At 44.1% G+C, this 57,671-nt stretch carries 53 protein-coding genes and 1 pseudogene (1 of these 54 running past the window's edge); 41 read left to right on the top strand and 13 right to left on the bottom strand.

Annotated elements, in window-relative coordinates; genetic code table 11:
- Positions 1-219: 219 nt before the first annotated feature.
- Entirely contained in the window at positions 220-738 is a 519-nt protein-coding gene (locus MHB37_RS18435) for a molybdenum cofactor biosynthesis protein B (protein WP_076128304.1), read from the bottom strand.
- Between the two features lie 165 nt (positions 739-903).
- On the opposite strand from MHB37_RS18435, the gene MHB37_RS18430 reads away from it, so the two are divergent.
- From MHB37_RS18430 to MHB37_RS18410, 5 genes are all read left to right on the top strand, one after another.
- Entirely contained in the window at positions 904-1,923 is a 1,020-nt protein-coding gene (locus MHB37_RS18430; protein ID WP_405168342.1) for a CobW family GTP-binding protein, read from the top strand.
- Positions 1,924-2,014: 91 nt separating this feature from the next.
- Positions 2,015-2,362: a four-helix bundle copper-binding protein gene (locus MHB37_RS18425; RefSeq protein WP_036688030.1), complete on the top strand. Its 348-nt coding sequence runs from the start codon at positions 2,015-2,017 to the stop codon at positions 2,360-2,362.
- A 251-nt stretch (positions 2,363-2,613) separates the two neighbouring features.
- On the top strand, positions 2,614-3,558 hold the full coding sequence (locus tag MHB37_RS18420) for an ATP-binding cassette domain-containing protein (RefSeq protein ID WP_405168341.1): 945 nt from the start codon (positions 2,614-2,616) through the stop codon (positions 3,556-3,558).
- 14 nt (positions 3,559-3,572) lie between these two features.
- Positions 3,573-4,286, top strand: a complete 714-nt coding sequence (locus MHB37_RS18415) for a hypothetical protein (RefSeq protein WP_405168340.1) — start codon at positions 3,573-3,575, stop codon at positions 4,284-4,286.
- 44 nt (positions 4,287-4,330) lie between these two features.
- Positions 4,331-4,795, top strand: coding sequence for a hypothetical protein (locus MHB37_RS18410; protein WP_038571625.1), 465 nt, complete (start codon positions 4,331-4,333; stop codon positions 4,793-4,795).
- Here the strand turns inward: MHB37_RS18410 and MHB37_RS18405 are convergent.
- From MHB37_RS18405 to MHB37_RS18395, 3 genes are all read right to left on the bottom strand, one after another.
- Entirely contained in the window at positions 4,787-6,025 is a 1,239-nt protein-coding gene (locus tag MHB37_RS18405) for a winged helix-turn-helix domain-containing protein (RefSeq protein ID WP_405168339.1), read from the bottom strand. The genes MHB37_RS18410 and MHB37_RS18405 overlap by 9 nt on opposite strands.
- A gap of 108 nt (positions 6,026-6,133) precedes the next feature.
- Positions 6,134-8,221 carry an ABC transporter ATP-binding protein gene (locus MHB37_RS18400; RefSeq protein WP_076302625.1) on the bottom strand — a complete coding sequence of 696 codons (2,088 nt, stop codon included), beginning with the start codon at positions 8,219-8,221 and terminating at the stop codon, positions 6,134-6,136.
- Between the two features lie 58 nt (positions 8,222-8,279).
- A complete protein-coding gene (locus MHB37_RS18395) occupies positions 8,280-10,028 on the bottom strand; it encodes an ABC transporter ATP-binding protein (RefSeq protein ID WP_076184456.1) in 1,749 nt (582 codons plus the stop codon).
- 493 nt (positions 10,029-10,521) lie between these two features.
- Here MHB37_RS18395 and MHB37_RS18390 point away from each other — a divergent pair, with 493 nt between their 5' ends.
- Positions 10,522-10,839, top strand: a complete 318-nt coding sequence (locus MHB37_RS18390; protein ID WP_405168338.1) for a HesB/YadR/YfhF family protein — start codon at positions 10,522-10,524, stop codon at positions 10,837-10,839.
- 114 nt (positions 10,840-10,953) lie between these two features.
- Here MHB37_RS18390 and MHB37_RS18385 read toward each other — a convergent pair whose 3' ends face one another.
- The gene (locus tag MHB37_RS18385) at positions 10,954-11,469 is read right to left on the bottom strand and encodes a hypothetical protein (protein ID WP_036688017.1); all 516 of its coding nucleotides are present in this window, start codon (positions 11,467-11,469) and stop codon (positions 10,954-10,956) included.
- 122 nt (positions 11,470-11,591) lie between these two features.
- Here MHB37_RS18385 and MHB37_RS18380 point away from each other — a divergent pair, with 122 nt between their 5' ends.
- The 3 genes from MHB37_RS18380 (at position 11,592) to MHB37_RS18370 (ending at position 14,977) form a co-directional block, all read left to right on the top strand.
- A complete protein-coding gene (locus MHB37_RS18380) occupies positions 11,592-13,340 on the top strand; it encodes an ABC transporter ATP-binding protein (RefSeq protein ID WP_076128337.1) in 1,749 nt (582 codons plus the stop codon).
- A 190-nt stretch (positions 13,341-13,530) separates the two neighbouring features.
- Positions 13,531-14,049, top strand: coding sequence for a sigma-70 family RNA polymerase sigma factor (locus MHB37_RS18375; RefSeq protein ID WP_076128340.1), 519 nt, complete (start codon positions 13,531-13,533; stop codon positions 14,047-14,049).
- Positions 14,042-14,977 carry a DUF4179 domain-containing protein gene (locus MHB37_RS18370; protein WP_076281696.1) on the top strand — a complete coding sequence of 312 codons (936 nt, stop codon included), beginning with the start codon at positions 14,042-14,044 and terminating at the stop codon, positions 14,975-14,977. Before MHB37_RS18375 ends, MHB37_RS18370 begins: the two co-directional genes overlap by 8 nt.
- A gap of 70 nt (positions 14,978-15,047) precedes the next feature.
- Here MHB37_RS18370 and MHB37_RS18365 read toward each other — a convergent pair whose 3' ends face one another.
- A complete protein-coding gene (locus MHB37_RS18365) occupies positions 15,048-15,491 on the bottom strand; it encodes a DUF441 domain-containing protein (RefSeq protein WP_036688009.1) in 444 nt (147 codons plus the stop codon).
- Position 15,492: 1 nt separating this feature from the next.
- Positions 15,493-16,497, bottom strand: coding sequence for a YpdA family putative bacillithiol disulfide reductase (locus MHB37_RS18360; RefSeq protein ID WP_076281697.1), 1,005 nt, complete (start codon positions 16,495-16,497; stop codon positions 15,493-15,495).
- A gap of 179 nt (positions 16,498-16,676) precedes the next feature.
- On the opposite strand from MHB37_RS18360, the gene MHB37_RS18355 reads away from it, so the two are divergent.
- From MHB37_RS18355 to rsgA, 4 genes are all read left to right on the top strand, one after another.
- Positions 16,677-17,273 carry a metalloregulator ArsR/SmtB family transcription factor gene (locus tag MHB37_RS18355; RefSeq protein ID WP_036688006.1) on the top strand — a complete coding sequence of 199 codons (597 nt, stop codon included), beginning with the start codon at positions 16,677-16,679 and terminating at the stop codon, positions 17,271-17,273.
- Positions 17,274-17,393: 120 nt separating this feature from the next.
- On the top strand, positions 17,394-17,849 hold the full coding sequence (locus MHB37_RS18350; protein ID WP_036688004.1) for a DUF3939 domain-containing protein: 456 nt from the start codon (positions 17,394-17,396) through the stop codon (positions 17,847-17,849).
- Positions 17,850-18,009: 160 nt separating this feature from the next.
- A complete protein-coding gene (locus tag MHB37_RS18345; RefSeq protein ID WP_076280028.1) occupies positions 18,010-18,681 on the top strand; it encodes an HAD family hydrolase in 672 nt (223 codons plus the stop codon).
- A gap of 381 nt (positions 18,682-19,062) precedes the next feature.
- Positions 19,063-20,154 (top strand): ribosome small subunit-dependent GTPase A, encoded by a 1,092-nt coding sequence (rsgA, locus tag MHB37_RS18340; RefSeq protein WP_076219216.1) that lies wholly within the window; start codon positions 19,063-19,065, stop codon positions 20,152-20,154.
- Positions 20,155-20,257: 103 nt separating this feature from the next.
- Here rsgA and MHB37_RS18335 read toward each other — a convergent pair whose 3' ends face one another.
- Positions 20,258-20,884, bottom strand: coding sequence for an FMN-dependent NADH-azoreductase (locus MHB37_RS18335; protein ID WP_076128352.1), 627 nt, complete (start codon positions 20,882-20,884; stop codon positions 20,258-20,260).
- A gap of 122 nt (positions 20,885-21,006) precedes the next feature.
- On the opposite strand from MHB37_RS18335, the gene MHB37_RS18330 reads away from it, so the two are divergent.
- Positions 21,007-21,234 carry a hypothetical protein gene (locus MHB37_RS18330; protein WP_038571602.1) on the top strand — a complete coding sequence of 76 codons (228 nt, stop codon included), beginning with the start codon at positions 21,007-21,009 and terminating at the stop codon, positions 21,232-21,234.
- Between the two features lie 2,471 nt (positions 21,235-23,705).
- Here the strand turns inward: MHB37_RS18330 and MHB37_RS18325 are convergent.
- Complete coding sequence (locus MHB37_RS18325) at positions 23,706-23,945, bottom strand: hypothetical protein (protein WP_036687997.1); 240 nt, start codon at positions 23,943-23,945, stop codon at positions 23,706-23,708.
- A 468-nt stretch (positions 23,946-24,413) separates the two neighbouring features.
- Here MHB37_RS18325 and MHB37_RS18320 point away from each other — a divergent pair, with 468 nt between their 5' ends.
- Positions 24,414-24,767, top strand: coding sequence for a hypothetical protein (locus MHB37_RS18320; RefSeq protein ID WP_139331022.1), 354 nt, complete (start codon positions 24,414-24,416; stop codon positions 24,765-24,767).
- On the opposite strand, the gene MHB37_RS18315 is transcribed toward MHB37_RS18320, so the two are convergent.
- On the bottom strand, positions 24,754-26,457 hold the full coding sequence (locus MHB37_RS18315; RefSeq protein ID WP_405168337.1) for an alpha-amylase family glycosyl hydrolase: 1,704 nt from the start codon (positions 26,455-26,457) through the stop codon (positions 24,754-24,756). The two genes, MHB37_RS18320 and MHB37_RS18315, sit on opposite strands and share 14 nt — an antisense overlap.
- Before the next feature lie 271 nt (positions 26,458-26,728).
- Here MHB37_RS18315 and MHB37_RS18310 point away from each other — a divergent pair, with 271 nt between their 5' ends.
- The 7 genes from MHB37_RS18310 (at position 26,729) to MHB37_RS18280 (ending at position 33,925) form a co-directional block, all read left to right on the top strand.
- Positions 26,729-27,751 (top strand): ABC transporter substrate-binding protein, encoded by a 1,023-nt coding sequence (locus MHB37_RS18310; protein WP_076128360.1) that lies wholly within the window; start codon positions 26,729-26,731, stop codon positions 27,749-27,751.
- Between the two features lie 50 nt (positions 27,752-27,801).
- Positions 27,802-28,578 carry an ABC transporter ATP-binding protein gene (locus MHB37_RS18305; RefSeq protein ID WP_076128362.1) on the top strand — a complete coding sequence of 259 codons (777 nt, stop codon included), beginning with the start codon at positions 27,802-27,804 and terminating at the stop codon, positions 28,576-28,578.
- The gene (locus tag MHB37_RS18300; RefSeq protein ID WP_076128364.1) at positions 28,578-29,414 is read left to right on the top strand and encodes an ABC transporter permease; all 837 of its coding nucleotides are present in this window, start codon (positions 28,578-28,580) and stop codon (positions 29,412-29,414) included. The genes MHB37_RS18305 and MHB37_RS18300 overlap by 1 nt, the downstream gene beginning before the upstream one ends.
- A gap of 93 nt (positions 29,415-29,507) precedes the next feature.
- Positions 29,508-30,494, top strand: a complete 987-nt coding sequence (locus tag MHB37_RS18295; protein WP_076128366.1) for an aromatic acid exporter family protein — start codon at positions 29,508-29,510, stop codon at positions 30,492-30,494.
- 164 nt (positions 30,495-30,658) lie between these two features.
- Entirely contained in the window at positions 30,659-31,681 is a 1,023-nt protein-coding gene (locus MHB37_RS18290; RefSeq protein ID WP_051491532.1) for an HD-GYP domain-containing protein, read from the top strand.
- A gap of 226 nt (positions 31,682-31,907) precedes the next feature.
- Positions 31,908-32,465, top strand: coding sequence for an outer spore coat protein CotE (locus MHB37_RS18285; protein WP_036687755.1), 558 nt, complete (start codon positions 31,908-31,910; stop codon positions 32,463-32,465).
- Between the two features lie 608 nt (positions 32,466-33,073).
- Positions 33,074-33,925: a putative amidoligase domain-containing protein gene (locus MHB37_RS18280; protein WP_405169614.1), complete on the top strand. Its 852-nt coding sequence runs from the start codon at positions 33,074-33,076 to the stop codon at positions 33,923-33,925.
- 14 nt (positions 33,926-33,939) lie between these two features.
- On the opposite strand, the gene MHB37_RS18275 is transcribed toward MHB37_RS18280, so the two are convergent.
- On the bottom strand, positions 33,940-34,737 hold the full coding sequence (locus MHB37_RS18275; protein ID WP_076304078.1) for a GNAT family N-acetyltransferase: 798 nt from the start codon (positions 34,735-34,737) through the stop codon (positions 33,940-33,942).
- 207 nt (positions 34,738-34,944) lie between these two features.
- Between MHB37_RS18275 and mutS the strand changes: the two genes are divergently transcribed.
- The 13 genes from mutS (at position 34,945) to glnA (ending at position 51,932) form a co-directional block, all read left to right on the top strand.
- A complete protein-coding gene (mutS, locus tag MHB37_RS18270) occupies positions 34,945-37,674 on the top strand; it encodes a DNA mismatch repair protein MutS (protein WP_076184448.1) in 2,730 nt (909 codons plus the stop codon).
- A gap of 42 nt (positions 37,675-37,716) precedes the next feature.
- Positions 37,717-39,702 carry a DNA mismatch repair endonuclease MutL gene (mutL, locus tag MHB37_RS18265; RefSeq protein ID WP_076306035.1) on the top strand — a complete coding sequence of 662 codons (1,986 nt, stop codon included), beginning with the start codon at positions 37,717-37,719 and terminating at the stop codon, positions 39,700-39,702.
- Positions 39,703-39,746: 44 nt separating this feature from the next.
- A complete protein-coding gene (locus tag MHB37_RS18260) occupies positions 39,747-40,526 on the top strand; it encodes a class I SAM-dependent methyltransferase (protein ID WP_076306034.1) in 780 nt (259 codons plus the stop codon).
- Positions 40,516-41,496 (top strand): tRNA (adenosine(37)-N6)-dimethylallyltransferase MiaA, encoded by a 981-nt coding sequence (gene miaA, locus MHB37_RS18255; protein WP_405168336.1) that lies wholly within the window; start codon positions 40,516-40,518, stop codon positions 41,494-41,496. Before MHB37_RS18260 ends, miaA begins: the two co-directional genes overlap by 11 nt.
- 19 nt (positions 41,497-41,515) lie before the next feature.
- Positions 41,516-41,755 carry an RNA chaperone Hfq gene (gene hfq, locus MHB37_RS18250; RefSeq protein WP_036687741.1) on the top strand — a complete coding sequence of 80 codons (240 nt, stop codon included), beginning with the start codon at positions 41,516-41,518 and terminating at the stop codon, positions 41,753-41,755.
- Positions 41,756-41,894: 139 nt separating this feature from the next.
- Positions 41,895-44,453 (top strand): PBP1A family penicillin-binding protein, encoded by a 2,559-nt coding sequence (locus MHB37_RS18245; protein WP_340919201.1) that lies wholly within the window; start codon positions 41,895-41,897, stop codon positions 44,451-44,453.
- Positions 44,454-44,639: 186 nt separating this feature from the next.
- Positions 44,640-45,194: a DUF402 domain-containing protein gene (locus MHB37_RS18240; RefSeq protein ID WP_036687739.1), complete on the top strand. Its 555-nt coding sequence runs from the start codon at positions 44,640-44,642 to the stop codon at positions 45,192-45,194.
- 2 nt (positions 45,195-45,196) lie between these two features.
- Positions 45,197-45,853 (top strand): YdcF family protein, encoded by a 657-nt coding sequence (locus MHB37_RS18235; protein WP_076128385.1) that lies wholly within the window; start codon positions 45,197-45,199, stop codon positions 45,851-45,853.
- Between the two features lie 317 nt (positions 45,854-46,170).
- Positions 46,171-47,145, top strand: a complete 975-nt coding sequence (locus MHB37_RS18230; RefSeq protein WP_076098759.1) for an AAA family ATPase — start codon at positions 46,171-46,173, stop codon at positions 47,143-47,145.
- A gap of 254 nt (positions 47,146-47,399) precedes the next feature.
- Positions 47,400-48,689, top strand: a complete 1,290-nt coding sequence (gene hflX, locus MHB37_RS18225) for a GTPase HflX (RefSeq protein ID WP_076128387.1) — start codon at positions 47,400-47,402, stop codon at positions 48,687-48,689.
- 133 nt (positions 48,690-48,822) lie between these two features.
- Positions 48,823-50,097, top strand: a complete 1,275-nt coding sequence (locus tag MHB37_RS18220; RefSeq protein ID WP_076184443.1) for a methionine gamma-lyase family protein — start codon at positions 48,823-48,825, stop codon at positions 50,095-50,097.
- 62 nt (positions 50,098-50,159) lie between these two features.
- The gene (locus tag MHB37_RS18215) at positions 50,160-50,570 is read left to right on the top strand and encodes a MerR family transcriptional regulator (protein WP_019910684.1); all 411 of its coding nucleotides are present in this window, start codon (positions 50,160-50,162) and stop codon (positions 50,568-50,570) included.
- Between the two features lie 33 nt (positions 50,571-50,603).
- Positions 50,604-51,932 carry a type I glutamate--ammonia ligase gene (gene glnA / locus MHB37_RS18210; RefSeq protein WP_036687730.1) on the top strand — a complete coding sequence of 443 codons (1,329 nt, stop codon included), beginning with the start codon at positions 50,604-50,606 and terminating at the stop codon, positions 51,930-51,932.
- 117 nt (positions 51,933-52,049) lie between these two features.
- Here glnA and MHB37_RS18205 read toward each other — a convergent pair whose 3' ends face one another.
- Together MHB37_RS18205 and MHB37_RS18200 are read right to left on the bottom strand one after the other, a co-directional pair.
- A complete protein-coding gene (locus MHB37_RS18205; protein WP_405169613.1) occupies positions 52,050-52,493 on the bottom strand; it encodes a site-specific integrase in 444 nt (147 codons plus the stop codon).
- A gap of 14 nt (positions 52,494-52,507) precedes the next feature.
- Positions 52,508-52,660 (bottom strand): annotated as a pseudogene (locus MHB37_RS18200) (YHYH domain-containing protein); the annotation flags it as partial.
- 213 nt (positions 52,661-52,873) lie between these two features.
- Between MHB37_RS18200 and MHB37_RS18195 the strand changes: the two are divergent.
- From MHB37_RS18195 to MHB37_RS18170, 6 genes are all read left to right on the top strand, one after another.
- Positions 52,874-53,641, top strand: coding sequence for a nucleotidyltransferase domain-containing protein (locus MHB37_RS18195; RefSeq protein WP_405168335.1), 768 nt, complete (start codon positions 52,874-52,876; stop codon positions 53,639-53,641).
- A gap of 284 nt (positions 53,642-53,925) precedes the next feature.
- Positions 53,926-54,708, top strand: coding sequence for an SDR family oxidoreductase (locus MHB37_RS18190; RefSeq protein WP_405168334.1), 783 nt, complete (start codon positions 53,926-53,928; stop codon positions 54,706-54,708).
- A 728-nt stretch (positions 54,709-55,436) separates the two neighbouring features.
- Positions 55,437-56,126, top strand: coding sequence for a hypothetical protein (locus MHB37_RS18185; protein ID WP_340391880.1), 690 nt, complete (start codon positions 55,437-55,439; stop codon positions 56,124-56,126).
- A 426-nt stretch (positions 56,127-56,552) separates the two neighbouring features.
- Complete coding sequence (locus tag MHB37_RS18180; protein WP_076184440.1) at positions 56,553-56,756, top strand: DUF5316 domain-containing protein; 204 nt, start codon at positions 56,553-56,555, stop codon at positions 56,754-56,756.
- Between the two features lie 32 nt (positions 56,757-56,788).
- The gene (locus MHB37_RS18175; RefSeq protein WP_312148871.1) at positions 56,789-57,280 is read left to right on the top strand and encodes a cupin domain-containing protein; all 492 of its coding nucleotides are present in this window, start codon (positions 56,789-56,791) and stop codon (positions 57,278-57,280) included.
- Positions 57,281-57,671 carry the 5' end (the start) of an MBL fold metallo-hydrolase gene (locus tag MHB37_RS18170; protein WP_340391878.1) on the top strand. The gene runs 392 nt beyond the window's last position, so only the first 391 of its 783 coding nucleotides appear in the window; its start codon is at positions 57,281-57,283; its stop codon lies beyond the right edge, outside the window.

The following is a 57,671-nucleotide window of genomic DNA, read 5'->3' as shown; positions in this document are numbered from 1 at the left end:
CGTCTAACGATTTCTACCGGGTGAATAACATTCACAACTTGAGGGTGGTAATAATCTTGATAAACCACCTTAGGTGGGTCGGTGACAGTTTGGGCCGGACATTTTGGACATTCTTCTGACATTTCCTTCAGCTCCTTTGTGTGTGAACTTACCGTATTATACGCACAGAACAAAGGTATGCTTGGTTATTTGTCTAGTTAATAAAAAAAATGGGTGGGATTATTGTTTGTATATCTCTCGCATTACATGACGAAGCTCCGGGATAATAAGCCGTTCCATAGCCAATTTAACGGCTCCAGTGGAGCCGGGCATAGAAAAAATAGCTGTGTTGCCAATCGTACCTGCAATTGCTCGACTAAGGATTGCCGCCGAACCTATATCTTCTGTGTAGCTTAACATTCGAAAAATCTCACCGAAGCCCGGCAGCGTTTTATCCAGCAAGGATGAAACTGCTTCGTAGGTGGTATCACGGGGAGAAATTCCTGTTCCACCCGTGAGCAGTACGGCTTCAACTCCAGTGTGATCAGCGTTTTTATAGAGTAGTTCACGAATGTCTTGATAGTTGTCTTTGATAATGGTACGGCCTATAACTTCATAACCGGCAGCCTCAAGCATGGATTGGATTAAAGCTCCACCGGTATCTGTTTCAGTAGTTCTGGTGTCTGAGACGGTAATGATATAGCAGGACACGGACTGTGGTGCTTCCTTCCGATGTTCTTCAACGGATGACAATGAGATCAGCTCCTAAATTAGAGATGTTCTCATGATAGGGTATGGGGGAAGCAAAGACAAGTTTCGTTATCCAGCGCTAATCTTTTGAGGATATAGGGGTGCCGCTTGCGTGCTTTGGCATCATGTAGTAAACTCGCTACCATACCCGTAATTTGCAAGGAGCGATGAATCATGGAACAGGTTGTACCTGTGTATATATTGTCAGGATTTCTGGGAAGCGGCAAAACTACCCTGCTGCAGCGCCTGCTGGAACATTGGAAAGATCAGGGCTTACGCCCGGCAGTAGTGATGAATGAGCTGGGTGAAGTGAATCTGGATGGGCTGCTGGTTGAGCAAACCGTTCCTATGGCAGAGCTGCTCGGCGGCTGTATCTGCTGTTCTATTCGAGGGGATCTCAGCACAGAGCTAACAACTCTTATCAAGAAGGAATCACCGGATGTTGTTGTTATTGAGGCCACAGGTGCGGCGAACCCGCTGGAAATTGTAGATGGCGTAACCGAAACTTCACTGTATCAAAAAGTAGAGCTGAAAAGCTTGATCACCGTCGTTGACGCCGCGCATCTGCTCGAATTGTACCGTGCGCAGCAGGGCGCAACCTATCGACTGATGCAGGAGCAAATTCGCTGCGCCTCTGTTTTGATTCTGAATAAAACTGACCGTGTCTCAGCAGATGAAGCGGAAGAGATCACAACCGTTCTGCGAAAATGGAATTCTTATGCACCGATTATGCCAGCGGAGCGTTGTGAGATCGACACAGAGGAGCTCCTGCGTAGCGCAGGTGGAGTTCTTACGGATACAGAGCTTGAAGAGAGCGACAGCGAAAGCCATGTGCATGAGGAAGCTCTGCAATCTTCAGGAGCCACCCACGCTTCCCACGATCACGTGATGGCATACACACATTACTTCAAACGACCTGTCAACAGCGAAACCTTTGAACAGTTCGTCAAGGAGCTTCCGCGTGATGTTTATAGGGCTAAAGGCATTGTGACCTTTAATGACACCTCCAGTCGTTTTCTTTTTCAATATGCTTACCGTGAAGCTGATTTTATGAAAATCACACCTCAAGGCAAAGTGCCAGACGTAGCTGTATTTATCGGGGAACATTTCTCATCCAGTGAGTTACGCACGAAGCTGCTGGAGATGGAAGGACGTATTTTAGTTCGGCCTGGAACGATCAAAAGAAGCCTGTAATCCGTTCTGCTTCAGAAGAAGCTGTGGTTCATTCCTAATCTTGTAGGTTAATAGTAAGGCATACCATTAAAAATGCAGGAGGTTGAAGGCTATGACCCGAATTCAATATCAGGAGTGCATTGACGCTTGTCTCGAAAGTATGAATGCCTGTAACTACAGCTATGTCTCAAGCCTAAAAGAATATGATCTTGCATCTCTTCGTGAGAGCATGCGGCTCGATCGTGAATGTGCGGATATTTGTTCTTATGCCATTCAAGCAATGACCCGTCAAAGTCCGTTTGTATCTGGAATTCTAAAACTATGTGCAGAAATATGTGAAGCATGCGCGGATGAAAGCAGCAAGCATATACATAATCACTGCCAAGAATGTATTAATGCCTGCCGTAAAGCTGCAGAGGCATGCCGTTTGATTAGCGATGCTGTTGAGGTATATGCGTAAATCGTATAACTTAACTCTCATATATGAACTAATAGCCAGACTGTTGCTGTAGAAATATAGCAATAGTCTGGTTTTTTATATCCAGGTCTGTTTGATTCATGCTATTGGTAGAAAAATAGGGGAGAAATACTGGATTGAAAGTAAATTTTAGAAAGGGCTGCTATGGCAGTTCTTTCTTTTTTTTGATTCCTAGAAGAGGAAATTCGTAGGGAACCGGAGAATTAACAGTAGATATGAAGGGAGAATGTTAAGTGGCGAACTTAGTAGATCGTAACTTTGCCGGCGGTAGTATAGGTGTTGCTACTTCCCTAATTGAATTAGAGCAGATCAGTAAACAGTATGGACGCCGACCCGTATTGGAGGATGTATCGTTCACTATTGAAAAGGGAACTGTAACAGCTCTGATCGGACGAAACGGATCCGGCAAAAGTACCCTGTTGTCAATCTTAGCTGGACTTGTCCACATTTCCTCAGGAAAGCTGAGTTGTAAGGATCCAAATCTGAGCATTGGTTATGCACCTGAGATGTTTCCAGGGTTGAAGCTGACCCCAGAACAGTACTTGCGAAGTATGGGTCAGATTAGCGGCCTTGCGCCAGTCCTGATCGAACAGGAGCTAACAACGTTATTTCAACTTTTTAAACTGGAGCACTTTCGCAAGCAGTCGATGCTAAATTTCTCCAAAGGAATGCTGCAAAAAATTAATTTGATTCAAAGCTTGTTGGGAAGTCCCTCGTTGCTGCTTCTTGATGAACCTATGTCGGGCCTTGATCTCCCCTCAATGAATAAGTTAGCTGATCTTCTCATCGTTTTGAGAAATAAGGGGACTGCTATAGTCTTCTCTGTACATGAACCCCAATGGATTGAATTGCTTGCGGATCAGGTTCATGTGATACATGAAGGGAAAATTGTAAAGTCAATTCAGGGGTCAGAGAAGCTAAACATAAAACCCTCTACATACATACTATTGTCTAATCTGTCGATTCAGAAACTGCAGCAATTGAAGGAAATGGCAGGTTTCATTTCAATAAATACGTTTAAGGATAGTTGTAACATAGAACGTACGGCGTTGACAGTAACAAGTTTAGAATCAGATACTTTTTTGCGGGTTATCTTGGAGTCGGGTGGTTCAATACAATCGGTAGAACCTCGCGGAGGATCGCATGACTTAGAAAAATGGATGAATCCTAGGAGTTGAACAGGGGGTCTTACGTGTATCCGTTTATCGTTTACATGCTGCGAAGTTATACTCGATCTCAGCGTTATTTCGGCCCGTTAGCAGGGATTGTGATTGCAGTCTTGATATTGTATTCTTATAAGCCCAATCCAGTTATGAATAGCTATGCCGCTACAGCAGTAATGCTCTTTATAAGCTGCGCTTGGATGAGTCTTAGTTTTTTGAATCATGAGCACGCTGTTCATCGGCAGATTGCAGTTGTTCACATGCGAAGTGCGGCTAAACATAGTGCAGGTGGTATCTTAACGCTTGCATTTCTAACGCTGCTGCTAGATCTATTGATTGTCCTTTATCCTTGGGTAACGGGTCATTTTGCAGAATCACCCGGGGGATATCGGTTAATTCTCGCGCTCATAGGACATGGATTATTGGGTATGCTTGGTGTGGCTATTGCCCTATTCTTTCAATCTTCTTGGGTTCAAAAAGGCAGTCATGCGACAGGTATGTTGTTAGCTATCGTTATACTATCACTGGGCGGAGCACAAATCAGCGAAAGTTTGCCTGGTATATTTCCTTTTTTGATCTGGTTGTTGCCGCCAGTAACTCCTGTAATGGAGGCCATGATGAAAGCTGATACATTGTCATTAGCGGAGTTGTTAGGTTCATTTGCACAAGCATTAGTATATATAACACTGCTTATCGGTTTTTATTTGTACAGATCAAGACAGAGGGATTACAACAAAACATAACTTGTATAGATAAAAGGAACAAGGATACAGAAGTGGGGGAAAAGATGAAGGATACATATGTACCTGAGAGTGAACAATCAAAAGAGTTATTCGCCTATTTTGGACTGGCAGTTTATTATGGACAGGCCCTCGAGCAGCAGCTTACCAACTTGCTATTGCTTACTAAGCTATCACAAGGAAAAACGCCAACAGAAGCAGATCTGACAGACCTTTATCAGCGAAAACTCAGCAATTCACTCGGCCAACTCATCAAAGAAATCCAACATCATTTTCCTTTCTCGGAGCAAGAAACCGCTCAGTTGGAGGAAGTGTGGAAACAACGTAATTACATCGTTCATGATTACTTTAAAGAGCGTATACAGGAAACCTTTACGCCTGCCGGAAGGGCTAAAATGATTCGGGAGCTGAAACGTTTTAAAAATAAAGCAAGTAGACTTGAAGTTAAACTGCAAGGCTACTGCACAGAAATGTTCACGAAACTTGGATTAGAGGAGGAAAACTTATTGTAATAATCCTTCTAATCCGCAAGCTGTTACAACCTCTGGTCTAAAATGAACCGAAGAAGCTCTAACACAGCGAGAGAGTGCAGTTAAAGCTTCGCCTAATGCCGGAATCATCTCCGGTGTTAGGCTTTCTCCAGGTTCCCACCACCAATTGTTAATATTCAATGTTTGGCTCTTCTTATCCATCACCGGTTCAAATCTGCCAACAAAACGATCATTATATAATATAGGCAGTACATAGTAACCATATTCTCGTTCTATTGCCGGCTTATAGACCTCCCAGCGGTAATGAAATCCGAATAATTGCCGAACCAGCTCACGTTCCCACAACAAATTATCCAGCGGAGCCAAAACAGCCGCAAATGAATCACGTGGTTGAAGCCCAGTCTCTTCGGATTCTTGCAGCATCACAGACTCCAAGGTTGGAGCATCTATACTGCGGATATAAAGCGGAACCTTAATCCCCTCGACCCAAACTTTTCTGAGACTATCCTTCTCCAGCAATCTCTGAATCGCCGCCGCACGCTCTTTGCTCTTCAGTCCGGATATGCCCAGCCATCCGTCTCCAGATTTATTCCATAATAAGCCGATACTTCCTATTCTACGTAACACATACCAATCATGAAATTGTTCTTCCGTGACATTTGGATCGGCTGAACTCAGCAGCTCTGAGGGTAACAAACGTTCAGCGAAATCATAATATCGCCGGGTATGTACACGATGGTGGACAACAATCTCTCCCCAAAAGTACATGCTTTCCATTGCAGCTCGTGATAATCTTGTCGGAGCCCAAGCCCAATCTACTTTTTCCTTTCCGTCTAAATCCAGAGAGGAGAGAGGACCACGCTTCTGAAGCTCTTCACGAACCTGTGCTACAGCGACCATTACAGGCTCATTAGCCTGATGGTGGGAGGCAGCAGCTGTTCTTCTCCGCTTAAAATAAGGCCAATCCTCTGTACAATAAATAGACATGTTCTTGTCCCAGCCATCAACGAGCAGTCTGTCTTCATACAGAAGCTCTTGGACCAGTTCTGGCGTAAATCCCGGAATCCGTGCCTGGAGGACCAGCTCATGATTATGGCCAGCGATATTAAGGGGGTCATATTGGATGCAGCCTACGTGACGAACATAGTCATAAATACTAAGTTTTCCAGAAGGGATAGCTCCAGCAGTTAACTTTTGATGAGATAGCAGAAAAAGCCTGGCTTGTTTCTTAGTCAAATTATAAGTAAGCATCGTTTGCTCCTCCAAGGTTATGTATTAATTTCCATAATACAGAACATCTGTTCTAAGATCAAGCAGGAAAAAACCCTGAATCACAATGAAGTGACTCAGGGTTGTAAATTACATTTTCTCAAGAGAGGGTTGCAAGTTTCCGAGTGCTGGACGGTTGCTTGCGCCAGCGTTATCGCCAGAGCTGTTAGCAGCAGCACCTACTTGCAGCTGGTACATACGGAAGTATCTTCCGCCAAGCGCCATCAGTTCATCGTGGCTGCCGCTTTCTACGATCTCTCCGTGATGCAGGACTAGAATCTGATCTGCACTGCGAATCGTGGATAAGCGGTGAGCGATGATGAAAGTGGTGCGTCCTTTTTTGAGAACTTCCAGCGCATCCTGAATGACGCTTTCCGTTTCTGTATCGATGTTGGAGGTAGCTTCATCTAGAATGAGAATAGCTGGGTCAAAGGAGAGAGCTCTCGCAAAAGAAATCAATTGCCGCTGACCCGCAGATAAAGTACTTCCTTTTTCGATGACAGGTTCATCAAATCCTTGTGGAAGATGAGCGAGTAACTTATCCGCACCAACCTCACGCAAAGCACGTTCTACCCGTTCACGGGAAATTCGTTCATCCCCTAGGCTGACGTTCGAAGCAATGGTGCCCGTGAAGAGGTACGGATCCTGCAGCACGATGCCCATGTGATTCCGCAGCCACTGCTTCGGAATATCCGTAACCTTTTGACCGTCAATCGTAATATCGCCTTTTTGTGGATCATAGAACCGGAACAGCAGATTGATGATCGAGCTTTTGCCGGAACCCGTATGACCTACAAGAGCGACAGTTTCACCCGGGCGTGCTTCAAAGGAGATATCGCGCAGGACGTAGTCTTTTTTATAAGCAAAAGATACATTCTTAAATTCCACTTTCCCTTTGTAGCGTGGCATGGAGCCGTCCGTAACATTCTCTCCAGGTTCATCCATAAGCGTAAACACACGTCCCGCGGATACCATAGAAGTATCCAGGTTCGCCAACTGGTTCACCATACCTGTGATAGGCTGGAACAAACGTCCGAGCACATCGACAAAGGCATACAGAACGCCTAAGGATACAAAGGTTGAACCAGTAATACTGCCATGTCCGAAATACCAAAGCACCATCACAAAAGAGAGACTGCGAAGTGAGTTCACCAGATTGTGGGACGTGAAAGCATTCAGATTTAACATTTTATTCTGATATTTCAAGTAATCATCGTTCAGGTTCTCAAATTCTGCACTAAGCTGCTTCTGACGGCGGAATATCCGGACGATTGACATCCCCTGAATCGATTCATTAATAATGGCGTTAATTTCACTTAGACGTGAGCGAATGATCGTATTGTATTTGGTCGCAATTTTGCGATAGAGCACGATCCACAGCACAAGAATAGGTACAATGAACAAGCTGATCAGACCCAGACGGACATCAAGTAAGAACAGAGCGATATACACGCCAGTTATATTGATAATACCGGTGCTGAAATTGGAGAGGACCGCAATGAATAGATCCTTAATCGCCTCGGTATCATTTGTAACCCGCGACACTACCTTACCAGCAGGCAAATTGTCAAAAAAATGAACGGGTAGTCGCTGGATATGCGCGTATACATCTGTCCGCAGCTTCCGGATTACCTGATTCGCCGAAGATTGCAGCCAATAGGTTTTTCCGAATTCAGCAAAGATGGAGATTACAAGAAAAATAGCATACATTCCGACCAACTGATAGATTCCAGGAAGCTCGGGTTTGTAAAAAGCGAACAGCTCATCGGCCGACAGCTTAACCGCGGGATAGATAACTTCGTTATCACCACGGGTGATATGCATCTCTCCATCGATGAACTTTCGTTCACCGTCAGGCTGTGTTACAGCTTCGTTAATAAAATAGAAACTTCTCCCTGCTTGAAGAACACGAATTTCTTGGCCTTTAGTTTCACCAGGCTCAAAGCGATCGCCGCGTTTGTATAAATTATTGTTATATTCAGCCGCCTTATCGGGAGACGTAGTGCTGAAATAGGGCTTCTCGATGGCCAGCATGTGATTGTCGATCATGCTTTTGGCTATAAATGGACCTGCCAGCTCTGCCGCTACCCCGATTGAAAGCAGCAGAAGGGCTGCGATAAAGGTTTTCTTTGCGGTCAATGCATATTCCAGCAGGCGTTTGCCTGTACTTTGTGTCAACCGTGACACCTCCTAAAATGTTTTGCGTAGTCGTAGCTCGTTTATTTATGGTTATAGTTTAATCATTTGATAAGTTATTTTCGACTTGCTGCCGATCATATTGTTCACGGTACCAGCCATTCAAATCCAATAGTTCCTGATGTGTACCTCGCTCAACGATTTGTCCGTTATCCAGTACAACAATCATGTCGGCATGTTGGACGGCAGAAAGACGGTGAGTAGAGATTAATGTGGTTTTTCCGGCACGTTCATTCCGGATATTGTCGATAATCTGAGCTTCCGTACGAGCGTCAACGGCTGATAAGGCATCGTCCAGAATAAGAATATCAGGATTAGCGATAAAAGCTCTGGACAGAGAGACACGTTGCTTTTGTCCACCGGAGAGAGATACACCACGTTCACCCACTAGAGTATCCAGACCATCGGACAATGTGCCCAGGTCATTCTGGAAAGCGGCAGCTGTAATGGCTTGCATAATCGTATCGTCATCGGCGTTGTCTAGACCAAACTGAATGTTTTGCCGAACGGATTTGGAGAAAAGGATTTGCTCTTGTGGAACATAACCCATCCAGCTATGCAGCTGATCCAGGGAAATCTGTTGAATAGGCACACCAGAGATAAGGATTTCTCCATTACCTGTCGGATATTCGCGGAGCAATTGTTTGAGCAGTGTAGATTTCCCGCTTCCTGTACGCCCGACTACACCTAATGTCTGCCCTTGGTTCAGGGTTAGGTTGACATGGGTTAGATTGTCTATCGTCGAAGAAGGATAACGGAAAGTCACATCGTTAAGCTCGATTCGAGTAGGGTGAGGAACTTGAACGGGATGGGCAGCATTTTGAACATCGGGTTTGGAGTTTAATGTCTCGTCGATACGTTCGAGGGAAGCTCCACCACGCTGCATAATGTTGATCAATTCTCCAATAGCGAACATCGGCCATACAATCATACCGAGATACATATTAAAGGAGACTAGATCACCCAGTGTGATCTGATTGCGGAATACAAGGTAAATCCCATAAGTAAGACCAATAATGTAGCTGAGTCCGACGCAGAAGCGGATAGTTGGTTCGAAGAAAGCATCGACACGAGCTACGGCCATATTTTTGTTGTAAACATCTTCAGTAATATCCGAGAAACGTTTTTCATCAAGACGCTCTTGGACATAAGCACGGATTACGCGCACACCAGAGACAGATTCGAGCACTTGGTCATTCATATCTCCGAACGCATCCTGCGCTAAGCTGTACCGATCATGAATAGCTTTACCATAAAAAATCATAGCTATTGCAATTAGAGGTAATGGTAATACTGCTGCAAGGGTCAGCTTCCAACTTACGAGAAAGCCCATCGCAAACAGCACAACCGTAAGGTAGATTGTAGAATCCACCAGTGTAAGCATCCCGAATCCTACGGTAGCTGAGACGGCTCTGATATCATTGGTTGCCCGGGCCATGAGGTCACCAGTTCTATTTTTTTCGAAGAACGAGGGTGTCATAGTCATAAGATGATTCATAAATCGGGAGCGCAGCAGGCGCTCAACAAGGTTGGAACCTCCGAAAAGTTTGTGCATCCATATGTAGGTAATCCAATAAATAACTAGCAGCAAAATGAAGATCATGCCGATATATTTGGCAAGCGAAGCTGTAGTAATCGAACCGCGTACTATGTCGTCAATGGCATTGCCTAGCAGACGTGGAGGGAGTAATTCAAGAACGCCCACACCTATGAGTAATATGAGTCCAATCAGGTAACGCCTTTTTTCTCGGCGAAAAAACCAGCCGAGATCGCGAAGAACAGAGAACAAGTAAATCCCTTCCTTTCAGGTTGTAATGATTGCTTGTGATGCTGATAAAAGCGCAAGTGATTATCTCTTCAGCAAACAAAAAAGGCATATCATCCGAAAACGGACGATATGCCTGTAATTTACAGCTATCATGCGCACGGTGCGTTACAGCACCAAGCATGTGAGAGACCTTCAAGAACTAAAGTTATACGGTCCATAAGACTCGCAAAAACTTCAGGATGGCTTAATCACTTGGGCTGCTTCGGTATTCGGTTGAGTAAAAATTCCAACAATAGTAAAATAATATGGCTGTAACTTCGTAAACACCGCGCTCACCCCTTTCATTAATTTGGTAATAACTAGAAGACGTTTAGTTATGTTCAGAGTTTATCATCCGGTTCGCGAATTTGTCAAACTTAATTTTAAATGGATTGGGAAATCATTAATTGCATAAAGTTGTTTGAATATCGACTTATTTTCGTTATGATTAGAATATACAAAGGAGCTGAGAGAAATGAACATGGAAATTAGTCAAGCAGCGGCAGCTTGGTTTAAGAGAGAATTGGACCTTAAGAATGGAGACTATATTCGTTTATTTCCCCGTTATAGCTCGGGAGGTGGACTTCACCCCGGTTTTTCGCTGGGCATTGCTACAGAAGCACCTGGGCATCCAGCTATTCAGGTCAAACAGGATGATATTGTGTTCTATATGGAGGAGCAGGACTTATGGTATATGGAAGGTTATGACCTATCTATCGTATACTCTGAGTCAGAGGATGACATTGAATATAAGTACGAACCAAAGCCGGTATCCGGCGAAGTTCAGGTATAGTTGTCTTAATGATTGTTTATTTTAATCAGGAAAAGCCCTTGCCAAAAGGCAGGGGCTTTTCAAATGCTGTCTTTAAAAATGAGGGTATTTCAGTTGGAAATTACATAGGTGTTATCAGTGCAAATTGCGAGAGGTTTCTTCCTCCAGAGCGAAGTCGAAGTCGTCAATATCGTACACCTGAACTGGAACTCCACCCTCGATGATCCGTTGAATCAATTCAAATTGATCCGTTAGGATAGGTACTTTCTCACGTTGTGAGGACAGCAGAAGCTCTGTTTCGATGGGATCGAACATCTCACCGTAGGCAGCGGTATCCATACTGTTAATGATGGTGATTTTGGATTGCCCGCCAAGGAGAATACCTGAGCTTTTCGCCCAAGGCACAGCTAAACAGCGGTTGATCTTCTTCGCGTTGAGCGGTTCTTCAAAATAAGCAATGAGCTCACTAATCTTCAACTTAACATGCTTGTCGTCGTCCGGACGGTTCATCAACGGATCATCGCTGTCTCGCAGTTCGTATAGTTCCATCACGGTAGTATAAGGCACTATATATTCTACAGGGCTGCTCGATACGAGAAGCTGGCCGTAAATCGCCATCATGACGGCTTCCGTCACAAATTGTCTAGACATCGTTATCCTCCTGAAGTTCGGTACTGCAATTGTACTTATGATCTAAAATTATAAAAACACTGTAGAGAGCAAAAGTCAACTGTACTTAGCAACTCACTAAAGAGAAGGGACAGAATATTCCTGTGAAGCAATGGAAATCATATTTTACTTTTGTACGACCTTATATGAAATTGATTGTGTTTACGCTGTTTATCGGCATGATCAAATTCAGTATTCCGCTAACACTGCCAATGATTCTGAAATACGTGGTCGATGACCTCCTAATGAACCCGAGCATGGGGATTGAGGAACGGGTATCACATTTGATGCTTATTCTGGGTGGTGCCTTAATTTTATTTGTTATCGTAAGAGGGCCCGTAGAGTATTATCGCCAATACTTTGCTCAGCTTATCACAAGTAAAGTGTTGTTCGATATGCGAAATAAGCTTTACAGTCATTTACAGCGGCTGTCTCTGCGGTATTATCAGAATACCAAGGTGGGAGAAGCCATCTCCAGATTTATTAACGATGTTGAGCAGACCAAAAATTTGGTCGAAGTCGGCATGATGAATGTATGGCTCGACACGTTTACACTAGTTTTTGCTTTGGGATTTATGTTTTATTTAAATCCGGTGCTGGCGCTCGTGTCTATCTCGGTATTACCTTTTTACGCAATTGCAGTTAACAAATTGTATAAGCGGCTTAAGCTGTTAACGAAAGATCGTTCTCAAGCTCTGGCTGGCATTCAAGGTTATCTCCATGAACGGATTCAAGGGATATCAATCATCCGCAGCTTTACGATGGAAAAAGTGGATCAGAAGCAGTTTGAGGACATCAACGGTAACTTTCTTAAAAAAGCGATGGCGCAAACCCGCTGGAATGCTATGACCTTCGCAATTATTAATACATTAACGGATATAGCACCTCTTTTGGTCATCGGATATGGTGGTTATCAGGTCATTCATGGCAATTTGACAGTAGGTACCTTTGTAGCTTTCTTTGGCTATCTGGACCGGATGTATTCCCCGCTGCGGAGATTGATTAATTCCTCGACGGTGCTTACGCAAGCCTCTGCTTCTCTTGAACGGGTGCTTGAGCTGCTGAATGAGCCTTATGATATTGTAGACAAGCCGGGAGCAAAAGTGCTAAAGGATTCACGTGGTGAGATTGCTTTTGAGAATGTATGGTTTAAATATAACGAAGAGAATGATTGGGTCTTAAAAGATATTAATCTGAGTATTCAGCCCGGACAGACCATTGCGTTCGTCGGAATGAGCGGTGGAGGAAAGTCCTCCCTTATAAGCTTGATCCCGAGATTCTATGACATCAGTAAAGGCAGCCTCCAAATGGATGGTTATGATATACAGGAATTAACACAGGAAAGCTTGCGTAGGTCTGTCGGCATGGTCCTGCAAGATAATTTCTTATTCAGCGGATCTGTGCGTGAGAATATTTTGTTCGGTAATCCTAATGCCACGGAAGAAGAGGTCATTTCAGCAGCAAAAGCTGCCAATGCGCATGATTTTATTGAGCAGCTGCCACTGGGTTATGAGACAGAAGTGGGAGAACGTGGTGTTAAGCTATCCGGAGGACAGAAGCAGCGGGTTGCTATCGCAAGGGTATTTCTCAAGGATCCGAAGGTTCTTATATTAGACGAAGCTACTTCGGCGCTGGATCTGGAATCGGAGCATTTAATTCAACAAGCGCTGCAGTCTCTTTCTTCGGAACGTACTACACTAATTGTAGCGCATAGACTGTCAACGATTACACATGCGGATCAGATTGTCGTACTTGAGAATGGTGAAATTACTGAACGGGGTACGCATGAACAGCTGATGGCGATAGAGGGTAGTTATGCGCGATTATTTAACGTACAGCATTTAGACGCTTAATATTTTTTTGGAAAAATACTTGAACATCTTAGTGGTCCTCTCGAAAGAGAAGGCCACTTTTTTTGAATTCCAATCAGGGTGGCGGCACACAGTAACTTATACTATGGCAAAAATTCTAAACGGAATCTGAGTCTTTTCGGAGATCATGTGCGTCTAAAGCTTATAAACATCATGAAAGGAAGTGAGGAACGTGAATAAAACCACGCTTGAGGAAAAGGCGATAGCAGGTGATGAAGACAGCTTTACTGCGCTTATTGACGGCATGCAGGAGCGTTTATACCGAATGGCCTACTCCTATGTGCGGAATCAAGAGGATGCACTGGAGATTGTGCAGGAGACCGTCTTCAAAGCCTATATCTCCATTCATAAATTGAAGCAACCGCAATATTTTAAAACTTGGCTCACCAAGATCGCTGTCAACTGTGCGCTGGACTTTATCCGTAAATCTAAAAAAATCGTGTATATAGATCAAGAGCTGGGAGGCAGCTATGCTCCGAAATCTAGGGAAGAAGTTATGGACTTGCATGAAGCGCTCAGCGGTCTTGATGAAAAATCAAGAATGGTGATTGTGATGAGATATTTGGAGGACTTGCCCATAAAGGAAATTGCAGAGGTTCTCGATATGCCCCTGAGCAGTGTCAAAACCGTTATTTATAGAGGTTTGGAAAAATTAAAAATAAGTATGGAGGAGAGTGAGTACTTTGGATAAGCAACTAGAACGTCTACAGCAAGCCTATAATGAGATTGAAATTCCTAAAGAACTATCATTCGCTTCTCGTAAAGGAATTGAAAGAGGAAAAATCTATAAACAGAAAAATAGTTATTCAAAACGGGCCTTGAAATGGACAGGATCAGTAGCTGCTGCTGTATTGATTTCTTTTACGGTGGGTGTAAATACGGTTCCTGCTTTTGCGAGTAGTATGGATCAAATACCGGTTCTAGGTAAGCTGGTCAGTGTTCTGCAATTTACGGAAGGAAGTGCAGGTGGTGGAACCATTCAGGATGGAGTAGATGTGAATTTTATTTCGGTCAAACAACTGAAGAATAGTGATCAATTGATTTTGAATTTTGCAAATCCAGATGAAACACAACAGTTAGCAAGCTCATATAACGTAAAGTTTACGGAAAATCCGGCAACAATGACGATTACAGTAAGTGGGGCGAGAAAATTCTCAGCAGTCAAAGATCTGGAGACATTAAAACAAAGCCGATATGTCCAGGATGCTTATCCACTAATTACGCTAGATGATTCGGCTATTCGGTTCAATGTCACGCTTACGGACTCGGTTGCTTATGAGGTAAAGGAATATAAAGAGCCAGCACAGGTAGTGATTACGTTAAAAGAGAAAGGAGACGAAGTAAAAGGGGGCTCTGTATATTCGTTAAGAACGGTCTCACAGCCTTCTGGTGAGGCGCTGGGTATGGCTGAAGAAATGTTATATGGGTTAGAGGATGTGCGGATGTTAAAGGATGAGAAGGGCTTATATCTCGTGGAAGCAGGATATTTTAATACAGAAGAAGAGGCTTTGAAGCAGTTGCAGAAAATTAAGACAGAGTATAGCGTTGAAGATTTATTAGTCGTTGAAAAAAGAGCGGTGCAGCAAATTCCGCAGTCCATTTCTCAGGTGGAGGAATAGTGATGTAGTGGCTTCTATAAAAGGCACAATAAAAAAGACCGCCAAAAGCGGTCTTTTTTGTGCTGTTCTATTACATTTTGCCGATCATAAGTGATAAAATGCCGGCTGCGATCAGCGGTCCGACCGGAACGCCTTTAAATAACGCAACCCCAATCACCGTGCCAATCAGCAGACCTGCAACAACTGTGGGTTGGTTGGTCATGAGCGTAGCACCGCGGCCTCCAAGAAAAGCGACGAGAATGCCAATAGCGATAGCAAGCAAGGACTTCCAGTGCAAGAAGGATTGACCGACTGTCTGCAGCGATATTTTGCCGCTGGCTAATGGGGTCATGACCCCGATGGTCAGGATGATAATCCCGATGGTTAAACCGTATTTTTCTAGCCAAGGAAAAGTTTGCTGTAAGCCAAGTACTCTTAGCAGTAATAGGACGACCATTGCTATTGTTACAGGGGAATTGCTGCTGATAATTCCAAGCGCTGCAAGTCCAAGCAAAAGCAAAGAGGTCATGTCCATCTTAATGTTTCAACTCCTTAGGATTAGAACTTTCTTTTGACACAATGTGATCTGCAATAAGCTTACCATGCCCTCTTCCGGTCTCAATAAACACTTCGTTAGCATTGCGGCCGGAGGCGATTACTCCAGCAACATACAACCCTGGAACATTACTTTCCATGGTAGAGGTGTTAAAAGCAGGCTTATCCATGTCGTCATCCATGATCACACCCGCTGAAGTGAGGAGGGTACGGCTCGGACGGAAGCCAGTCAAGGCAAGAACGAAATCATTATCCAATGCTTTCTTGTTCCCCTTATGATCCGTAACAATTACTGAGCTTGCAGTAATTTCAGTGACACGCGAGCCTAAGTGCAGAGTGATTTTCCCTTTTTGCACCATGCCTTCAAAGATTGGCCGAACCCAAGGTTTAATATTCTCTGAGATGCTTTCACCACGATATACCATATCTACCGTAGCTCCTACACGCATAAGCTCCAGTGCTGCATCTACTGCGGAATTACTGCCGCCAATTACAGTTACCTTCATTCCCGTGTAAGGATGGGCTTCACCGAAATAATGAGTAACTTTAGGTAGTTCTTCACCTGGAATGCCAATCATATTCGGCTGATCAAAATAACCTGTTGCTATAACTACATTTGCAGTGATACGTTTCTGATGCTCACCACGCATATTTGACGTATGTACGGCAAAGGTTCCATCTTCAAGCGGCTCAATGGATAAAGCTTCTTCATAAGCGGCGATCTCTAGACCATATTGCTCGGCGGCTCGGCGGTAATAGACAAGCGCTTCATGACGGTAAGGCTTGTCGTTCGTCGAAGTGAAAGGAACATCCCCGATTTCTAATAACTGAGCCGTACTGAAAAATTGCATATTTGTTGGATACAAATAAATGGAGTGCACAATAAAGCTTTTTTCAATGATAAGGCTGGACAGGCCTTGGCGTTGGCATTCAATAGCTGCCGAGAGGCCGCAAGGACCTGCACCGATAATAATGACATCTTTCATAAAGCGGGTTACCTCCTGATTGTTACTATCTTTTCTTTAAATCCTACCCTAAATTCATGAATTTTTCCATAAGAGCAGATTGAGTATAATAACCATTGCAAGAACAACGTTGATTATTATATAATTAGATATATATCTAATGTATCAATGTATTGTGAAATTCTAGGAGCGTGAACCCAGTGCAGTTGGAGAAAATCGTGAGTTATCATAAAGCTTTAGCTGATCCAACGCGTCTTCGCTTATTGTTGCTTCTGTCCCAAGGAGAAATGCATGGGCAAGCGCTGGCTGAGAAGTTGAATTTATCGCAGCCTACAGTCACTCATCATGCGGCTAAATTACGTGAAGCGGCTCTAATAAAGGAAAGACGCGACAAAAATACAGTTTACTTTAAGTTGAATCCGGAGTTTATCAATAATGGGGCTGAAGCTTCACTGCAATTTATTTTTTCGAAAGGAGCTGAGAATATGGAAGAGCAATTGCCTGAGAATAGTCTTCAGGATACTGTAATTCGTAATTTTTTCTCTAAAGATGGCCGGCTGCGGCAAATTCCCGCACAATACAAGAAGAAATTGATAGCGCTTCAATACATGGTTGAGAAGCTAGAGCCAGGTGTTGTTTATACGGAAAAGGAAATCAATGAGTTTATTAAGCAGTTTCATGAAGATTTTGCCACTATTCGTCGTGAATTCATCATGCATCAGTTTATGTATCGTGAGAAGGACAAGTATGAACTAAATCCTCGAGAAGTATGGACTCGGTGGGAATATGTCAAATAATGATCTTTTAAATATTAACATTCTGTGTCGATTTGAAATGTACTGATTAATTATTCGAATTTCGAATAAAATGGAATTGTAAGCGTTATCTGAGACATATTTAGAAAGGAGACTTTCGTTATGTTATTTAAACGCACAAAAAAGCAACCCAAATCAGATCATGTAACCGTCACATTACCTCAAGTGAAACAGGCGATTCGAAAGTTCGAAGAAGATATGCCTGGACCTATTAATAGAACAGCATTAATCTTAGAGGACAAAAGAATCGATATGAGTCGTCTGAAACGTTATTTGGGTGGAATACCCGAACGGAATTTCTATATGTCTCGAGAGACCTATGAAATTTTCGAGGAAGAAGACAAGTTAGTACCGTATTATCTTGATTTAGTTCAGGCTGCTGTAGACAGTTATATTAGTGATACAGGCAAGCTACCACTGCTTGAAGACACCTGGTTGCCAGAGGTTCATTATCGGTTGTTATCTACAGAAAGTTATCTAAAAGAAACACCTCCTTTTCCGTTGTATATTACGGATGAAGAAATGATGCTGACCCATCGGGCAGAGCATTTCGAGTAAAGGAATGACGCAGATATGAATCTTCACAAAGACTGTTCAGTAAAAGGGAAGCCACAAATCCTTTTTGTTGAATAGTCTTTTCTTTGTCTCTAAAGGCATAGTACAATTACATTCTGTAGGTTAGGTTTGAAAATTAACAGCATGTAAGGGGAATTGCTTGATGAAGGATGTACAAGCTATTTTATTTGATCTGGACAATACTTTAATGGATCGCGACTATACATTTCGCAGCTTTAGCACTCAGTTCGTGCAGGATTTTCTTGGGCATCTTGAACCTGCGGAAGCGCAGGCCGTGATCGAGGATATGATCCACAGAGACGCTGATGGCTACCGTGATAAAGACGGATTTTTTTTAGAACTTAGTGAGATCCTGCCTTGGGAAAAGCCTGTGTCGGCTGAACATATCCGAGCGTATTATGATGCGAGCTACATCAATCATGGTGCAGCCATGGAGCATGCTTTGGAGGTTCTGGAGTATTGCGTGGAGCGTGGATATACTTTGGGGCTGGTCACCAACGGTAAAAAAGAAATCCAGAACACCAAAATTGATATTCTCGGCCTGCGAGAGTACTTCAAGGCTATTGTTATATCTGGAGAAGTTGGCATTGCGAAGCCTGATCCTGCGATTTATCAATTAGCTTTAGACAGGCTGGGTGCCTCTGCGGATCAAACCTTGTTTATAGGGGATCATCCGATAAATGATATCTGGGGGGCAGGTAAGGCTGGCCTTGAAGGGATATGGCTGCAAAGGAAACATCCTTGGGACGATCAGTTGGACATCCAACCTTGGAAAATGATCCGTGAGCTGAAAGAATTAAAGGCTATTTTGTAATCTGGAAAATTTGGGGTTGACATTTTACTGCTGCACCAATTATGATAACAGCATCTTAAATTTCGGAAGGAGACGATGTTTTATGACAGTTTTAAATGTAATGAACTCAACTGTTGTGGATACGTGTCTTCCGGGAACAGCTGCTGCCGAATAATTGATTCGTGCAGTTTAGCAGGTAAGCTCAATTACGCTTATTAGAGCCACCGGGAACCGTATAGGGTCCGGTGGCTTTTTTGCGTGTATAGAAAGATTGGATTTGGTGTAATAAATCCACATGTCTATATACCGCCGCCGGAGTCTTTATTTCCGGCGGCTTTTTGTGTTCTCGGAAAACGCCAAGGGGCAAGAAAAAACATAAACATATCTTTTAGGAGGAAATGAATGAATAGCATAAAGCAATATGGTTGGAATGAAAACTGGAGTACAAAATGGAATGAAAAGTGGAGTCATGCAGAGGATAAACAATTTATTCCCGGGAGAATCGTTGGTGACTTTGGCAGTAAGTACAAGGTGTTAACTGATGTAGGAGAGACGTGGGGAGAGCTTGCCGGGAAGCTGAGACACACATTTGTAGCCTCGGGTGATTTTCCTGCCATTGGAGACTGGGTAGCATTGGCGATGCAAGATGGCGGCGAGCATGGAATCATACATGGCGTATTGCCTCGGCAGAGTGTGATCTCACGCAAGGTCGCAGGAAATACACAAGATGAGCAAATTGTTGCCTCCAATGTAGACACATTATTTCTGGTCAGCGCGTTGAATGATGACTTTAATGTTCGCCGGATGGAGAGATATCTGATCATGGCTTGGAATAGTGGGGCAAATCCAGTTATTCTACTCACTAAAGCGGATCTTTGTCCGGATGCAGACAGTAAAATCGCTGAAATGGAGAGCGCGGCTCCCGGAGTATCAGTACATGCTGTTAGTGCAATACAAGATGAAGGACGCGAGAAGCTGCTGCCTTACATTGGTGAGGGTCAAACAGTAGCTCTTACGGGCTCTTCCGGTTGTGGGAAGTCGACAATGGTCAACTGGCTATGCGGGAAGAACCTTCAGATTACGCAGGATGTTAGAGAAGGGGATAGCCGCGGACGTCATACTACTACCCACCGTGAACTGTTTGTTTTGCCGGATGGGGGGATTATCGTAGATACACCGGGGATGCGGGAGCTGCAGCTCTGGGAAGATGAAGGTGGTCTTGATCTAGCGTTTAGTGATATCAGCGGTCTAGCTTCTAACTGCCGGTTTAGTAACTGTAGACATGAACGCGAAGAGGGCTGTGCTGTACTGGAAGCAGTCCAAACAGGTGAACTGGAAGAGAAGAGACTATTCAACTACCGAAAAACACAACGAGAAGTATTGTACCAAAATAATAAAGAAGTCAAGCTTAAGAGAAAAAGCGCAGCTTCCACTAAAGTGAGTTCATCCAGAACCAGAGGATACGGATGGCGTAAAGAGCTGGATGAATATTAAAAAGAATTGATATAACGGCATAGACATTGAAAAAGGGCGCCCCTTAGCTTTTGACAGCTAAGGGGCGCCCTTCATTATTGAATTGAATCTAAACGGTTATGGTTTAGAAGGATGCAGCAGTTTCCTTAGCCAGTTGCAATCCGTTTTCAATGATTTCAGCGGATTGTGCTGGAAGTTGGTTGTGGCCTTCGATGATTACTTGTGTAATATCTTTAATTCCCCACAGGTTAAGGTTACCAACGATGAAGTTTACTGCCATTTCAGCACTTGCAGCAGGACCTTCAGAGTAGATACCGCCTCTTGCATTCAGAACGATTGCTTTTTTACCTGTCAAAAGACCAACTGGACCTTCAGCAGTGTAAGAGAATGTTTTACCAGCTTGGCAAAGGTAATCTACATATGTGTGCAATACAGCAGGTACAGTCATGTTCCACAGTGGGAAACCGAATACTACCTTATCTGCAGCGATGAACTGATTAAGATATTTATTAACGATAGCGGCACCAGCTGCTTCCTCAGGTGTTGCTTCGTATCCTTGAGCGGCTTTATACATACCAGTGATCAGGGTATTGTCGTAGTATGGAAGTTGCTCTGCGAACAGATCAAGCTCAGTGATTTCATCTTCTGGGTGGTTGAGTTTGTAGCTCTCCAAGAATTCATTGTACAGCTTAACACTTACGGATTGTTCTGCTGGACGGTTGTTTGCTTTAATAAATAGAACTTTAGACATTATGATTTCTCCCTTGCATGTGTGTATTTAATATTAACTATATTTAATATAGCATATAATCTTTTGTTTGTAAATTATTTTTTTGTTCTTGAAATTTGTTTGCGCTTAAGGAGTTTGAAAAAATGAAAACAAGGTTAATAGGTGATACAAGAGAACAGGAAATAATTTCCTGTCTCTATAAGTTCCAGAATGATCTAAAAGGAGCGATTGACATGTCCATCGATCGGTTTATTATTAAAAAATTGGACAGCTGTCACGAAGAGCATACGCGTCAGAATTTAGTGAAGCTATTTAGACTTCGAATCCAGAAAGCTGAAAAAGCAGAGCAGAAGAATTACAAGATCAGCTGATAATTGCTTAGCTCTTCCTAATAGTAGATTTTTCGCTGAATGAGACAGAGTCCTTGGGTTAAAAAAGTCCGTAAATATAGCAGAGCAGTGATCCTCCCGTTAAGGGGGGATCACTGCTCTGCGTTTTTTAGTCCTGGCAGATTGCTTCAGCATAAAGGGGCAGCAATGAAAGCCAACCTACGACAAACGTCACTTTTGGCAGGTGACATGGTAGGGTCAGGCCACCCGCTACATCTAATCTGATGACCCATGCAAAGTCATTTGTTGAGTTACATACCAAGTCAACTGCTAAGTTACACACTGAGTCAGTCACACGCCAAGTTAACGGCTAAGTTACTAACTGAGTCACATAACTAGTAACGTGTAGGTTACTAACTGAGTCACACATTAAGTCAACCGCTAAACGACTTACTAAGGCACACAACAAATCTCCCGCTGAGTTACCCACTGAGTCACACACCTAGTTAACGGCTAAGTCACCTCACTGACTAACACAACTAATCACCCGTTGATTAACTCACTGAGCTACACACCAAGTAACACCAAGTCACCCGCCGAGTAACTCACTGAGCTACACACCAAGTTAACGGCTAAGTCAGACAACAAATCACTCGCTAAGTGACCTTCCAAGTATCCTCAGCGGCCAACGGACTCAGATGACGCTATATACGAATTTTTAGTCATTAGAGCAAAGTTTCGGACTCCAGCGCAGCTATTCAGCTTTTTGAGGTCGATAATTAGTGTTTTTCGCGCCAATAGTGACTCTGGGGTCCGATAGGATTCCAAATGAGCCCAAAAGTTGCGATTAAGGTCATCTGAGTCCGAAAGCATCCAACTATGAGTTCGAAAGCAGTGGCTATGAGTTCAAAAGCAGCGACTAAAGCTACAACAGTAGTAACTATGTACGCGATAGTAACAACTATGTACACGATAGTAACAACTATGTACGCGACAGTAGCAACTATGTACACGACAATAGCAACTAAAGCAAACTGAGTTTCGAATTTAGATTACTGCGGACTCAGATGACGCTATATGCGAATTTATGAGCATCAGAGCAGAGTATCGGACTCCAATGCAGCTATTCAGCTTTTTGAGGTCGATAATTAGTGCTTTTCGCGCCAATAGCGACTCTGGGGTCCGATGGGATTCCAAATGAGCCCAAAAGTTACGATTAAGGTCATCTGAGTCCGAAAGCAGTGGCTATGAGTTCAAAAGCAGCGACTAAAGCTACAACAGTAGCAACTATGTACGCGACAGTAGCAACTATGTACACGACAATAGCAACTAAAGCAAACTGAGTTTCGAATTTAGATTACCGCGGACTCAGATGACGCTATGTGCGAATTTATGAACATTAGAGCAGAGTTTCGGACTCCAGCGCAGCTATTTAGCTTTTTGAGGTCGATAATTAGTGTTTTTCGAGCCAATAGTGACCCTGGGGTCCGTTAGAATTCCAAATGAGCCCAAAAGTTGCGATTAAGGTCATCTGAGTCCGAAAGCATCCAACTATGAGTTCGAAAGCAGTGGCTATGAGTTCAAAAGCAGCGACTAAAGCTACAACAGTAGTAACTATGTACGCGATAGTAACAACTATGTACACGATAGTAACAACTATGTACGCGACAGTAGCAACTATGTACACGACAATAGCAACTAAAGCAAACTGAGTTTCGAATTTAGATTACTGCGGACTCAGATGACGCTATATGCGAATTTATGAGCATCAGAGCAGAGTATCGGACTCCAATGCAGCTATTCAGCTTTTTGAGGTCGATAATTAGTGCTTTTCGCGCCAATAGCGACTCTGGGGTCCGATGGGATTCCAAATGAGCCCAAAAGTTACGATTAAGGTCATCTGAGTCCGAAAGCAGTGGCTATGAGTTCAAAAGCAGCGACTAAAGCTACAACAGTAGCAACTATGTACGCGACAGTAGCAACTATGTACACGACAATAGCAACTAAAGCAAACTGAGTTTCGAATTTAGATTACCGCGGACTCAGATGACGCTATGTGCGAATTTATGAACATTAGAGCAGAGTTTCGGACTCCAGCGCAGCTATTTAGCTTTTTGAGGTCGATAATTAGTGTTTTTCGAGCCAATAGTGACCCTGGGGTCCGTTAGAATTCCAAATGAGCCCAAAAGTTACGATTAAGGTCATCTGAGTCCGAAAGCAGCCGGCTATGGGGATGGCCGGCAAGCAGCAATCCAAACGTGCCATGAAATAGCACAAAATCAGTACAAAGTAGAACCAAGCAGAACCAGCGAACCAAGGTCCCTGACTTTGAGAGTTGAAGCTATGTATACCTATGTATGCGCAAATAGTATCTAAATCAAACGGAGTGTCATTTTGGATCAAGTTTAGCTTCAAAAAGACAACGAGTCCAAGCAGCACCTCTTGGCTACTTAGGACGTTCCTTATTAGAAAGCTGAGGACAGCAATGTTGTGACAAAAAAACTACCCCTCCATTAATAGAGGGATAGCGCCAATGAATCATTTTCACTGTAACTGTGCAATATAGCTTCAGAGCCTTTAATTTCGATACTAATCAGAGAATTGAGGCATTTCTGGAGGGCACTTTTGCCCTTTTGAATTTTGAGCTCCAGCGTACTGTTAAGTAATCTAAGTACTTTTTGAGTGGGCTGTTTATTTTCTGTTGTGAAATACACAGGTACAAGTTTGTTCTGAAATGTGATGAGCATTCTCATTTTGAAATCACCTCGCTACAAGTATTTCATGTTAATGATCATACCCCTTGTTTCTTAATTTTACCTTAAAATTAGCTTATGATAACATAAAGATTGCTAGTTTAATATACATTTATATGTAATACAGGAAGGATACAATAATGTGAATGAGAAAGAACGAACGGATTTAACGGATTTAACGGAATTTTTATTTCCAGATCGGGTAACCGACCAAGTAGTTTTAAATGAATTGTTAAATACTGCGTCTACAGCAGAAAGGATAGGTAGATTCAAATATAGAGAGAAGGAGAAAACTAAAGATCTGTGTTTACAAATACATAAGGATAAAATACTAGCCTACTGCAATAATACACCGGACTCTCCCCGTGTGTGCTGAAGAACAGAGAGGAAACAGAGAGCTTTTGTCTCGAGTTGTTCGAATGTGAGAGAGCGATGGAGCCCTTTGCTCACGGGATTCCGGCGTTACTAATGTCAAAAAAAAGGTTCGAGGAGCTGAAAAAAGGCTCTGATTCCTCTACGGTTCACAGACTCTCAGAGTGTTTAGCTGCAGAGACAGGAGATGATGTCCATTCCAACCATCTTGCACAAGTGATGAAATGCTTCGACGCAGAGGGAGAATTGCGACTCTGTATTTCTAGTGAAAATGGCTGGAAGTTTCAGTATGCTAGCTTCATAAGCGATCATTCAAGTGGCTGGTTGCTGCGAATGAGCAGCGATCCTTCCCAAGACTGGATTGTAGCTCTTCCTATATCGAAAGCACAATTATGTGGTTCTGTTGCAGAGTGGGTGTTTCATTCCTCTTCTTTTCCTAGTCCACAATAACCGTTGAATAGGGAGGAAGAGTAAGCTGATCTGAATTTAAGGTCACTTTGTCAGCAGTTGTCTTTTGGATCTTGGTGTAAGAGATACCCTCGGCATTTGGATGAAGCGTAATGATTTGTTCATCTCCAGTTAGGTTATGAACAACGAGGACTTGATCCTCTGTTGTTATACGTTCGTAGGCCATTACCCCTGCATTGCCAGAAGTGTAGTCTCGAATTCCGCCATCACGGAGCGCAGAGACTTCGTTTCTTAACGCAATGAGTTCGCGGTATCTTTTAAGCAGTGAGCTGCTGTCGTTAGTCTGGCTTTCGACATTAATGCTAACATCATCAGCGTTATTGCTGCCGACCTCCCAAGTAGTCTGCCCCTCACCCTGATCCGCTGTCATCCATCTCATGGGCTCACGAATTCCTTCATCTGGTTTTACACCAAGCATTCCTATTTCTTCACCATAATAAATAAAAGGATTTCCAGGTAAGGTTAACAGCAGGGCTGCTGCCATTTTTGCATGATCCAGATTGCCGTCTAATTGACTCATGACTCTGTTTTGATCATGATTTGTCAAAAAAATTGCATCGGTAAAATGGCTATCAGATATTTTGGAGTACAAATTATACGTACGTTCCAGCGTAAAGGCAGTCCCGCTGTCTTTTTCAGTTTTCACGGAATTAATAAGGGTCTCGGCTAACCCAAAGTTAAAGCTAGAGTCGAAGGCTTGATCTAAATAAGCCCCTACGGTGACTGCAGAATTCTCCCATACTTCGCCGACAATATAAGCTTGAGGATTCACTTCATTCATCGCTTTGCGGAAATCCTGCCACCAAGATACATTTTTATTGGTTGTGGCTTGGCTTTTGTCGCTTAGAAGGTCTTCGTATATATGTTTAGCAGCATCTAAACGAAATCCATCAACCCCTTGTTCCAGCCAAAACTTGCCGATATCTTTCATTTCATTACGAACTTCCGTATGATCAAAATTTAGATCAGGCATGCCTTCCCAAAAGCCACCTAGATAATGACTACCCAGTAAAGAGTGCCATGCACTGCCACTACCAGCGGCACTAGCTCCATTGGCAGGGCGTCCTTGATCTTCGGCCCATATGTACCAGTCGCGATATTTGCTGTCTTTATTTTTAGCGGAATCTACGAACCAAGGATGTTCTTTGGAGGTATGATTCACGACCAAATCCATAATTACTTTAATCCCACGTTTATGCGCCTCCGTAACGAGCTCTTGTAAATCCTCAATCGTCCCATAATCTGGATTGATTGCACGATAATCTGTCACATCGTAACCATGATAGCTTGGTGAAGGGTTAATAGGCATAAGCCAAATCCCACCGATCCCCAGATCGTCTGTGGTGTCAGGATTTCCGTCATTTAAGTAATCTAATTTTTTGGTAATCCCTTTGAGGTCACCGATGCCATCCCCGTCAGAGTCATAGAATGAACGAACAAAAATCTCATAATAAACCGTTGAAGGCTGTTCGTCAGTGGTAATCGTTTTTGCAGCGGGAGGTGTTGTAGTATTCTGAGCTGTATTTGCTTTTGGCGATGGAGAAGGGGAGGCAGAGGAGGGAATATTGTTATTATTTCCTGAACAACCGGATAGCAGAACGGCAGTTAAGCTAAGAGTCAAAAGTCCGTTTATTGTGTGTTTTTTGGCGATAGATGTTGCTAGTTTATCCATATAAAATAACCCCTTCTGCTGCAATTTTCCTATAAAGGAAATGGTAAGCGCTTTAATTCTTATAGTACTGTAATCAAATCCTCAGGTAAAACGTTTGCACAGATATAAAAACAGCAAATCCAGTGATATTTATCCATAAAATCAATAAAAACCGCTGATATCATGGATATTCTTTTAATTCCCCACGATATTCGGGATTTTAACCTTTCAGTAGGCATGTGCATATGCTTTAAGCAAGGGCGAAGGACCCGGTAAGAAAGGAGAATGAAGAATGAAGATTCGGAAAAAGCTGTCATTGTCGCTCATGATCATTACTTTATGCTTTTCAGTACTTGCCGGTTGCGGCGGAAAGTCAGAGACGGTAAAGGTGAAGATTGGGGAGGTTACCCGCTCTGTCTTTTATGCACCCGAGTATGTTGCCTTGACTCAAGGTTTCTTCAAAGATGAAGGGCTGGATGTAGAACTGCAGACGATTCCCGGTGGAGATAAAACCATGACTGCATTGCTCTCAGGAGCTATTGATGTGGCGTTGGTTGGTTCAGAAACCTCCATTTACGTGTATCAGCAGGGCTCGGATGATCCGGTCATTAATTTTGCACAGCTGACTCAAAGGGATGGAACATTTCTGTTCGCCCGGAAGGCTGATGGAGATTTTAATTGGGATAAAGTGAAGGGCTCTACCTTCCTTGGTCAAAGAAAAGGCGGAATGCCACAAATGGCAGGCGCGTTTACTTTATCTAAAAAGGGAATTGATCCTGCGAAGGATATTACCTTGATCCAAAATATCGATTTTGCTAATATTGCCGGTGCATTTGCTTCAGGTACTGGGGATTATGTGCAGCTGTTTGAGCCGCAGGCCTCTATCTTCGAACGAGAAGACCGGGGAGCTGTAGTGGCATCGTTTGGGGTGGAGAGCGGTTATTTACCTTATACGGTATTCATGTCAAAAAACAGCTACATTAGCAAAAATGGAGACACCGTGCAAAAGTTCACTAATGCCATCCAGCGTGCTCAGCTTTGGGTGAAGGAACATAGTCCTGAAGAAATTACGGATGCCATAATAACTTATTTTGATAAAACGGATCGTGACATTGTGATTTCTGCTGTAAAACGCTACAAGGAACAGGACACCTACGCCATTAATCCGGTTGTTGATAATGAAGAATGGAATAATCTGCTAGATGTTATGGACAACGCAGGTGAACTTAAAGAACGTGTTCCAGCAGAAAAGATCGTGAATAATACTTTTGCTGAAAAAGCTGAAAAGACCATAAAGAGCAGTAGCTCTAAATAAGAGAGATAAGATCCTAAATGGATTTTGTTAACTATAAGGAGGGGATGACCTTGCTTCCAGTAGTGCAATTAAAGGGAGTAACGCATGCCTATCTCGGCGATCGGGAAGCTTCACTGGCCGTTGAGGATCTAAATCTTAATGTCGAGCAAGGAGAATTCGTCAGCTTAGTAGGCCCAAGTGGCTGTGGTAAGACGACTCTCCTATCGATTATTGCCGGACTGCTGCAGCCCTCTGAGGGAGAAGTATTCGTAAATGGCCAACCCATTCTAGGCCCTTCACCTGAGGTTGGATATATGCTGCAGCAGGATTATCTTTTTCCTTGGCGGAGTATTCTTGACAATGCCGTGCTTGGACTGGAGCTGACCGGAAGCTTAAACGAGGAGAGCCATAACCGGACTTTGGAGCTGCTGCGCGAGATGGGATTAGAAGGGAAAGAACAGGCCTATCCTTCTCAGTTATCCGGAGGGATGCGGCAACGGGTGGCTCTTGTACGAACATTAGCTACCAATCCAGGACTGCTGCTGTTAGACGAGCCGTTCTCGGCACTTGATTATCAGATCAAACTTCAGCTGGAAGATTTAGTCTCAGAGACCTTACGCAGCCGGGGAACCACGGCTATTTTGGTCACGCATGATCTGTCAGAAGCGATTGCGGTCAGCAGTAGGGTTATTTTATTGCAGCGAAATCCAGGGAAGATTCGTAAAGTTTTTCCTGTTCCGGAGCTAATCCGCTCAGCCCCACCGCTGTATGCGCGTGATCAGCCAGGGTTTGCGGAGCTTTTTCATGAAGTATGGACAGAGATGGAGATCGCAGGGAGGGAAAGCTAATGAAACGAACAGAGCAAGCGGGTGTCTTAGCTTCCCGTGAACTGTGGCTGCAGCAAATGCATGTGGATTTCAAAAAAACTAAACAGCGCCGGCGTAATCAGGTTATTGCTGTAAGAAGCAGTCTGTTGCTGCTGTTCTTTGTGTTGTGGGAAGCGGGAGCAAGAATGGGCTGGATTGATGAGTTATTGTTCAGCTACCCGACAAAAATCTTCAAACAGATTTGGCAGGATATGATCAGTGGAAGCTTGTGGCCTCATTTGGGGATGACGGTAGGAGAGACTGCGGTAGGCTTTGTTCTGGGAACCTTGTTAGGAACGCTGCTGGCAGTGATTATTTGGTGGTCTCCGTTTTTATCAGCGGTGCTTGATCCGTTTATGGTTGTCTTTAACAGTATGCCGAAGGTGGCCTTGGGGCCGATTTTTATCGTAATGTTCGGGGCGGGTTTCACCGCTATCGTTGTGACAACCCTATCGATTACGGTGATTATTACTACACTTGTTGTTTACAATAGCTTTTGCAGTGTGGATCCTAATCTGGTGAAGGTGGTCCGCTCTTTTGGAGCTTCTAAAGTTCAGGTGTTTTTTAAAGTGATTCTTCCGGCATCTTTTCCAACGGTGGTCTCTACCCTAAAGGTGAATGTGGGAATGTCATGGGTCGGGGTTATCGTAGGAGAGTTTCTAGTAGCAAAATCCGGTCTTGGGTACCTGATCATATATGGATTCCAGGTGTTTAATTTCACGCTTGTAATGTCCAGTCTGCTGATTATTGCAGCCGTTGCAACGGCAATGTATCAACTGGTAGTGTATCTGGAGAAGCGCTTGTTATACCGTCGGTAAGTCTAATGTAACGTTGTGTCCATTCACAAAATCTTGTAACATGTCTATATCTTTACCTATTAACGGTTAGTGCTTTTAAGGAGAGATAGGGTTATGGGATTTCGTGTGATTAAAACAGCTGCTGCGACGTTAATGTCCGTTCTTCTCGCGTCTGCAGTAGGCATACCCAATGCACAAAGTGCAGGGCTTTTAGCCATTCTGGGTGTGGAGGTTACCTTGAAAAGGAGTTTCCGGACGATAACGGCGCGTTTTTTGGCCTCGCTCGTGGGACTCTTTTTTGGGTGTATTTTATTTTGGATATTAGGGTTTCATTACTGGGTACTTGGACTGTACGTTCTTGTTGGCTTTCCGATGATTGTGAAGTCTGGCTACAAGGAAGGGATTGTCACTAGCTCTGTTATTGTGTTTCGTGTGTTTGGACAAGCTGAGTTATCGCTACATGTGTTGTTGCAGCAAGTAGAGCTACTGGCCATAGGTCTCGGTTCAGCGGGGGTGGTCAACTTAATTTACATGCCACAGACTGGGGGAGTTATTTATGGAATCCGCAAGGAAGTGGATCGATACTTTTCAGTTATTTTTACTCAAATGGCCCGTACTTTGCGTGAGCCTGCGTATATGTGGGATGGCAAAGAATTAATTGATGCGGATAATGCAGTGCAGCGGGGACTGACAGCAGCTACTCGCGAGATGGAGAATCATGTAATTCATCCTGATGAAGCTTGGAATGTCTATTTCTATATGCGTAAGGAGCAGCTGGAATCGATACAAAGCATGATGCAGCTGATTTCTCAAGTATATCGCCATTTACCGCATGGAGAGATGGTAGCTGAATTGTTCGACCAGCTTAGCGGAGATGTTTTGGCTGAAGAATATACAGGCCGCACGGAACATTTGCTGGAAGAGCTTGAACATGAGTTTGAAAGCATGGATTTGCCAGAGACACGTGAGGAATTTGAAGTGCGATCAGCGATTCTGCAGCTTTGCAGAGAATTGGCACTGTATTTAAAAATTGCGAAACGCCATAAAATACCGGTCAGCTATAAGCCTGAGAAACGTTTGCTCACCCGGAAAAAAGCTTAAAATTAGGCTTTAATAAAGTGAAGTATTAACATTCGCCCCTGAAATCACGATAAAATATGTATGAACTAAAAGTTGATCTTCGAAAGGGATTAACAATTATAGGGTGAGTTCAAATTCAAGCAGGAAATTCATATACGAATTTTCCGCATTGGCAGGTGAGGCGTATGGACAAAGATATGGAATCATTTATCGGAAAACAACTTGTAGCTAACCTCTTTAATGACAAAGGAGTATTTGTTTTACCCGCATTGACTTTATTGAGTGCTGAACATATTAGATTAATTCGTCAACATAAGATCACTCTGGAATCTCATGACGTCGTCCAGCTGGATAGCGCGGAATTTTTCCAGCTTGCAATTGATGATTGTACAGCTGCGATTGAGAATATTTTTGAACAGATTCGTCATAACAAAAATAAAAGAATTCCTATGCTGGAAGTTAGAAATGAAGTGATTCCGTTTATCCAGCAGGTAAGCGAAAAGAATGACTTCTACGGAGTATTGGCTGCTTTGCAGACCAAAGATGATTATACATACAGACATAATGTAGCTGTGGGCATAATATCTACCCTGCTAGGCAAATGGCTGAAGCTAAAGTCTGAGGATTTGAGCATGTTGACCATTGCAGCGACTCTTCACGATATCGGCAAAATGAGAATCCCGGATGACATATTAACTAAGCCCGGTCCATTATCTGACGAAGAGTTTCAGCTGATGAAAAAGCATACGACCTTTGGGTATGAGATGATCAGGGATACGGTAGGCACAAACCATACCCAAGCGCTAGTAGCCTTACAGCATCATGAAAGAATGGACGGCAGTGGCTATCCATTTGGTGTGCTTGGGAACCGGATTACTGATTTCAGTAAAATCGTTGCTGTGGCTGATGTGTTTCACGCGATGACTTCCGACCGATTTTATCGTAAAGCGGCTCCTTTATACGAAGTATTACTGCAAATGGAGGAGAGCGTGTTCGGTAAGCTCGACCCTTATATTTGCAGAGTGTTTATTAATAAGTTAATGCAGTCAATGCTAGGGAACGAAGTGGAATTGACAGATGGGCGAAAAGGAAAAATTGTTATGATTCTTGCTACAGACCCTTTGCGGCCACTGGTGAATATTGATGAGGATTTTATTGACTTAAGCAAACACAGATCACTTGGAATTGTGCGGGTAATCCCGCAATAGCTGGTGTTTTAAGGTTTTTTGAGGGGGTAGGAATGGCTCCGGAACAGGTTGGACCATTTTTGGAATCTACTCATATATGTACAAAATTTGAAATAAAATGAACTATGAGTCTCCTGAAAAAGCCTTCTTGAGGGCTTACTCAAATTTATTTATAGTCTAACAATCAACAAATGCCTAGAACCTGCATACACTTGATAGTGAATGATTGTATGGAGGAGGTTCAAAGATGTCATTAAGCCATAAACGTCAAACAAGGGAGATCATTACGAAGGCAATTTGCGGCAAAGGTCGTAAGTTCTCTACAGCAACCCATACCGTGACTCCGCCACATCATCCGACTAGTATTTTGGGGGCTTGGATTATCAACCACCAATACGAAGCGGTTGCCGCCGGGAACGGAATCGAAGTAATTGGTACTTATGATGTAAACATCTGGTACTCGTACGACAAGAACAAGCAGACCGAGGTAGCAAAGGAAACAGTCTCTTATGTGGAGCTCATTCCGCTTTCCTACCTGGACACGAGACACCGCACTTCAACAGTTGAGGTCTCTGCGGAGGCAACGCAGGAACCCAACTGTGTAGAAGCGGGCGTATCGCCAGGCGGAGGCAGTGTGACACTTCGCGTAGAGCGCGAATTCGAAGTGGAGTTGGTGGCTGAGACCAAAGTCCGTGTGTATGTCACTGAGCAAAGTGATGATCCAGAAGACAAGGATTATGATTTTGAAGGTGATAGCTTCGATTACGATGATCTGGACCCTGACAATCTGGATGATGAGCTGTAAGGAAGGATACGCCGCCGTTAACTGAGTATCAATGGGTTATGGTCCATTATATGTAGGGAGTGCGGCGGCGTAGAGGGCGAATGCCCTCCTTTTTTTTATTTATTTTTAGGATGAAAAAAGGTTCACGCTCGGATGGAGGCGCTAAAGAGTATGAATGAAGGTCTTAAGGTGTATTCAGAATTGTCTGTGGCAGAGAGAGAGTCCAGATTGCTTAGAAGCGGGGTTGAAGCAACGCTGACGCCCTCTGGAAAACGGTTTGTCGATACATATGCTTCACATGCTACTGAGAAGGGCCACAGGCAGTGTTATAAGATATTGGTTTATCATTTGACTGTCCTCCACATCTCTTTGCTTGGAGCAGGTCTTGGAATGCGTGCGGCCGCCGATAATTACAGCGAAGCTGTGAGGATTGCTAATGCCGAGAGCAATACCACGGGAGGCCGACTGCGGGGAGAGCTTCGCGGGGTGATGAAATTGCTCCAGCGGATTGCTGTCCGCACGCTGTACAGCTTGGGGCTGGATAGCGGTGAGGTCCTGCTGAGGGCAATGGGGAACCGGAGGTATGTGGTGGAGGGAGTCACTCCACTAGTAAAGACCTCCGGGCAACGATTGCCCGAGCCTTATCGTTCCGCAGCGTTAGCGCTGGAACGAAAGCTGGCTCTGGAGCAGCCGGGCCGCAGCGGCCTGCTGATGGGCATGGACCCGGGTTTATCATCCTCCGGGAATCCACCGGCCGCGTCGTGCCTGCGTCGCGGTACCTGCCCACGGACGGCGTCGCTGGCTGCGACGCCGGACCTCCGGGAACGCGCGGCGCGTTCCCGGTCGCCGAGCTGCGCCCTCAGCCGCGCGGGGAACCGCGCGCACTGCTGGCGCAGCTGATGTCCGCCGCGGCGCTGGCGGACCGGCTCATCGCCGACCGCTCGCTGCGCTGGCGGGCGGGAGGCATGCCGCTGACGGGCTGGGCCCTCGGCGGCCATCTGCACTTCAGCGGCGTGACGCTGACGGCGCCGCTGCTGCGCGCACTCGATAACTATCTCGCGCTGCCCATGCTTCTGCTCGAAGACGTCCGCGCAGGGGCGCGTCGTCCCCGATACGGCGTGCTCGGCGATTTCCGGACTCAGCCGCATGGCGGCTTCGAGTACCGGACCTTGCCGAGCTTCCTGGTATCCCCGGTCATCGCTAAAGGCGCGGTCTATCTGGCTCACCTAATCGTGAGCCATTATGAGGACCTGACACAACGCCCGCTCGACCGGGAAGACCTGCATATCGCCTACTACAGCGGCGATAAATCTCCGCTGCGCGCCGCAATCCCCCCATTGCTGGCGCAGCTGCGTTCCCTAGGCGGCTACGAGATTGCCGCCCCCTATATCGAGCCTTTATTCGACTATATTGCCGCTGAACGGACGTGGGATGAATCACGGGATATACGTGAGTTATGGTGCAGCAAAGTAAAAGTGTGATTTTACTATTTGGTCTACATGTTAACAATGGTCCATGAACCGATATCTTGAAAACCAAGTCGTTTATAAATAACTCCGGCATGTGGGTTGTCATAAAAGAGGCATAATGACTTTCCTTCATGGAGCAGGTCTGCACATAGCTGTGCCATTACGCGCGAAGCAAGGCCTTGCTCTCTGAATGCTTGATGTGTGGCAACCCCTACAATCATCGCTGACATGGAATTTTCCGCTGAAGTTGAAGCGGTGACAATGACCTTATCTTCCCGTTCTATATAATAGGTGCGGCCGGTGTTGCTTTCCAGCGTTTTACGCAGGCTGGTTCTTGAACCATTCCGGCTGCTTTCAAATTCTTCAATGGTATCCGTGAGTGCGCAAATCGCTTCTACATCCTGAACCGTAGCTTTTTTAATAGGCTCAGCTGAAGAGAAGGACTCACTTATTTTATTGTTCATTTCTTTTAATTCAGCAAAATACAGCTGTTTTACTTGTTTGAAATTAATTTCCCCGTCAAAAGCCTTCACCACCTCTGAGGCTCCGGAGATCATATGTATGTCATTATCCTTTCGGATAATCTCAGCGAACCCCTCGACATCAAAAGGGCCATCTGCATAAGGAAGGTAACTTCTATAGAAGCGCAGCAGAACGGCTTTTATCCGCCCGTCGGCTGGATCAATCTCTCCCCATAAATCCATGAAATCCTGCTCAAACCCAAAATTCTCCACATCGCCAATGATAAATAAATTAAGCGCCGGCTCTTTCCGCAGCAATGCCATCAGCAGCTCTTGATCATCCTTCGTTAGCTTTCGTATCATATTGTATTCTCCTTTGATTTTTATATGGGCTGACGCTCTGTGTTAAGATTTTACAATATTTAAAAGCAGAAGAATATACCTCATGTAAGTGTTTGTCTGATAAGTATTCTAGTCTTTCGTTGTACTAATGTGAGGTTTCAGGGTAACTTTGTCCATCAATTTTCTGTTATAATGGGGGACAGCATTAAATAGGCATGGAGGTTGACCATGGCACAATATACGCCGATGATAGAGCAATATTTAAAGGTAAAGGAAGGGGCTAAGGATGCCTTCCTATTTTTTAGACTGGGCGATTTCTATGAAATGTTCTTTGAAGATGCCATTTTGGCTTCCAAGGAGCTTGAGATTACGTTGACAGGCCGCGAAGGCGGGGGCGAGGAGAAAATCCCTATGTGTGGAGTGCCTTACCACGCCGCCGAGGGATATATTCAACGCCTGATAGAAAAAGGATATAAAGTCGCCATTTGTGAGCAGTTAGAGGATGCTTCAGTCACTAAAGGCATGGTGAAGCGGGATATTGTACGCGTCGTGACACCAGGAACCGTGATGGATGGAAAAATCATTGCTGACAAGAGCAATAACTACCTCGTTTGCGTCACCGAAAGTGACGGAATGATGGCATTAGCTGCCTGCGATTTAACAACTGGTGAGCTGTATGTTACTTCGGTATTATCTGGAGCCGAATGGCTGCGTGATGAGATTGGCATTTATGAACCGGCTGAGATCATCGGAGACGCTGCACTTTTGGAGATCCTGCGAAGCGAAACGCCGCTGTTAGCCAAACCTGTAGTTTACACCCCTTGGGAGAAACGCGAGGAGGAGCTGGCACGTCGTCAGTTCGGTGAAGCGGCATGGGTACGTCTAGAGAAGGAACGTGGACAATGTCTGGCGCTTCTGATCTCTTATCTGAATGAGACCCAGCGGCGTTCGTTAGGGCAGCTTAGTCAGATTTCTCCTTATGAACCAGGCAATTATATGATTCTAGATCCATTTACACGCCGGAATCTTGAACTAACCGAGACGGTTCGCGAACGCTCCAAAAAAGGATCCCTGCTCTGGCTGCTGGATCGAACGGAAACGTCGATGGGCGCCCGTCTGTTGCGCCGCAGAATTGATAAGCCGCTATTGCAGCGAGCTCCGATCGAACGGCGCCTAGAGGCTGTCGATTATTTGTACAATCAGTTTATCGTTCGCGAGGACCTGCGTTTAGCGCTTAAAGAAATTTATGATTTGGAGCGTTTGGTGGGTCGTATTGCTTTTGGCAGCGCCAATGGCCGTGATATGAATGCTCTGAAATTATCGCTGGCGCAAATTCCTGCATTGAAGGATTTATGTATGACCTCCGGTTCAGCTACTTTACGAGAGATCGGTGCAAGTATGGATGAATGCGCTGAGCTGCGAGAGGATATTGACCGCGCAATCGTCGAGGATGCCCCGGTGTCTGTGCGCGACGGTGGCATTATCCGTTCCGGTTATCATGAACGTTTGGACGAGCTTAGGGAAGCTAGCAGTAACGGTAAACGTTGGATCGCTGAACTGGAAGCTAAGGAAAGACAGGCCACTGGCATTAAGTCACTGAAGATCGGCTATAACAAAATCTTCGGGTATTTCATAGAGATCACCAAATCCAATCTGGCTGCACTGCCGGAAGGAAGATATGAACGTAAGCAGACGCTTGCCAACGCAGAGCGTTTTGTCACTCCTGAGCTTAAAGAGAAGGAAGCACTCATCCTTGAAGCTCAGGATAAAATGACGGATTTGGAATACAGCCTGTTTACCGAGCTGCGTGATCGCATCAGCGGGCAAATTCCCCGCCTGCAAAATCTTGCGGAAAAGGTTGCCGAAATTGATGTATATCAATGCTTGGCGGCAGTTAGTGCCGAACATCGTTTTGTGAAGCCAGTCCTTTCGGATGGTTATGATCTTCGGCTTGAAGGGGGCCGTCATCCAGTTGTGGAGGCGGTGCTTAAAGATTCTGCTTTTATTGCAAATGGAAGCACGCTGAGTAAGGAAGAAGGTAATATTCTTCTAATTACAGGTCCTAATATGGCGGGAAAAAGTACTTACATGCGTCAGGTGGCGCTGATCTGCATCATGGCTCAGATTGGATGTTTTGTACCAGCAAACAGTGCTGAAGTTCCGCTTATAGACCGGATCTTTACTCGTATTGGAGCAGCTGATGATTTGATCGGTGGACAAAGTACATTTATGGTGGAAATGGCTGATATCCAGGTTATGACAGAGAAAGCAACAGCTCGTAGCTTGATTATTATTGATGAGCTGGGAAGAGGTACCTCGACCAGTGAAGGTATGGCCATCGCTCAGGCGGTTATTGAATATGTACATGATGTTATTTCTTGCAAAGCTCTAGTTTCGACGCATTTTCATGAATTGGCTCATTTGGAAGGAAGTCTTAAAGGACTGCGGAATTACTCTATGGCTGTTCAAGAGAGCGGTGATAAAGTTAACTTCCTGCGCAAGCTAGTTCCTGGAGCGGCTGACAGCAGCTATGGCATCTATTGTGCACGTCTTGCGGGTCTTCCTGAAGGGATTATTGACCGAGCTTATGGTCTCTTGCAGAGCATTGAGCAGGCAGCCCATCCTGGTGGTTCTGAACTTCATTACGGGGGAAGCCTCGAAAGACAGGCGGCTGTAAGAGAAGTTGCTAGCGCATCCTCGATAGCGCAAGCCGTAAGTGTCATCACTGAGGCACCTGTAGAAAATGAGGTTGTTCAGTTGTCTATCTTTGGTGAGGAAGAACCACGCAAGAATCGCAAAGGTAGTGCACATCAAGTTGCGGTAACCGAAATCCAAGAGAATCCTGCGCTAAAAGAGTTCATTTCTTCTGTGCGTGACGCTGATCTTATGAATATGACGCCGCTGCAGGCGATGAGTCTGTTGAACGAGCTGAAGATGAAGGTTAAGGATCTGCAATAAAGATTTTATAATAATTGATTGCCTAAATAAGAGGTGAATGAAATGGCCAAAATTCATATATTGGACGAGCATATTGCCAACCAGATAGCTGCGGGTGAAGTAGTAGAGCGGCCAGCTTCTGTTGTAAAGGAGCTTGTCGAGAATGCAATTGACGCTGGCAGTACAAGAATTGAGGTATCGGTAGAAGAGGGGGGCTTGCAGAGCATCCGCGTTAAAGATAATGGCTCCGGGATTGATCCTGAAGATTGCGAGACCGCCTTTTACCGGCATGCTACAAGTAAAATTCTGAATGGCCGCGATCTATTTCAAATCACAAGCTTAGGCTTCCGCGGAGAGGCACTTCCCAGTATTGCCGCGGTCTCCAAGGTATCGCTTCTAACTGCAACTGCCGATGACGGCAAAGGGCGCCTAGTAGACATTGAGGGTGGCAATCTCATACGAAATGAGGACGCTCCTTCCGGCCGGGGAAGTGATCTTGCCGTTCGTGAATTGTTTTTTAATACGCCGGCAAGGCTGAAATATATGAAGAGTATTCAGACGGAGCTGGGCCATATCTCAGATGCCATGTACCGCATGGCGCTGGCTCATCCGGGGATCTCTTTTACCTTGCATCATAATGGCAATCAGCTGCTGCATACGCTCGGAAATGGTGATCTGCTGCAGGTCATCGCAGCTGTTTACGGAACCAATGCCGCCAAAGCAATGCTGCCGATTACGGCAGAAGACTTGGATTACCGGATTTCCGGATATATTAGTCGTCCAGAATGGACACGTTCCAATCGAAATGCAATCACTACTATTGTCGGTGGACGTTATATTCGCAGTAATGGACTGAACGCAGCAATCATGCGTGCTTATCACACCTTGCTTCCGATTAACCGTTATCCGTTATTAGTTCTTGAACTGGATATGCACCCCTCTTTGGTAGATGTCAATGTACATCCAGCAAAACTCGAGGTTAGATTCAGTAAAGAGAATGAGCTTTACACCTTTGTTGAGCAGGAGATCCGCAAAATACTGCTGGGGCAAAGTCTGATTCCACGTCCAAGCAAGGAAACAATCGGACCCAAGGGCAGCAGCTCCTTTATCCAGGAGCAATTTGCTTTTTCCAAAGGAGCTGTTCCGCCGTCATCTTCGAATGGTGATGAGAAGGATACAGCCCCTAAGGGATCTGCCAGCTTCTTAAGTGGACTACAGTCATCGAACCTTGACCGTAATTCCCGTGATTTTAGCAAGGATGGTCAGGCGGATCATCAGGTAGCTCGCGAGGTAGCTCCAGCTTACGGATCAGGCTATCCGTCTTCATCTTCGCAGGGGCGCCAAACTAATGCGAATACTAGTTATTCCAATAGCTATCGCCCGCAAGAAACGTCAATGGCGCAGAAGCAGCTCCCTTCGGTTGAGAAGCTATGGGCTCCACCACAACAAGAAGAGCCTGGACTTCCGGCCTTTCCTGAGCTTAATTATATAGGCCAGCATCATGGGACCTATATTATTGCCCAGAATGATGGAGGACTCTATTTAATCGATCAGCATGCGGCACATGAACGTATTAATTACGAATACTTCTATGAGAAATTTGGTCGGCCGGAGGATGCCTCACAGGAGCTGCTACTGCCGATTACACTGGAGTTCACGCCTTCTGAAAGTCGTCAGCTTAGTGAACGTCTACATTGGTTTCAGCAGGCCGGGGTATACCTTGAGCACTTTGGCGGACAGACCTTTCTTGTTCGTTCTTTGCCCTATTGGTTTCCTGAAGGGGATGAGAAGGCGGTCGTTGAAGAAATGGCGGAGTGGGTCTTAAGCGAGCGTATGATTGATCTTGCGAAGCTACGAGAAAAGTCATCGATTCTGTGTTCATGTAAAGCCTCGATTAAGGCCAACCATAAACTAACAGAACAGGAAGTGGAGGCTCTGTTGTCCCGACTGGCAGAGTGCAAACAACCGTATACTTGCCCACATGGACGGCCGATTGTGATCTCTTTTTCATCCTATGATTTAGAGAAATTGTTCAAGCGGGTTATGTAATTATACATTTTTTGAAATTTGTTAAGAGCAAGACTGGAGGCACCATGATTATAACTACGGGGTATAGCCCGATAATGGAAATAGTAGAACGCGCGCAAAGCCTTGCGGAGAGAACGGGTTGTAGTTATGCTCCACGTGAGAAGCTCTCCATTACAAGGATGGTTGAACATTACGGAGATGAGGATATTCTGATTCTATCTCAGGACGCTGTTCGACTACACCGCTTAGGAATGGAGCCTATGGAGTTTCATCCGAGCATGGGCTTCGTTCGCGCTAAACGAATTCTAAAGGGTGAGATCGAGCCGATGCTTGTTGCGGCTCGAATGCTTCCCGGAGATAGCGTATTGGATTGTACAGCTGGATTAGGAGCTGACTCCTTACTGTTTGCTGTACATGGTGGTGAGTCCTCAGAGGTTATCGCTTTGGAGAGCTCATTACCGCTGTACGCACTGCTCAGTGAAGGGATGTCTCATTACACCTCTGGGCAAGTAAAGGTCAATGAGGCTTTACGCAGAGTTAATGTCGTGCATAGTGAACATTTGGATTATTTACGGTCTCAACCAGATCGAAGTGTGGATATTGTTTACTTTGATCCTATGTTTCGCGTGCCTCTGACGGGTTCTGCCTCGATTTCCCCGCTGCGGCAATTCGCTAACCGTGCAGCCTTATCGACAGAGAGTGTAGCCGAAGCGGTTAGGGTCGCCCGTAAGACTGTTCTTTTAAAAGAAAAGGCTTTGAGTGGCGAATTTGAACGTCTAGGGTTTACTGAGCTGCTCCGAAGCAACTCCAAAACATCGTACGGGGTGATACACATTGACAACTAAAGAAAGGCATAAGGTTCTAGTGCTGTTAGGACCAACTGCCGTAGGCAAAACCCGGTTAAGTCTGGAGCTGGCAGCGGCTTATAACGCTGAGATTATTTCCGGCGATTCGATGCAGGTTTATCGTGGTATGGATATTGGTACAGCTAAGATTACACCCGCCGAAATGAACGGCATTCCCCATTACCTGATCGATATTCATGATCCGCAGGATGCGTATTCTGCCGCTGAATTTCAAGAGCAGGGCACTAGACTCATCGAGGAGATAAGCGCTAGAGGGAAGCTTCCCTTTATCGTAGGGGGGACTGGACTGTATATTGAGTCTTTATGTTACGGCTTTCAGTTCTCGGAAGCAGTGGCTGATGAAGCTTTCCGTAAAGAGCAGGATCAATTTGCGGAAGAACATGGAGCGCTTGCACTGCATGCCAGACTCGAGGCGGTTGATCCAGTCAGCGCAGCCAAACTTCATCCTAACGACCGTCGCAGAATTATCCGTGCACTGGAAATTCAACACCAGACAAACACTACACTTTCCGCTTCTCATGCTGCTCAAAAGAAGGAATCTCCCTATGACTTATGTCTCATAGGTTTGACAATGGACCGGAAAATACTATATAAACGTATTGAGGACCGAATTGATAGCATGCTGGCGGATGGTCTCGTTGCTGAGGTGAAGGGACTGCTGGATAACGGTTACAGCAGAAGCCTTGTGTCCATGCAGGGATTGGGTTACAAGGAAATTGCCGCTTACCTGGCGGGAGAGCTGACGCTGGAAGAAGCTATGATACTGCTTAAACGCGATACTCGCCGATTCGCCAAAAGACAGTTGTCATGGTTTCGCCACATGAAGGAAATCGAGTGGATCGATGTCGAAGGTGAACAAAACTTTTCTGAGAATTTCTCAAAAATACGTGGTATAATAGCAGGAAAGTTTCTCTCAGGTCTTGAATATACTTCTGAACAATCTAATTGAACCATTGGGGGTACGTCATATGAACAAGTCCATTAACATCCAAGATACATTCTTGAACCAACTACGCAAAGAAAATATCCCTGCTACGGTATATCTGACCAACGGTTTTCAAATCCGGGGAATAATTAAAGCATTCGACAATTTTACAATCGTCATTGACAGTGATGGACGCCAGCAAATGGTGTATAAACACGCAATTTCCACGTTCACACCACAACGTAGTGTATCACTGATGCAAGACAGCAGTAGTGAAGAATAACATTTATCAAAAATGAATTGAAACCTTTCTTGTTTATAAATCGTTTGAATAGAGTGTGAGAGAGCAACCTGTGAAGGTTGTTCTTTTCATTCATGGCAGACCATTTATGTTTATTTCCGAAAGGGAGTCAGGAGGCATTATGTCTAGAGACGATACATCCAGGACGAATCACAATAGAGATAGAGGATCGTCCAGTTCCAAATCAAAACCAAAATCAAAACCAAAAAAGAAAAAGAAATTTTTGACGAAGAAGCGTGTGCTGTGGAGCTTGTTCTTCGCTACGGCATTGGCCATTTTCTGTGCATTAGGTGGATATCTGTTCATTATGCTAAATGGTCAAAAGCTTCTGCTTGAGAACCAGGATAAGCTAACAGTGAATGAAACGACTAAGGTATATGACCGCAATGCTAATTTAATCGGCGAATTATCACTGGAGAAAAGTGATCCAGTAGAGTATGAAGAAATTCCACCGTTATTGGTTAACGCTTTTGTAGCCACAGAGGATAAACGTTTCTTCGAACATTCTGGTGTGGATTTATGGTCGATTGGCCGGGCAGCAGTAAAGGATATAGCCGCACGAAGTATGGTAGAGGGCGGTAGTACCATTACTCAACAGCTCGCCAAAAACATCTTCCTGACACGGGACAAGACGTTTTTCCGTAAAGCAACTGAGGTGTCGATTGCCGTAGCCCTGGAGAATCAGAAATCTAAAGAAGAGATTATTACCATGTATCTGAACCGGATTAACTTCGGGGGTACAATTTACGGAATTAAAGCAGCATCAGTAAGATATTTTGGTAAAAGTGATTTGAGTCAGCTTAAGGTTTGGGAAATCGCGACATTGGCGGCCATGCCAAAAGGCCCGTCTCGTTACAACCCGCTGCGTAACCCTGATCTTTCGAAGGAACGCCGGGCAGTAGTGCTTCAGCTTATGTATGAGCAAGGGTACATTACGGAGCAGGAAAGAGACGAAGCAAAAGCCGTAGATTATAACTATAAGCCGCCAGAAAAGAAACAGCGTTATCAAGCATTTATTGATTTTGCAGTAGATGAGGCGGAAGAAAAATTTGGATTGTCAGAAGATGATCTGAATATCGGCGGATACAAAATTTACACTACCATGGATAAGCATGCTCAAGAAACGGTTGAAGATGCTTTTGCAGATAGTGATAATTTTGAAAAGAGTGTAGATGAAGAGCTGGTACAAGGCTCAATGACGATTGTGAATCAGGAGAATGGCAGCATTGTCGCACTCCTTGGCGGACGGAATTATGAGAAAAAAGGCTACAGTCGTGTAACTGGCAGCCGTCGTTCTCCAGGTTCTGCTTTCAAACCAATTGTCTCTTATGCTCCAGCGCTGGAAACTGGGAAATTCACCATGAATTCAACGCTAAGCAACGAGAAGCAATGTTTCGCGAACTATTGTCCAACCAACCTGCACGGATATTCTAAGAGCATCAACATGAGTGATGCCATTCAGAAATCAGAGAATATTCCGGCTGTTTGGCTGCTCAATGAAATTGGTGTGAATACCGGATTTAAATTTGCCAAGAAACTAGGCATTGGATTGGAAGATGAGGATAAGAACCTATCGCTGGCTCTTGGAGGCATGAGCAAAGGGACCAATACGCTGGAAATGGCGCAAGCCTACAGCGCTTTTGCAAATGGCGGCGAACTAAGAGAGGCTTATTCCATTAAATCCATCTCTGATAGCAGTGGTGAGACGGTCTACAAAGCGAATACAACGCCTGAGCGAGTGATGAGTAAGGAAACAGCTTATCAAATGACTGAGATGATGCAGAAGGTCGTGGAGAGCGGTACGGGTAGAAAAGCTAGGATTGACCGTCCTGTTGCCGGTAAGACCGGTACGACGCAAAGTGGATATTCTGGAATCAGCTCGAACCGTGATGTATGGTTTGTAGGCTATACGCCAGAATGGACTGCAGCAGTCTGGATGGGTTACGACAAGCCAAGTAAAAAGCATCTGCTTAAGAACAGCAGTCCGCTTGCCGCTGCTTTCTGGGGTAAGGTCATGGAGGAAGCGCTGAAGGATGTTCCTAAGAAATCCTTCCCGCAGCTCGATAACGAGATTGCTCCTGAGCCTACTGAAACACCAGAAACAGCTCAGACCGTTACTGGACTATCAGCAGCATATGATCCTTCTACGATGACTGTAAATCTCAATTGGGAGGCAGTTCCTGTTGCCGGCGTTGAGTATCGTATTTATCGTAGAGAGACATCGGAAGCTGAATTTGCCTCACTGTTAAATACAGTGACTACCAGCGCAGGCGATTTTAGTGCACTGCCTGGTTTGGTTTACGAGTATTATGTAACTACTTATGACCCTGCGCTAAAAGTGGAGAGCGAACCCTCCAATGTGGTTAGTGTATCCGTGCAGGATGAAATGCCGACCCCTGAACCCACCATAGATCCTAATCTTCCGACCCCGACCCCAGAGGACGGTGGCAACAACGGAGAGAATGGAAATGGTGGCAATAACGGAGGCGGCAATGAGGGTGGCGGAAATGACGGTGGTACTACAATCCCTGAAATCACCCCGCCACCGCCAACACCAATGCCGACCCCAACTCCAGAACCCACTATCGGTGGAGAGGGTTCCGGCGATGAGAGTGGGAATGTATCCACAAACCCTGATCCAGAGACAGGTTTTGTGAATGGGGATTCTTCCACTCAATAAAACGAATTTGAATTTCAAACAATAGCTTTATCCATGGCAGTCCAGCTTTGCTTTATTTATAGAGCGAAGCTGGACTGCCGTTTTTATTAGGTTTAGAAGAAAAATTTCTTGTATTTTGCGGGATATTTTGAGTGTATCCTCTAAATGTGTTAAGCTGAATAGACCATACTGGAGAGGGTAATTTCTATGAAACGTAAATTCGGAGACCGGGCCAACTGGCGCCGGATTACGCGTCGCCATTTTGCCTGCCGCTATGTGGAGAGCCGGGAATTCAGCGGATATATTACGCTTTATACCATCTACGGGCTGAAAGAACCACTGTGGAAGAGCTATGGACGACATACATATCGTATTGCAGATAAAGGTTATTCCTGGTTGCAATATTTTCCGAAAGATAGTCACTATATTGTGACGGCTATGTTCGACGAAAAACAAAATATTGTTCAATGGTACATAGACACCTGTAAAGTGCAAGGCGTTACTGACCAAGGTGTGCCTTGGTTTGACGATTTGTATCTGGACGTGGTAGTACTTTGGAACGGCGAGGTGTTTTTGCTCGATGAGGATGAACTGGAGGAAGCACTGGAGAGGCAAGACATCTCAGAAAGCGATTATAAGCTAGCCTGGGAGACTGCCCATACTATTTTACGTGGCATCGATGCTCATGCTTTCCCTTATTTCTCACTCTCTTTGAAACATCGTGCCGAATTATTTCATCATGGAGAATTCAGGAGGAAATAAAGATGGAATGGTACGTTTATGGAAGAGACTCTTCCCCGATTCGGATTGTTCGCAAAAAACGCCGAATTTGGTCTAAACGAACGTTGCTTATTGCTTTAATGGTTATTGTTGTAGTTGGTTTGTTGTGGTGTGCGTACGCATTGAGGAATATCAATAAAGCTGCAACGACAGATCCTATGCTCAAAGCCGATACAGGGATCATTCTTGGCATGTCGATGTGGGGAGATGAACCTAGCCCGGGATTGAAGGAACGATTGGATTACGGGCTTAAGCTTTACCAAGAGGGGATGTTCCCGCATTTCATAGTTTCTGGAGGTTTGGATAAACCTGATCTTAAATATACCGAAGGTCAAGGCATGCGCAATTATTTAGTAGCTCATGGAGTTCCGGATAGCGCCATTTCTGTTGAAAATAAAGCTACCAGCACTTACGAGAATCTTCTGTATAGCAAAGCAATTATGACAAGTGAGGGATTGTCCTCAGCAATTATTATTACGCATACATATCATGGATGGCGTTCACACGAAATCGCGGACGAGCTCGGTTATGTGAATTCTGAACTGGGGCTTACTGAATCCACTGTTCTGTCGATGACAAGGCATAAGTCGCGTGAAATTCTAGCCTATACGAAATGGAAAATCCAGCAGTTGTTCCTGTAATTGTTCCCAAATATCAGAATCTTCTAATAATGCTTCCTATTCCGGAAGAGACTTGATTAGAAAAGCCAGCCCCCAAATGGACTAAACTCTAAAGGGGGGCTATTTGTTATTTGTATATCAAAAATAATGGGGTTGTGAAATGATAAAAAAATAAATGTCTGCTTATGACTTTTATGCATTTCGGTCATTTTATCCTCGTGTACCATCGTAGAAGATGCGAGAGATAGCAGGGAATCCAATGTCGAAACCCCATTCTTTAAAACAAGTGCATGATGTCATTCAGTTATTGCATATAATGCTCTAACGAGGTGATTACAATGGGTGAAGAAAATTTAAGAAAGATAACCATTAATGATTCCAGAATGAATATAACTTTCAAAAATCAAGACCCAACAAATATTACGAATGAAACATTGGAGAGCGCGCTGGCTCAAAATAATCATTTAGAATCTACAAAAGAAATCCTGCAAGAGCTTCATGAGCTTATCGGTCTTGAAAAGGTGAAGGATCTTATATATGAAATTCATGCGCTTATCCAAGTGGAAAAAATGAGACAAGAACTGGGGTTAAATGTAGTTAATCAGGTTTATCATATGTTGTTTAAAGGCAACCCCGGGACTGGAAAGACAACTGTAGCAAGAATCGTTGCCAAGCTGTTAAAGAATATGGGCATATTAAGTAAAGGTCAATTAATCGAAGTAGAGAGAGCGGATTTAGTGGGGGAATACATAGGGCATACAGCTCAAAAGACCAGAGACCTTGTTAAGAAGGCTATGGGTGGCGTATTATTCATTGACGAGGCTTATAGCTTGGCTAGAGGCGGAGATAAGGATTTTGGAAAAGAGGCAATCGACTGTCTTGTAAAGGTTATGGAGGACAGGAATGATGATCTCATCATTATCTTAGCGGGTTATCCAAATGAAATGGAGATGTTCATGGAGGCTAATACCGGGCTTCCCTCACGTTTTCCAATTCAACTTGATTTTCAGGACTACACAACAGATGAACTGATACTGATTGCACATAAAATGGCAGCTGAAAGAGACTATATAATTACTCCAGAAACAAACGGGAAACTAAAAGAGTTAATCCTTAATGAGAAAATTATTGAAGAAAATTTTAGTAATGCGCGGTATGTACGCAATATCCTCGAGCAGGCAATCCGCCATCAAGCGGTTAGATTAATAAGCAGACATGTTAAAATATCCAAACAATCTTTGATGGAGATCTTACCGAGAGACCTTGTTCTTCCGGTCGATGATTATTCAAAAGGGGAGAGTATAATCTCTTAAATAAATTGACACCGGCTAAGTTTTTACGTGCTTAGTCGGTTTATCTTTTATAAAAGATTGAAGATTATCATAATGAAAATGCTGACAGAATGGTGAGCCGTTCCATTATCAGCCTATATTACCAATGAAACTTATGATAAAATGTTTTGAAGCGCTGTGAATGAACAGGTTCATCTGTATAACATCAGCAAGAAGTGAAAAACTGATTAAATGGTACACAAAGATTCTATTACCGTCATAAGGAGCATGAATAAATGGCAATAACTACGCATGATACAGAAACGGATATTCAAGATCGGGCGATATTGGTCACTCTCGTCACAGATAAAATTAAACGTACCGGTATTGACCCAGAGCTTTCTCTGCAGGAATTAGTACAATTAGCAGAAACAGCAGGTGTTGAAGTCCTGGATGTGTTGCGTCAGAATAAGGAAACACCGGATTCAAAATGGTTTATCGGGAAAGGTAAGGTAGAAGAGCTCCGCATGGCCGCTGATGGTCTTGGAGCTAATACGGCTATTTTTGACCAGGAATTATCTGGAGCGCAGGTACGGAACCTTGAAGAGTCTCTGGATCTGAAGATTATTGATCGGACGCAGCTCATTTTGGATATTTTTGCTGGGCGGGCCAAAACACGAGAAGGTATTATTCAAGTAGAGCTGGCACAGCTGTCCTATCTTTTGCCGCGGTTATCCGGTCAAGGCAAAAACTTATCCAGATTAGGCGGGGGTATAGGAACCAGAGGGCCAGGTGAAAGTAAGCTTGAGACCGATCGCCGTCATATTCGCGGTCGGATTACGGAGTTGAAACGCCAGTTGGATGAGGTAGTTAAAACCCGTGAATTGCACCGTGAACGCCGCCGTAAGGCAGGGGCAGTGCAGGTTGCTCTAGTCGGCTACACGAATGCTGGTAAATCGACGTTGCTTAAGCAGCTTACGGATGCGGATGTTTATATTGAGAATCAATTGTTTGCTACGCTTGACCCTACTTCACGTGTGCTTCAACTAACGGGTGGCAAAGAGGTAGTGCTTACGGATACTGTAGGCTTCATTCAGAATCTTCCGCATGATCTTGTGGCATCTTTCCGCGCAACGCTGGAGGAAGTCAATGAGGCCAATCTGGTGTTGCATGTAGTGGATGCCTCATCTCCAATGCGTGAGGAGCAGATGGAGATTGTGCAAACTATTTTGCAAGATTTAGGGGCAGCCAGCAAACCGCAAATAGTGCTTTTTAATAAAATCGATCTATGTGAGCCTGAGCAACTGGAAATGCTGCCAACAGGTACAGGTTTTTTGAAGATCAGTGCGTTTAACCCTGAGGATTTAACCCGGATTATTGAAATTATCTCTGATGAATTGGCTGGAGATACGCTGAATTTTCGCATTCCTGGAGACCGAGGCGATATTTCTTCTCTGCTTTACAGAGTGGGTGAGGTTCTGGAAACTACCTATGACGAGAACGATGTTATCTATAACGTCCGTCTTAATAAAGAGGATTATGATAAATGGGGTTACATGCTTGCTGATTTTGTGGACCAGCCGTAATCTTCTTTGTTCCCCTAAAGTGGAAATGCTTGTTGTATAGGTATAAAATAATAGCTAATGACAAAAAGCGTCAGGCAACTGTCGCTTTCTGTCATTATGATGGCAAGTAAATGTAAGGAGCGAATAAGAACTAATGGCAGTTTTTGCAGAAGATATTTTAGGAGCGGCAGAGTCCGCAGAAGTTGAAATCGAAGGTGCAGTCAAAGCTCTTGATCGAATTGTCGATAAGAATCAATGGAAGGTTATTGAAGCGTTTCAACGTCATCAGGTCAGTGATTATCATTTTGCGGGTTCAACGGGGTATGCTTACAACGACCGTGGACGCGAAGTGCTGGATCTTGTCTATGCTGACGTTTTTGGTGCGGAATCAGCTTTGGTGCGCCCTCATTTTGCTTCAGGAACACATACCATTTCAACAGCCCTCTTTGGTGTGCTGCGACCAGGAGACGAGCTTTTATACATCACAGGTCGTCCGTACGATACCTTACACAAGGTGATTGGCCAAGCAGGAGATGGGACAGGCTCACTCGCAGACTTCGGAATTACATATCGGGAAGTTGCCCTTACATCAGAGGGTAAGATTGATTGGGAAGAGGTAACTCTCTCTATCAATGAGAAAACTAAAGTAATTGGAATCCAAAGATCGCGTGGTTATGATTGGCGTGCTTCCTTCACAGTAGCCGAAATAGGTGACATGACAGCGAGAGTGAAGTCATTGAAACCGGATGTTATTGTGTTCGTTGATAATTGCTATGGTGAGTTTACTGAAGAGCTTGAGCCTCCGCAGGTTGGAGTGGATCTAGTAGCGGGTTCATTAATTAAAAATCCTGGTGGTGGAATTGCTGAGACGGGTGGATACATCTGTGGGCGCAGAGATCTAGTAGAGCTTACAGCGTACCGTCTTACAGCTCCTGGTATCGGTGGCGAGGTAGGCGCAATGTTAGGAACTACCCGCGGGTTATACCAAGGTCTGTTCATGGCTCCGCATACAGTTGGACAAGCCCTTAAAGGCAGTATTTTTGCGGCAGCTGTATTTCAGCGCTGCGGGTTTGAGACGAAACCAGCGTGGAATGAACCTCGTACAGATTTGATTCAGGCGGTTTCCTTTGATGGACCGGATCACTTGATTGCCTTCGTGCAGGGAATTCAACGTGCTGCGGCGGTAGACAGCCATGTAGTTCCAGAACCATGGGATATGCCGGGATATGAACATCCTGTCATCATGGCGGCAGGTACGTTTATACAAGGTGGTAGCTTAGAGTTATCGGCAGATGCGCCTATCCGTGCGCCTTATATTGGCTATATGCAAGGGGGATTAACCTACTCCCATGTCAAATATGGCGTTTTGATGGCACTCCAAAGTATGCGTGATCGAAAATTACTGTCAGAAAATCTTACACACCATTGACACGCTGTATTAGGAAATGTACAATGAGATCAGAAAAAGATCATTGGAAGGTTGGATGAGTCATGGGTGATGAAATCCGCAGAAATATGGCATTATTTCCTATTGGAATTGTAATGAAGTTAACTGATTTATCTGCAAGACAAATTCGTTATTATGAACAGCATAGTCTAATCGTACCTGCACGTACCTCTGGGAATCAACGTTTGTTCTCTTTTAATGATGTTGAGCGCCTATTAGAAATTAAGGCCTTGATTGAAAAGGGTGTTAACATTGCTGGCATCAAGCAAGTAATGAACCCAGTCTCGAAGGAATCCGAAGAAGCTACTGTGATTACCCCTGACACAGAGGTTAGACGTAGAGAGCTATCAGATTCGCAGCTTCACCGTTTGCTGAAGCAAGAACTAGTTTCCGGTAAAAGACCGGGACAGGTATCGCTTATTCAAGGTGAGTTATCCCGGTTTTTTAATAAATAATAATATACAGAGTTTTGAAAGGGAGAGGATCACGTGAGCTTTTCTAAAGAGGATATTTTACGCATTGCCAAGGAAGAGAATGTTCGTTTCATTCGTCTGCAATTTACAGATCTGTTAGGTACTATCAAGAATGTAGAGATTCCGGTTAGCCAATTGGAAAAAGCACTCGACAACAAAATGATGTTTGATGGTTCCTCCATCGAAGGTTATGTACGGATTGAAGAATCCGATATGTATCTCTTCCCAGACCTTGATACTTGGGTAATCTTCCCTTGGGTGACTGATAGCCGTGTTGCACGTCTGATTTGTGACGTGTATATGCCGGATGGTACTCCATTTGCTGGAGACCCACGTGGTATCCTGAAGCGTTGTCTGAAGGAAGCCGAAGAAATGGGCTTTACAGCGATGAATGTTGGACCTGAACCTGAATTCTTCTTGTTCAAAACAGACGAAAGAGGTAACCCAACTACAGAATTGAATGACCAAGGTGGTTATTTCGACTTAGCTCCTACAGACTTAGGGGAAAACTGCCGTCGTGAAATCGTATTGACCCTTGAAGAAATGGGCTTTGAAATCGAAGCTTCCCACCATGAAGTGGCTTCCGGCCAGCATGAAATTGATTTCAAATATGCTGACGCGATCACTTCTGCTGACCAAATTCAAACCTTTAAGCTCGTCGTGAAGACGGTTGCCCGTCAACATGGCTTGCATGCAACTTTTATGCCTAAACCATTGTTTGGTATTAACGGATCTGGTATGCACGCTCACCAATCCTTGTTTAATGGCAAAGAAAACATGTTCTACGATGAAAGTGACAAGCTAGGTCTGAGCAAAACTGCACGTTATTATATGGCTGGTATTTTGAAGCACGCTCGTGCTTTTGCAGCGATTACTAACCCGACAGTGAACTCTTACAAACGCCTTGTTCCTGGTTATGAAGCACCTTGTTACGTAGCTTGGTCTGCAAGTAACCGTAGCCCGATGATTCGTATCCCGGCTTCGAGAGGGCTTAGCACACGTGTTGAAGTTCGTAACCCGGACCCGGCAGCTAACCCATACCTCGCACTTGCTGTTATGTTGAAAGCAGGGCTAGACGGAATTAAGCGTAAGCTTGATCTTCCAGCTCCAATTGACCGTAACATCTATGTGATGTCTGAGGAAGAGCGTATTGAAGAAGGCATCCCAAGCTTGCCATCCGATTTGAAAGAAGCGCTAAGCGAAATGATTCGCAGCCATGTAATTACCGAAGCTCTCGGCGAACATGCCCTGGCTCACTTCTACGAGCTGAAAGAAATCGAATGGGATATCTACCGGACACAAGTTCATGAGTGGGAAAGAAACCAATACATGACTTTGTACTAGAACCTTTAAACCCTTGACACCTTTGGTGTTGAGGGTTTTTTTTGTGTGAGCGTGGGAGTAGTAAGGGACCTCTATAATGACGGTGCCCACAAAATGCCCACAAATAAATAGTGGGTGCTATTCGAGGATAGATCTCATGTGGGCTTCGTACTTTTCCATACTACTTTCTTCAACCTTCTTGGAAATGTGAGAATAGACATCAGATGTAATTGTAATACTTCCGTGTCCGAGTCGCTCCTGAACATACTTCATATCATTGCCTGCTTCTAGTAGTAGCACTGCATGAGTGTGACGAAAAGAATGAATCGGTATCGCCGGGAGACCAATACGTTTCATAATTCGCGAAAAAGAATTGAATAAAGAAGACTTTGGCATGAAGTTTCCATCATCTCTATAGGAACCCTTCCAAGCTAATTTATTTTGGTTCTGATATTTAATGTGTTGCTTTAGATCGCTAATGATAGATTGACTAATTTTTATCGTTTGTTGCGAATTAAACGTTTTTGTATCTCCGAATAGAGTTGCTTCATCCTCAGCTGAAAAATCTAACGTCTTACAAATGTGGCAGCCGGTTTAGAATCTGAACCTCCACCGTTGTGGTAATGGTATTCTCCGTTTTCCAGTCCCCACTTTGCGCAATTTGTGCGGCAATAATGACCCCCATTTGCATCTGTGCGTCCTGGATGTGCCTCAGCAAGTACAGGCATCAATAATAAGAAAAGTGACATGAAGCTTGAAACAAAAATTCTTTTCATAAAAAATAAATACCCCAATATTTGATTCTTGGAGTAGTCTATCAGAATACATTTTCACTTATCCCTTATTAAGCTAACGGGGCAGGATAGTTGAATGATTTCGCGAATAATTTAAGTCATGACGAATTTACGAAGTTCGCAAAAAGGCGTTAGCCGAAAGAAGTTCTTAGTTTAGGAGGAGTCTATATGATATTAGAAAAAGTTATAAATAGAATTGAAATACAAAGTGAATATAAGGATTTTGTTGATAAGTATATAGATAATATACTTACCGAATTCAAAGGTAAGATTCATAGCATTTATATGTGTGGCTCGATTCCAAAAGGAACTGCTAAACCTTTTAAGTCAGATGCAGACTTTACTATTGTATGTGTAAATCCCAAAGATATTGATTACGAAAGATTGTCAAATATTAAAGACAGGCTTTTGGAAGAATATCCAATAGTAACTAAGATTGATACGATAATTTGCTCGATTGACGATGTATTAAGTAAACCAAATGAGTGGGGTTTTTGGGTAAAGATAATTTGTGTTTGCATATATGGTCATGACGTTGGTGAAAAAGTACCACCGATAATTATTTCTCCAGAGTTCATTTTAGACTTAAATACAGAGACCAAGGAGGAAGTAGATCGTATACATAGTTTACTTTCTAATGCTAGTGATAACACAATGAAAATTAGATATATTAAAGGTTACTCTAAGAGATTAATTCGTGCATTATACTCTTTGGTTTTAGAAGATACAGGTGTATGGCAAGATGACATTATTAAGATGAAGAATGCCATATTAAACTATTGTGAGATTGACTCCGCTTTAGTTGATTATCTGTATGCTTGTTACTTGGATAGTAATGTACTTGTTGAAGAGTTTCTGGGAATTGCAGATGAAGTATATAGCTATTTTGAGAACGCCTTAAATACAATGGCTGCTTCCAGAACTTCCTTCGGCTAACACCATATTGACGCTCCGGGTCACTCTGAGAAGCGAGTGACCACATCCAGCCCCCTAAGCCCGTCGGGACGTCACTGCGTTAGGTGTTCGGCAAGCCTCACAACTATAAGCAGCGACTCTAATTAAAACATAAGACTATTGAGCTAACAGGAACTTTAGTTGAATAATACACATTAATGAGCAGGCGCTACGGTAGCCTGCTGTTTTCATTGAAGTAACGGGCAGATTTGCACAATAGTCACCGCAGTTTAATGCGACTTCAAAATAAAAAGGAGAAAAGACCCATGAATACTACACTTGGCAGATTAACAGGTCGAATCGCAATAGTAACAGGTGCAAGTCGCAGCACAGGAATCGGTGCTGCAGTGTGCAAAGAGTTGGCCTATCTAGGCGCTGATGTATTTTTTACACACTGGGTTAGTTACGATCAACAGATGCCCTGGGGTAGCAATAACGAGGAGCAAAAGCAACTTTGTGAGGAAATACGTTCCATGGGCGTTCGTTGCGAACACCTAATGATGGATCTTTCTGCACCTGAAAGCTTTGTGGATTTATTAAATAACGTTGAGCAGAAGCTAGGAGAACCTTCCATTCTTGTTAACAATGCTTGTTATTCGGTTAACGATGACTTAACCACGATTACCCCAGAGTCTTTGGATGCACACTACGCAATTAATGTTAGGGCGGTAACTATGCTTAGTGTGGAATTCGCTAGACGGTTTACGCAATCGGCAGGTGGTCGAGTTATTAATATGACATCGGGCCAATCACTAGGCCCCATGGCTGGTGAAATCTCGTATGCCGCAACGAAAGGGGCAATAGATGCTTTCACACGAACATTTGCAGCAGAGGTGGGTCCGAAAGGCATCACCGTAAATGCGATAAATCCTGGACCCACAGACACCGGCTGGATGACTCCTGACCTACGACAGCAGTTATCTAAGCAATTTGTAACAGGTAGAGTAGGATTGCCTAAGGATGCAGCTCGTCTGGTTGCATTCTTAGCCACCGATGATGGGGAGTGGATTACCGGCCAAGTTTTACATTCCACGGGTGGATTCAACTAACGGAGAACGATAGCTCAATGAGACACCTAGCTAATACGATGTGAAAATCGCCTCGTCAGTGATAATGCTGACGAGGCATTATAATTTGATGGGTCTTATATCAAATTCAGCCAGTCCTGGTGGCAGTGATTCGAAGTCGACTTCTTCGAGGGCTTCTGGTTAAATAATTATTAGTAACGGTTCATATATGTCAATCAACGCACCTATACGTTCGCTGATACCAATAAAAGTACCAATAGCTACAATACTTCCGCACCTTCCACCAAATCCGCTATCGTGATTGTCACAGATATGCACGGACTGGCACAATCTGAGTTACAGATCATTAAGAATGGCGATTTACAGAACCCCCCCGCGGTTGGCTGTGAGTCGCTATTTAATTTTTTTCTGAAAATGTGTTAATTAAAGTGTTTTGTGGAATTTGTTTTACTTAATTGTTTTATCGTCTACCTTGCTCTTGCTCAGTCCAATTAACCTTATGAAACCGAGAAGAACTAAGATCTCATGGGTCACTTTATGGAATCTGGTGGCATTAATTAAGATAGTAGGTGCCCGAATCGTCTGGGAACAATTTGAATTTCGAGCACAATTCCATAGCTGTAAATAAGAACGAGTCGATTGTTTGAAATTTTTCAATCCGTAGCAATAAAATTGAGAAAAGGTTTGAAGAATAAGAGGACACGTCACTCATGTGGGTAATAACTATTATAGTAATAAGGAGGTGCGTAATGAAAAAAATATTATTAACTACAGTTATTAGTATTCTTCTGTCTTCCTCAATACTCGGTGCATGTAGTAACAATAAAACAACAGACGAGGCAAAACCTACAGCGTCAAGTGCAGCGACAATGCCAGTTGTTGAAGCTACAAGCACTCCTGAACCTTCTGCTACTCCTTCTATGGAGGCGCAGGAGTCCGCCAGTCCGGAGGCCACTGATCCTCTAACATCCGATCGGCCAAAGACCAAAGCATTTGGTGAACAGGAGGGAGGGGTCTCAGGGCAAGAAGGTACACTTGGGAAAGGTGATGGATATTCCCTGTATGTTTTTCAGGGTTTCACACTAGACTCACAGTCTGGTCGTTTATCATTAACTGAGGATCCAACCTATTATGCCGAAATTAAACACTTACCTGCCGATTACGATCTCACAGCTTTGAAGCAGCAGGGACAAACCGAGCTTTCTGCAATTGGCAAAGCCAACGACCATAGCGGGGAACTAATTGAACATCCTCTAGGTTTTGCTGAACTATATCTGCAGGCAACCGGTGATAAAGGGATAGAAGATTATATGGTCTGGAAGAATCAGGCGGGGGAAGCTTTTCTTTTTCGGATACACAATCCTAAGGGGGATTCGTCGAATAAGTTTGCACCTTGGGTGATGGTTTCACTGGCAACACTTGAACTTGAAAGGAATTAAGTGTGATCAGAGCCGAAGGAGTTGTGCGGAGTAGAAGGGGTGTGCCATAACCATAATCAAAAAAATGGTTGTTGGCACACTTCTTCTTCTTTTTGGTACCTTACTTCATTCGAACGCCAATTTTCGTTTGCTGAGGTTGCAAATTTCGCGTATGAGCCTGCTATAGGATCCAGCAGACCTTATACGAAGCTTTACCCCACATTTGGGATACTAAAGGACTCCATAGTCGCTATTAGCATTAAAAACACTCAATATGAGCCTCATCCTTAGGAATAACGTCACTGGAGTCCGAAACCATGCTTCAAAGGCTCAAAATTAGCAAATAGCGTCATCTGGGTCCGAAAGTCATGGCACGTAGTAGAGGGATTTAATGTTAAAATATCTTATATATAGATTACTAATTCTTTCCTGGGAAGGAGTAAGTTCATGCAAATTTTTATTTACATAGGATTGGGCTTCTTTATAATTTCAGGTATATGTGTTGGAGCCTTCACGACAGGTACACAACAAAGAGGTAACTTTTATTCGGAATCTAAGCAAGACCGTAAAGCTAAAAACAAAGTAGCGAATTGGTCCGCTTTAGGTGGTCTTATTTCATTAGCTGTAGCTGGGATTCTTTATTTGTTGTAAATGAACGCACAACATAAGGAGGAGTGTTGCAGATGGTGAAGATTTTTAATGAAAATACGGTCTCTTTTACACAAAAACAGTCCCCGATCCCAGAGTTTGCTTGGCATACGAGTGAAAGGTTAGCTGAAATGGTGGGCTCCAAGCATTTAGTTTTTGATATCAGATCTTTAGATCCTGATAAATATTCTTTTCCTTATCATTTTCATAGAAATGCTGAAGAAATATTTGTGATTTTAGCGGGAAAAGCGATGTTAAGAACACCCGAGGGTTTTACGGAGGTTACTGAAGGGGATGTAATATTTTTTGAAATGGGACCGGAAGGGGCGCACCAGCTTTATAATCATTCCGATGCACCATGCAGGTATCTGGATCTCCGAACGAATCAGGGAATAGATATTTGCGAATATCCAGACTCAGGCAAAATCAACATTTTGCCCTATCAAGAAATCTATCAAGCGGATGAACAGGCGGATTATTGTAAGGGAGAAGAGCATGTAAGGGAAAAATGGAATGGGGGAGCGTAATTGATTAAAGATCGTTGGTTTACAGTAACGGAAATTGATCCGACCACCTATGCAATCAGTGAATATGGACATTGGGAAAAGGTGCATTGTTTTTTACTCTTGGGGCAAAAACAAGCCGCGTTAATTGATACGGGATTAGGTATTGATAATATAAAAAGAATAACGGATCAGTTAACGGATTTACCTATCGCTGTCATAACTACGCATGTGCATGCAGATCATATTGGCAGTCATGGGCAATTCGAGACAATCTATGTACATAAAGAGGATGCGGATTGGCTGATTAACGGAATAAAAGGCTTGTCCCTTGCCCAGATTCGTAAAGATATGAGCCGGGACATCAGCCTTCCTGTTCCTGAAACCTTTGATCCTAACACCTACATACCTTTTC

Origin of the sequence: Paenibacillus sp. FSL H3-0286 (assembly GCF_045040705.1) — a bacterium.
GTDB lineage: Bacteria > Bacillota > Bacilli > Paenibacillales > Paenibacillaceae > Paenibacillus_AQ > Paenibacillus_AQ odorifer.
This window is presented reverse-complemented; position numbering and strand designations above follow the sequence as displayed.

What these genes read in the sequence shown, in the direction of transcription:
- MHB37_RS18430 (WP_405168342.1), top strand. Translation starts at nt 904, where the DNA reads ATGGAACAGGTTGTACCTGTGTATATATTGTCAGGATTTCTGGGAAGC.
- MHB37_RS18425 (WP_036688030.1), top strand. Translation starts at nt 2,015, where the DNA reads ATGACCCGAATTCAATATCAGGAGTGCATTGACGCTTGTCTCGAAAGT.
- MHB37_RS18410 (WP_038571625.1), top strand. Translation starts at nt 4,331, where the DNA reads ATGAAGGATACATATGTACCTGAGAGTGAACAATCAAAAGAGTTATTC.
- MHB37_RS18405 (WP_405168339.1), bottom strand. Translation starts at nt 6,025, where the DNA reads ATGCTTACTTATAATTTGACTAAGAAACAAGCCAGGCTTTTTCTGCTA.
- MHB37_RS18390 (WP_405168338.1), top strand. Translation starts at nt 10,522, where the DNA reads ATGAACATGGAAATTAGTCAAGCAGCGGCAGCTTGGTTTAAGAGAGAA.
- MHB37_RS18385 (WP_036688017.1), bottom strand. Translation starts at nt 11,469, where the DNA reads ATGTCTAGACAATTTGTGACGGAAGCCGTCATGATGGCGATTTACGGC.
- MHB37_RS18365 (WP_036688009.1), bottom strand. Translation starts at nt 15,491, where the DNA reads ATGGACATGACCTCTTTGCTTTTGCTTGGACTTGCAGCGCTTGGAATT.
- MHB37_RS18360 (WP_076281697.1), bottom strand. Translation starts at nt 16,497, where the DNA reads ATGAAAGATGTCATTATTATCGGTGCAGGTCCTTGCGGCCTCTCGGCA.
- MHB37_RS18350 (WP_036688004.1), top strand. Translation starts at nt 17,394, where the DNA reads ATGTTATTTAAACGCACAAAAAAGCAACCCAAATCAGATCATGTAACC.
- MHB37_RS18345 (WP_076280028.1), top strand. Translation starts at nt 18,010, where the DNA reads ATGAAGGATGTACAAGCTATTTTATTTGATCTGGACAATACTTTAATG.
- rsgA (WP_076219216.1), top strand. Translation starts at nt 19,063, where the DNA reads ATGAATAGCATAAAGCAATATGGTTGGAATGAAAACTGGAGTACAAAA.
- MHB37_RS18335 (WP_076128352.1), bottom strand. Translation starts at nt 20,884, where the DNA reads ATGTCTAAAGTTCTATTTATTAAAGCAAACAACCGTCCAGCAGAACAA.
- MHB37_RS18330 (WP_038571602.1), top strand. Translation starts at nt 21,007, where the DNA reads ATGAAAACAAGGTTAATAGGTGATACAAGAGAACAGGAAATAATTTCC.
- MHB37_RS18325 (WP_036687997.1), bottom strand. Translation starts at nt 23,945, where the DNA reads ATGAGAATGCTCATCACATTTCAGAACAAACTTGTACCTGTGTATTTC.
- MHB37_RS18320 (WP_139331022.1), top strand. Translation starts at nt 24,414, where the DNA reads ATGTCAAAAAAAAGGTTCGAGGAGCTGAAAAAAGGCTCTGATTCCTCT.
- MHB37_RS18315 (WP_405168337.1), bottom strand. Translation starts at nt 26,457, where the DNA reads ATGGATAAACTAGCAACATCTATCGCCAAAAAACACACAATAAACGGA.
- MHB37_RS18310 (WP_076128360.1), top strand. Translation starts at nt 26,729, where the DNA reads ATGAAGATTCGGAAAAAGCTGTCATTGTCGCTCATGATCATTACTTTA.
- MHB37_RS18300 (WP_076128364.1), top strand. Translation starts at nt 28,578, where the DNA reads ATGAAACGAACAGAGCAAGCGGGTGTCTTAGCTTCCCGTGAACTGTGG.
- MHB37_RS18295 (WP_076128366.1), top strand. Translation starts at nt 29,508, where the DNA reads ATGGGATTTCGTGTGATTAAAACAGCTGCTGCGACGTTAATGTCCGTT.
- MHB37_RS18290 (WP_051491532.1), top strand. Translation starts at nt 30,659, where the DNA reads ATGGACAAAGATATGGAATCATTTATCGGAAAACAACTTGTAGCTAAC.
- MHB37_RS18285 (WP_036687755.1), top strand. Translation starts at nt 31,908, where the DNA reads ATGTCATTAAGCCATAAACGTCAAACAAGGGAGATCATTACGAAGGCA.
- MHB37_RS18275 (WP_076304078.1), bottom strand. Translation starts at nt 34,737, where the DNA reads ATGATACGAAAGCTAACGAAGGATGATCAAGAGCTGCTGATGGCATTG.
- mutS (WP_076184448.1), top strand. Translation starts at nt 34,945, where the DNA reads ATGGCACAATATACGCCGATGATAGAGCAATATTTAAAGGTAAAGGAA.
- mutL (WP_076306035.1), top strand. Translation starts at nt 37,717, where the DNA reads ATGGCCAAAATTCATATATTGGACGAGCATATTGCCAACCAGATAGCT.
- MHB37_RS18260 (WP_076306034.1), top strand. Translation starts at nt 39,747, where the DNA reads ATGATTATAACTACGGGGTATAGCCCGATAATGGAAATAGTAGAACGC.
- hfq (WP_036687741.1), top strand. Translation starts at nt 41,516, where the DNA reads ATGAACAAGTCCATTAACATCCAAGATACATTCTTGAACCAACTACGC.
- MHB37_RS18245 (WP_340919201.1), top strand. Translation starts at nt 41,895, where the DNA reads ATGTCTAGAGACGATACATCCAGGACGAATCACAATAGAGATAGAGGA.
- MHB37_RS18240 (WP_036687739.1), top strand. Translation starts at nt 44,640, where the DNA reads ATGAAACGTAAATTCGGAGACCGGGCCAACTGGCGCCGGATTACGCGT.
- MHB37_RS18235 (WP_076128385.1), top strand. Translation starts at nt 45,197, where the DNA reads ATGGAATGGTACGTTTATGGAAGAGACTCTTCCCCGATTCGGATTGTT.
- MHB37_RS18230 (WP_076098759.1), top strand. Translation starts at nt 46,171, where the DNA reads ATGGGTGAAGAAAATTTAAGAAAGATAACCATTAATGATTCCAGAATG.
- hflX (WP_076128387.1), top strand. Translation starts at nt 47,400, where the DNA reads ATGGCAATAACTACGCATGATACAGAAACGGATATTCAAGATCGGGCG.
- MHB37_RS18220 (WP_076184443.1), top strand. Translation starts at nt 48,823, where the DNA reads ATGGCAGTTTTTGCAGAAGATATTTTAGGAGCGGCAGAGTCCGCAGAA.
- MHB37_RS18215 (WP_019910684.1), top strand. Translation starts at nt 50,160, where the DNA reads ATGGGTGATGAAATCCGCAGAAATATGGCATTATTTCCTATTGGAATT.
- MHB37_RS18195 (WP_405168335.1), top strand. Translation starts at nt 52,874, where the DNA reads ATGATATTAGAAAAAGTTATAAATAGAATTGAAATACAAAGTGAATAT.
- MHB37_RS18190 (WP_405168334.1), top strand. Translation starts at nt 53,926, where the DNA reads ATGAATACTACACTTGGCAGATTAACAGGTCGAATCGCAATAGTAACA.
- MHB37_RS18185 (WP_340391880.1), top strand. Translation starts at nt 55,437, where the DNA reads ATGAAAAAAATATTATTAACTACAGTTATTAGTATTCTTCTGTCTTCC.
- MHB37_RS18180 (WP_076184440.1), top strand. Translation starts at nt 56,553, where the DNA reads ATGCAAATTTTTATTTACATAGGATTGGGCTTCTTTATAATTTCAGGT.
- MHB37_RS18175 (WP_312148871.1), top strand. Translation starts at nt 56,789, where the DNA reads ATGGTGAAGATTTTTAATGAAAATACGGTCTCTTTTACACAAAAACAG.